This window comes from Herbidospora sp. NBRC 101105, from assembly GCF_030269205.1.
GTDB lineage: Bacteria > Actinomycetota > Actinomycetes > Streptosporangiales > Streptosporangiaceae > Herbidospora > Herbidospora solisilvae.
This window is the reverse complement of record NZ_BSSX01000011.1, coordinates 1-57671: the sequence shown is the minus strand read 5'-3', so window position 1 is coordinate 57671 and position 57671 is coordinate 1. Positions and strand designations below refer to the sequence as shown.

Sequence of the window (57671 nt, the reverse complement as noted above, 5' to 3'; positions counted from 1 at the left end):
CAGGCCGCCGCGGACGTCACCGACCGCGCCCGATCCGAACAGGGCCTGGCCGACCTGTTCCTGTACGGCCGTGACCTGGTCGCCCGCAAACGCGCCGAAGGCGACCCGGACGCCGACGTGATCTCCTGCCTGGCCGCCACCGAGGGCGTCAGCGACGACGAGGCCGCCATGCTGGGCATGTCATTGTTGTTCGCCGGTCACGAGACCACGGTCACCGCGATCGGCATGGGCACCCTGTGGATGATGTCCACCCCCGGCCAGTGGCAGGCCCTGGCCGCCGACCCCGCCCGCGTCGACGCCACGGTGGAGGAGATCCTGCGCGGCTTCGGCCTGGGCGGCGGCGGCCTCGTGCGTTATGCCCGCACCGACCTCGACATGGAAGGCGTCCCGGTACGCGCCGGTGACCTGGTCCTGCTGGACACGGGCGCGGCCAACCACGACCCGGCCGCCTACCCCGAACCGGAGCGCTTCGACCCCGGCAGCGCCGTGGCGCCCCACCTGAGCTTCGGCCACGGCCCGCGCTACTGCATGGGCGCGCCCCTGGCCCGCATCGAGCTGAGCGTGGTCTTCACCCAGCTCGTCACCCGCTTCCCGACCATGCGGCTGGGACGGCCACTGGAAGAGATGACCTTCGACCCGAAGACTCTGACGGGCGGGCTGACCGCCCTGCCGGTCACCTGGTGAGTGCCGAACAAGAAGCGGTAAGAGTGGACCACGACGAACCTGGCCCGGTTGGTCAGCGTTGTCCTGGTGGTCCCGACATTGCGGCGTGGTTATCCGTGGTCGACGCTCGTCCACCCGGCCGACGGTCACCTTCGCGCAGGTGAGCAGGAAATGGCGAGGTCGTCACCTCACGAGAAGCTCATCTCCCCCAGGCCCTTCTCCACCGTCATGTCAGGCGAGTAGCCCAGTTCCCGCCGCGCGGCGGTGATGTCGTAGGAACGGTCGCGGCCGGTGAAGCTCACCAGCCAGTTCGTCAGCGGGGGCGCCGTCTTGCGGCGGAGCAGGCGGGCCGTGCGGTCCATCATGGCGGCCATGGGCGCAGCCATCGCCAGAGGGACGCTGCGGCTCTTGGACAGATCCACGCCGCGGGTCGCCAGCAAGGGGGTGAGGAAGTCGCGAATGGGCATCGGTGTGCCGTCCGTCACGTAGTACACCCCGCGGTGGCGGCCTCGTGTGAGCGCGAGCATCGCGGCACCCGTCAGGTTTTCGACGTGCACGAAGTCGACGATGTGCGTGCCGTGATCGATCCAGGCGAACCGGCCCGCCTCGGCGACCTCGACCATCTCGTTGATCGTCGCCATTCCGCGACCCCAGATGAACGGCGGGCGGAGCACGACCAGCTCGGTGTTCTCGCTCGGGGCCTTCACCAGTGCGCGTTCGGTGGCCAGCTTGACCCGGCTGTAGGCGATGTTCGGCCGGCCTTCCGGCGTCGACTCGTCGACGACGGGACGACGTTGACTGCCCGTGGAGACGGACGCGGCGCTGATGAGCACGAAGCGCCGCACCCCGGCCGCGACGCTCGCGGCGTGCAGGGCGACGGTCGGCACGTGATTGGCCTGTTCGAAGAGCGAGTCGGGCCCCCAGAACTCCATGTGAGCCGCGACGTGCACGACCGCGTCGGCCTCGCGCAGCGTGTCGAGCCAGACCGGCGCCGGGGAACCGGACCGGCCGAGCTCGCCGAGATCGCCGGGAACGGCTTCGGCTCCGGCCGCACGTACCCGCTGAATGCTCGGGCCCGATCTGGCAAGCGCCATGACCTCGTGTCCTTCGGCGACGAGGCGATGGACGAGAACGCCGCCGACGAACCCGCTGCCGCCCGTGACGAAGACCTTCATGCTCGCACTCCTCGTGATTGAGGACGCACTCCTTGTGCGCGCCCGATGCCCTGCCGAATGCATAGACATCAAATAGTTCGATATCAATGCATCGACGTCTATGTAACCTCCCGTACGATGAGGGCGTCAAGGGGAGGTGGGCGATGCCGGACGCGAAGAAGAGCGTGACCGCAGCACAGGTCGCCGACGAGTTCAGTCGTACGGCGAAGGTGCTCGTACGACACTTCAACGAGCGGCTGGGCGAGCACGGGGTGTCGACACCGAGGTCGCGCCTGGTGGTGGAGGTGGCACGTTCGCAGCCGGTTCGGCTGACCGAGCTCGCTCTCGCGGTCGGTATCGCCCAGGGGACCGCCTCCACCCTGGTCGACGCGCTCGTCCGTGACGGACTGCTCGAACGCCAGACCAGCGCGGGCGACCGCCGGTCCGTACTCCTGCGGGTGACGGCACAAGGGGCCGCACTGGCCCAGGACTGGACGGCCGGCTACGAACTGGCGGCCGAAGAGCTGTTCAGGCCGCTCACCTCCGAGCAGATGTCGACGCTGGTCGACATATTGCGCACCCTCAGTGCCGAGGACGCGTCGCCTGCCGGCGGCTGAAGAAGACATCGAGAGATGGTGCGATCCGCACGGCAGTCTTGGCTCCCGGCCTGATCACCACAAGGGCCGTCTCCGTGGCTACGGGCAGCCGACACGAACCGTTGTCGCGGACGAGGTCAGGCCGCTGATGTCATCCGGGCCGTGACATTGGGTGACTGCCGCAGTGAGACCGGGAGCCGCGCCCGGTCTCGTCCCCTAGATCACGACGACCAGGAACGCCGTCATGCCCAGTGCCGCCGCCACGAAGCCCAACGTGCGCCGGTTGACTCTGGCCTCCTGCCAGGAGCAGCGGACCAGGATGACCGCGATGACCAGCGCGGCTACCAGGTGTGCCCACGTGTTGCCGACGAAGGTCATCAGCAGGCCGAGCGCGAACACGACGGGGCCTTCACGGTAGCGGCCGAGCAGCGCCCAGACGACCGCGACGGCCAGGAGCATCGTGGAGACATTCCCGTGAAGCACCCGTGAGAATAGACCGTCTCTCCCGTTGTAATAACTCACCATCGAATATATGGAGCTCAGAGAGCTGTCATGGGCCAAGATCGGTGCGGGCTGCGTCATCGAGTAGATTCCGGTGCCCATGAGAACCAGGAAGAGGCACAGAAGCACCTCGCCGGTCAGTTGCCGCGCGCGGTCCACGGTGGCCTACCTCGTACTCAGTAATCGAATGATCATGCAGCGAATGATTTCATGCGAGGTGCAGGGGTCAGAACGGCGTCCACGCGTCGCTCAGGCGCGGGAGATCCGTCGTCACGCGTTCTACGACAACGAGATCGTCATCGATTCCCGGCACACGCGCGTGATCACTCCGTCGCGGGCGGCCACCCCAGGGTCTCAGCGGAGCGTCTGTGCTCCGATGACGGACAGCACCTGGAGCTTCTCGTAGCTCTCGCTGCCGGGTGTGGCGGTGTAGACGAGCAGCGAGTGGGCCTGGCCCGGGTCGACCAGTCGCTGGCAGGTCAGCTCCAGCGCGCCGACCTCGGGGTGGTTGAAGTGCTTGACGTCGTGGGGGCGGATCCCGATCTCGTGGTCGTTCCACACGCGCCGGAACTCCTCGCTGCAGTCCAGGAGCAGGTCGGCCAGGTCTGCGGCTCGGGAGCCGGGACCGCGGAGGGTGACGAGCTCGCGCAGTCCCGAGGCGTACATCCGGGTGAGGAAAGGATGTTCTTCCGGCGCGTATATCTGCCGGGCGGCGGGGTCGGTGAACCACCGGTATCCCGTACTGCGGGCGGGCCCGGTGTACTTCGTCGTGTCGCCGGTGAGGGCGACGCCCATCGGGCTCTGCCGCAGGGTCTCGCCGAGTTCGGTGACGATCTCGGCGGGTGTGTCGTTCAGGCGGTCGAGCACCCGCAGGAGGCCGGGGCTGATGTGCTCGGTGGACGCGCCCCTGGCCGGTGGGTTGTGCCCGGCGAGGCGGAACAGGTGGTCGCGTTCGTCGAGCGACATGTGCAGCCCTTGCGCGATCGAGGCGAGCATCATCTGGGACGGCTGAGGGCCGCGTTCCCGCTCCAGGCGGGAGTAGTAGTCGGCCGACATGTGGCACAACATCGCGACCTCCTCCCGCCGGAGCCCGTTGGTCCTGCGCCGCGGGCCGCGCGGCAGGCCGACGTCCTCGGGTTGCAGTGCCTCGCGGCGGTTGCGGAGGAACTCCGCCAGCCCGGTGCGATCGATCACGACGATCCTCCTTCTCGAGTGCTGCCTCGTTTCTAGTGCCTGCGGGCGGAGGTAGCCACGGCCCGCCGATCCCCCCATCTGGAGCGGTGGCCTGGCGAGCCTGTGATCGGGAGGTCCTGGATACGTCCGGGCGGTCCCCCGAGGATCGATGCCATGGCCCGAGCCGCGGGATCGGAAAGGCGATCGCGCTGCGGTACGCCTGGTTCGACGCCGCCGACGAGGACAACACGCGGCGCCTTCGAGCACCCTTCTCGGGCCACCTCCACGGGGGCGTCTGGGCCACAACATGAAGGAGCAGAGGCGATGCCACGCAAACGAATCGACATCACCATCCCTACCCTGTCCGGAAAACGCGCCGTCGTCACCGGCGCGAGCGACGGAATGGGCCTGGGGATGGCCACGAGCCTGGCGGCGGCCGGGGCGGAGGTGATCATGCCCGTCCGCAACCCGCGTAAGGGCGAGGCCGCGATCGCCGCGATCAGGAGGGCCGTCCCGGGCGCGAAGGTCTCGCTGCGCAGCCTCGACCTGTCTTCGCTGGAGTCGGTCGCGGCGCTGGGCGAGGCTCTGCGCGAGGAGGGCCGTCCGATCCATCTCCTGATCAACAACGCCGGCGTGATGAGCCCGCCGAACCGGCAGACCACGGCCGACGGGTTCGAGCTGCAGTTCGGCTCCAACCACCTGGGCCACTTCGCTCTGGTCGGCCAGATCCTGCCGCTGCTGCGCGACGGCCACGCCCGGGTGACCTCGCAGATCAGCATCGCCGCCCGTCGCGGCACCATCAACTGGGACGATCTGAACTGGGAACGCGGCTACCACGGGATGCGTGCGTACAGCCAGTCGAAGATCGCGTTCGGGCTGTTCGGCCTGGAACTGGACCGGCGCAGCAAGGCCCACGGGTGGGGCATCACCAGCAATCTCTCCCACCCCGGGGTCGCCCCCACCAGCCTCCTGGCCGCCCGCCCCGAGATCGGCCGCGGCCAGGACACACCCCAGGTCCGCCTGATCCGGACACTCTCGGCCCGCGGCATCCTGCTGGGCACCGTCGAGACGGCCAAACTGCCCGCCCTCCTGGCGGCGACCGACCCCGGCGCCAAGCCCGGCGCCCTTTACGGCCCCAGCGGGCTCGGCAACCTCGGCGGCCCGCCTGCCGAGCAGCGGCTCTACCCACCGCTGCGCAGTAGCGAGGACGCCGCACGCATCTGGCGGGTCTCTGAGGAGCTGACGAAGACCGCCTTTCCGACCGCCTGATATCCCCGCCCCGAGAACCGCCAGCCTCGGTGTGAGTGGCGTCCAAGCCACCCGATCCAGTTCGTGTGCACGTTCTGCGTGCTCAGGGGCAGGTAGCCGAGCGCGGCGATCGTGCCCGACCAGGTACGCGACCCGCAGCGACGACGGAGTGCCGCGGCCTCGCGGACGCGCTGATCGGGATGGACGTGCTTGTCGAGCCCGGCATCCTGAATCCGGGCTCATGGTTCGAGTCCCCGGCCCGTCACAGCTCCGGCGGCGATGACCTCGTCAATAACGGGACCAGCCTGGCGACGATCTCCATGCCCGGCTGTTCGTCTAGACAATTTGAGTGTGCCCCCAGGGCATGGTGTTCGCTCGTGAGCGCGCAGGCGGCCGGATGTTCCGCAGCGCCGTGCTGCCCGCCGCCGCATCGTGGGTGCGCGCGGTCCGCCCGGCTCTGGTCGTCGGGCTCGTGGTCGCCGGCCTGGCCTTCGCCGTGATGCACGGCTCGACCGACCCGTGGTTGTTCGGCTACTACACCCTGTTCGGCGTCTGCACCGGACTCATGGCGATCATCAGCCGGGGCGTCGACGACAGCATGCGGCAGGCCCTCGCCGAGCAGCTCGCACCGTTCATCGACGGCGCGAGCGCCGATCATCCGGTCACGTTGGAACTCAAGGCCTCCGCACCGCGGCAGGTCCGAGCGGCCAAGGCCGCCGTCGGCCATGCTCTCGAAGCCCTCTACAACCGCGCTCAGATCGATGTGCTGCGCCGGGCACAGATGATCATCGCGGCCGGCCGCGACGCACGCTAGGACGCCCTTGTAGACGGTCGGCGCCATGCACAGCGCGACCAGGCCGCGCGGAGGCGGCCTGATCGTTTCGCGCTTCTCGTCAGGCCTGTCTGCGGGTGCGCCTCGGGGCTTCCTTCGGCTCGGCCGCCTGCGGTGTGCGCTCCCTTGCCGGCGGTGCCTGCTTCGCGGCTGACCTGTCCGTCTTGGCGGCGCCCTTGGCCCGTGCCGCGATCAGCGTGCCGACCCCGATCGCGGCCGCGATCGGCCATTCGATGACACCGACGGCGGCGAGCGCGCCCAGTCCGCCGTAGTAGACGACCTGCTGCGCCGACGTCGACTTCGCGGCCCGGCGCATGGCGTGGCCTGCCTGCCCCTTGTCCATGTGCGGAAGATGCATGTGCGGCTGGTGCACCTGAAGGCTGACCATCGGCAGATTGAGCGTGAGCATGTCGTCGTGCTCCTCCTCTGCCACCGAGGTCTTCTCGGCAGTGCCCTTCATGGGCCGGTTCTTGGTTTCGGTGACAGTCATAGCCCCCTCTTTCCCCTTCGATTCACCGTCGCCTCACGACTAACCGCTGCGAGGATCGCCACGTGACCCTGCCTACGGCGTCCCGGCATGTGGCAGTTCGAAAACCTCAACTCCGCGTCGTTCCCGCCTGGGCCGGAGGGAAGCGTGCGACGTAAACTCTTGAGGTCGTATATGCAGAAATGTCGGGTTCCGATGACCCGGACTGCCTGGCAGGCCTCGAACTGTTGCGCAAGGTGGGAGACGATGCGCCGGGCCTGCTGCCCGGCGGCGACATCGGGGAGATCGTACGCATGTCGGGCTCCAAGCGGACCTGGTCAACCTGGTCGCCGACAGCGGCGTCTCGGGCCGCCAAGCGGATTGGGCACTCGCCTGGACGCAGCCCGCGACCCCTCTGCTCGAAGCTGAACCAGCTGACCAAGAGGTCACCGGAAGTTCATCGAACGGACAGAAGCGCGATGCCTATGTCCTTAAAGGTGGACTGTAGTAAGTTTTGCCCCTGGAGGTATCTAATGTCCGGTTTCTTTGGTTCGTTGCTCGCCAAGGCGGCGGTTATCGCGCTTGAGGCGCTCGTCGTCCACCTGGTCCAGGTCGTGATCCAGAACGTCGCACGACGGTTCGCCACGCAGCGCGAATTCGCGACCGCCTGAGGCCGCCCCGCCCGCCGTCGGCCGACTCCCGGCGAACACCGACCGTTCGACCGGCTGACCGGCCGTAGACGGGCGGGCCGGACGTTTCCCCGCAAGATTGCGACGATGCCGGTCCTTGCCCGGACATGATGTCCACTTCAAGGGCATGGTCATTATTGTGCTAACTGCGGATGATTCGCCGGGTAGAGCGCCTCGTATGCCCTAGCATCAGAGCCTGAATTCTCCCCCCGTACGAAGGTACTGGCGCCTTGGGGGGATCGCAGCATGTACGGGCGGATGCTGGCTTTTGCCACCGGAATGCTGAGCTGCTTGCCGGTTCCCGAACTGGTCCGGGACGAAGCGAAGAAGGCCGAGGCGAGGGTGGAATCCAGGCTCGCCCGCACTTGGCTGCGCAGACGGCGAAGCTGGCAGGCTGGAGCGAACGGCCTGTGCGTCGAAGTGCGGGGACTGCACCTGTCCGGCATGGATGCCGCTGCCGAGGCCCTCGAACACGACCTCATGGCCACCGACGGGGTGAGGCGGACCGAGGTCAACCGGGCTCTGGGTTACGTGTTCATCGCGGGTGAGGCACTCGACGAAGACACCCTGGTCGAGCTGATCGAGGCGGTGGAGCGCAAGCACGGTCTGGACGGCGCGCCGTACGCCAGCGCGGTGACGCTGCCGGACGTGCCGACGGTGCTGCTCGGATTCGGGGTACGGCTGGCCGGGCTGGGGGTGTCGGCGGCCGGCCGGCTGGCGGGAGCACGCGGGCTGCCCCCGGCCGTACCGATGCTGGTCACCCTGGCCGACTCCTACCCGTGGCTGCGGAGCGTGGTGGAGCATCGGCTCGGGCAGCCCGGCACCGACGCCCTCTTCGGGATTTCGTCCACGATCGCCAACGCGCTTTCGTTCCGCCCGCTGGGCCAGCTGATCGACACCGCCTACGCCGGTTTGCTGCTGGCCGAGTCCTGTGCCCACAACCACGCCTGGGCCAGGGCTGCCGCCAGCACGTCCACGCACCGGTCCGCGCCGTTCGAGCGGCTCAGCCGGCCGGGTCAGCTTCCGCGGGGGCCGATCGAGCACTACTGCGACCTGGCCATTCCGGGCGCGGTGGGGGCGTACGGGCTGACCGCAATCCTGGCACGCACTCCGGAGCGTGATCAGGCCTTCCTGGCGGCGGCCGCGCCGAAGGCCGCGAGGCTGGGCCGGGAGGCCTTCGGCGCCGAACTCGGCCGGGGCCTGGCCGCCTCCGACGTGCTGGTGTTCGACCCGCGGGCGCTGCGCCGCATGGACCGCATCGACACCGTGGTCGTCGACGCCGACGCACTGCTGACCGGGCGCTGGACGATCCACCACGTCGACGTGACCGGCGTGGCCGGCTCGAACGGGGATCCCGCCGAGGCGCACGCGATCGTCCACGAACTGGTCGATCCGGCCGATCCCTGGCGACGGCGCGAGCAGGCGGCCTGGGCCGTCGAGCCGAGCCGCACCGGCGACGGTCCGCTCACGGTCACCCGGGACGGGCGCGCCGTCGCCCAGGTGACCATGATCGCCGAGCTGCATCCCCTGGCCAGGCCGCTGATCGAGGCGGCCGAATCGGCGGGGACCGTCCTGCTGGCCGGCGGGCCCCCGGACGTGCGGGATCGCCTCGGCGTGACCGGCACCGTCGCCGGCGGCAGGCGGCTCGCCGCGGAGGTGCGCGCGCTGCAGGCCCAGGGGCATGGCGTCGCGGTCGCGTCCGCCTCCGGCAGAGCGGCGCTGGCCGCCGCGGATCTCGGCGTCGGCATCGGCTCGGCGGAGCGCAAGAGGTGGACCGCCGACGTGAGCTGCGACCTGTCCAGGGCGGTGCTGCTGCTCGGCGCGATCGGCACGGCCCGGCGGAACAGCAGGCGCAGTGCGCAGCTCGCGTTCGCCGGCTCGTCGTGTGCGGCGGTGCTGGCCGTGGCGGCGCCACGCGGCGTGCGCACCGCCTTCGTGGCGGTCAACCTGGCGGCGGCGATCGCCGCCGGGGCGGGCGTCTGGACGGCCCGGTCGGTGCTCCGCCGTCCCGCGCCGATCCCGCATGACACCACCGCCTGGCACGCCATGCCGGTACGGGCCGTGCTCAACCGGTTGACCACGACCCCCGCCGGGCTGTCCGACGGCGAGGCCGAACGCCGGCGGGTCGTCGCCCCGTCCGCCGACGGGCCGCCACGGCTGTTGCGGGTGTTCGTCGAGGAACTGGCCAATCCCCTGACTCCGATCCTGGCCGCCGGGGCGGCCGTCTCGGCCCTGGTGGGCTCGGTGGCCGACGCCGGGCTCATCGGCGGCGTGCTCGGGATGAACGCGCTGATCGGCGGGGTGCAGCGGCAGGGCGCCGACCGCGCGCTACACGATCTGCTGACCACCACCGCCATACAGGCACGGCTACGCCGCGCGGGCCACGTACAGGAGACGGCCGCGGACCAGCTGGTGCCCGGCGACGTGATCGAGCTGGCGTCGGGCGACGCCGTGCCGGCCGACTGCCGGCTGATCGAGGCCGACAACCTGGAGGTCGACGAGTCCTCCCTCACCGGCGAGTCGCTGCCGGTGCCCAAGACCGCCCAGCCGGTGGCCGCAGAAGCCGTGGCCGACCGGCATTCCATGGTCTATCAGGGGACGGTCGTCGCGGCCGGATCCGGGGCCGGCGTGGTCGTGGCCACCGGGGCGGCGACCGAGGCCGGACGCAGCGCCCGGACCGCCGCAGACGGTCCGCCGGCCGGGGGCGTGGAAGCCCGGCTGCACGAGCTCACCCGCGTCATCCTGCCGTTGTCGGTCGGCGCCGGAGGCCTGCTGATCCTGCTGGACCTGCTGCGTGGTCGTCCGGTCGGCGCGTCGCTGGGGAAGGCGGTGAGCCTGGCGGTGGCCGCCGTGCCCGAAGGGCTGCCGTTCGTCGCCACGGCGGCCGAGCTGGCGTCCGCGAAACGCCTGTCCACACGCGGGGTGCTCGTGCGCAACCCCGGCACGATCGAGACGCTGGGCCGGGTGGACGTCTTGTGCTTCGACAAGACCGGCACCCTCACCGAGGGACGCATCCGGCTGCGCCGGGTCAGCGACGGGCGGGCCGACGCGTCGATCACCCGGCTCACCCCGGAGCTGCGCCGTGTGCTGGTCACCGCCGTCCGCGCCTGCCCGACGGCCGGCGACGTGCTGCCGCACCCGACCGACCGGGCGGTGGTGGACGGCGCGGCGCGCGCCGGCGTCGGCACCGCCGCCGGCAACGGCGCCTGGCAGCTGGTCGACGAGATGCCGTTCGAGCCCGGACGCGGCTACCACGCCGCCCTCGGCCGGGTGCCCGACGGGCAGCTGCTGAGTGTCAAGGGCGCACCGGAGATCGTGCTGGAGCGGTGTGCCCGCCGGCTGATCGACGGCACCGAGATGCCGCTCGACGACAAGACGCGTGCGGAGGTCTACCAGAAGGTCGACCGGCTGGCGCGCAAGGGCTACCGGGTGCTCGCCGTCGCCGAGCGGCCCGCCTCCGACCGCCGCGACCTGGACGAGTCGCGCATCGACGGGCTGACCCTGCTCGGGGTGCTCGCCCTGGCCGATCCGGTCCGGGCAACGGCGGCCCTGGGGGTGACCCGCCTGCAGCAGGCCGGGGTCCGGCCCGTCATCATCACCGGCGACCATCCCACCACCGCCGAGGCGATCGCGGCCGAGCTCGACATCCTCAACTCCGGGCAGATCGTCACCGGCGCCGAACTCGACGCCATGGACGACCAGGCGCTGGCGGAGGCGCTGCCGAAGGTCGCGGTGTTCGCCCGGGTCACCCCCGCCCACAAGGTGCGCATCGTCAAGGCCTTCCGCGACAGCGGCCGGGTGGTGGCGGTCACCGGCGACGGCGCCAACGACGCCCCGGCCATCCGCCTCGCCGACGTGGGCATCGCACTCGGCGCCGAGGCCACCCCGGCCGCCCGCGGCGCGGCCGACGTGGTGGTCACCGACGACCGGATCGAGACCATCACCGACGCGATCGCCGAGGGCCGCGCCATGTGGACCTCGGTACGCGACGCCCTGGCCATCCTGCTCGGCGGGAACCTCGGCGAGGTCGCCTACACCGTCGGCGCCGCCGGCACCCTGGGCGGCGCGGCCGCCCTCAACGCCCGCCAATTGCTGCTGGTCAACCTGCTCACCGACATGCTGCCCGCGATGGCCGTGGCGGTCCGGCCGCCCGCCGGAACCACTCCCGAGCAGCTGCTCGCCGAGGGCCCCGAGGCGTCCCTGGGCAAGCTGCTGGGCCGCGACATCATGCTCCGCGCGGGCGTCACCGCCGCGGCCGCCACCGCCGCCGCGCTGATCGACGGCATGACCGGCCCACGGTGGAACATCAGCACCGTCGCCCTCGTGGCGCTGGTGTCGGCCCAGCTGATGCAGACGATGGCGGTCAGCCGCGGCGACCGCACCGTTTTGGCGGCGGCCGCCGTCTCGCTGGCCGCCCTGGGGCTGATCGTCTCCATCCCGGGCGTGAGCAACCTGTTCGGCTGCCGCCCGCTCGGCCCCAAGGGGTGGACGATCGCCATGGGCTGCGCCGCGGCCGCCACCGTTGTCGGCCTGCTGCTGTCGCGTACCGGGCAGATTGACGCGCCGCTCGACGCCCTGCGGCCCGCCGCTCCCGCCTCCGGCTGACGATCAGCCCCGGGCCAGGCCGAAGTCCTCGGTGTGGCCCGGGTCATCCACCATGTCGGAGTATGCGGACATCACCTCGGGGGCGAGATCGAGGTTCTGGGGCATCCCGTCTCCTTCGTGCGGCTCGGCCTCACGCTAACGGCACCCCACGGCCTTGGAACATCACCAGAGTTGTGACCGTTCGCGACATAGCCAACCGAATTCTGGGGTTCTGTTCCGCTACTGTCTGCTCGAATGATCATGGCGAGATGTGAACGGAGAGCCCGATGGACGGTGAGCGCCTGCCCGATGACGTCGTGCTGGACATGGTGGTCCGCCACCTGTCAGACGTCACGGGAGACCCCTGGCAGGTCCAGGGGAGGATGGCCAAGGGCCCTGGCACCATTGGCGTCGTGCTCCAGGTGGGGCACACGGATCATCCGGGGCACCTCGACCTCGACTTCGTGCTCAACGTCGACCGGCCTGAGAGCACCACGGTCGCCGACTGCGTCGCGGGGTACGGGGCCACCGCGGAGGAGGCCGTGAACCGCGCCATCCGAATGTGGCTCGACACCACTGGCAGCGCCGTGCTCGAACTGCTCAGGCAGAACGGCACCCTCGCCGCCCACTTTCCCCCCGACGATCCCGAGGGGTTTCCGGGATGGCACACCATCCACGGCGGCATCGTCGGCTGGGGCTCCGGGGCGGATCACATGGCCGGGCAGACCTGGGCCGCGGACAACGTGCTCCTGCCCAGACTGGCGCCCGTACTGAACGGCGGGTTCGAACGCGACCACCTGATCGGCATCAAGGCGATCTTCGGAGGCGGGCACGACGCCGACGGTCTTTTCGAGACCGCCGAGGTCCGCGTCGACGGCGTCCGCCACGAGGCGGCCTCGCGAGTGCTGGCCGGTCTCGGCTGGCCCCGGCCGGCCGACGGGATGTCCTTCGCCCGTACGTTCATGCTGCTCGTGCACCGCGCCGACGCGTGAATCGCGGGAGAGGCCGATGAACGACGTACAGGCCCTCTACCAGCGGCAACTGATCAGCCTCACCTGGTGCCGGGGTCAGACAGCCGACGGGCGTCGCCGCGATCATCGGCGCTGTGGACGACCGTGTGGTGGTGCTGGACGGGAATGCCGCTGCCGAGAGCGCATACTAAGCCGCGAGGACCAGGGCATCCCCTGCGGTGATCATTTTCTGTCCCCACAGGTGCCCGCAGGCATTCCGGTCGTTGCCTGAGGCGAATGCGGTGACTCAGCTGTCGTGGTGGCTGTAGGTCGCGAGGATCTGCGCCTCCGACTCACCGCGGTGGTACACGTGGAAATGCAGGTGCCGGGATTCCTGGTAGAGCCCGACGTTCGTGGTGACACATGCCGCGCCGTGCTCCTCCTCCATCTGCGCAGCGACCTGCTGGACCACCGCCATAACCTTGCCGAGCAGTTGCTCGCCCCCGTCTCCAAGGTCGACCAGCGACGAAACGTGCACCTTCGGGACCACCACGACGTGCACCGGATAGGCGGGTTGGTGTGCTCGAACGCGAGTACCTCCTCGGTTTCCGCCACCACCGTGACCGGCGTGGTGCCCGGAATGGCCTGGTGGCAGTAGAAGTCGGACTCGGCGCTCGAACCAGACGTCACAGCGTGTAGCATCTCACCCTCCATTCAGGGCCGCCACCGGCACGGTCGCTACCATCGCGGCATGGTCGAGCTGGACGTCGAGGTGGCCGAGGGCCGCACGCTGCACGTGTACGACACCGCCCCCGCGGCGAGCGAGCTGCTGCCGGTCCTGTGGCATCACGGCACCCCCAGCCTGGGGGCCCCGCCCGAGCCGCTCTTCGCCGCGGCCGACAGGCTGGGGTTGCGCTGGGTGTCCTTCGACCGGCCCGGCTACGGACGGTCCGACGTCGCGCCGGGGCGTACCGTCGCCTCGGTCGCCGCCGACGCGGCGGCCGTCGCGGACGCGCTCGGGATCGGGCGGTTCGCCGTCGTGGGGTACTCCGGCGGCGGGACGTACGCGCTGGGGTGCGCCGCCGTCCTGGGTGATCGCGTGCGGGCGGTGGTGAGCCTGGCCGGCATCGCCCCGTACGGCGCGGACGGGCTGGACTGGTTCGCCGGGATGGTGCCGTCCGGGGTGGCCGCGCTGGGAACGGCGGCGGCGGGCCGCGAGGTGCGGGCGGCGCTGGAGGAGTCGGGTTTCGCCTACGACTGCGAGTTCACCGCGGCCGACCTGGCCTTCTTCGAGGGGCCGTGGGGCTGGCTGGGGAAGGTGAGCGAGCCGGCTCTGGCCGCCGGCCCCTACGGTCAGGTCGACGACGACGTCTCCTACACCCAGGCCTGGGGCTGCGACCTGGGCACCGTCAGCGCCCCCGTCCTGCTCCTGCACGGCGCCGCGGACCGGATCATCCCCGCCTCTCACGGGAGGTGGCTGGCGGCCCACTGCCCCACCGCCGAGCTGCGGCTCCGCGCGGACGCCAGCCACTTCACCATCGCCGGCCACGCCGAAGAGGGCCTGGACTGGCTCTGCCGGCAGATCTGAACAGGGAAGATCAACACCAGGTCCGCCGCGCCGCGCTCGGGTCTCCGGGAGGGCCCTGGCTGCCGATCAGTGATCCGGTTTCCGGTCGAGGAAGCTCGACAGGAGTCGCTGGAAGTCGTGCGGGTGCTCCAGCGCCGGCACATGCCCGCACCGGCCGAGCACGTGCAGACGGACGTCCGCCAGGTGTTCGAGCAGGGGCAGGGCGGCCGTCCCGAGCGGGGTGACGCGGTCCTGGGCGCCGTGGACGAGCAGCACGGGCGCGCGGATCCCCGCCAGCGTCCGCACCGGCAGGGTGAGGTCGTCGGCCCAGCGTGCCCTGGGTGGAGGGAACAACGACGCGTAGGCGGCCTCCCCCTCTCGCATCGCGGCCGCGCGGGCGGCGACGGCGGGCTCGGTCACGAGCGCCTGGTCGAGGACGAGGCGGCTCAGCATGTCGCGTGCCCCGAGCGGGTCGGCGGGGGCGGCCCAGATCGCGTCGAGGTCGGGTGACAGTCCCGCCCCGGGGGTGCCCATCGTCGAGACCGCCACGACATGGGTGACCTGCCGGGGGCGCGCGGCCGCCAGCGCCAACGCGACGGCGCCGCCCATGGAGTGGCCGACCACGGCGTACTCCTCGACGCCGAGCGTGTCCATCAGGGCCGCGGCCTGCTCCGTCCACAACCGGAGCCCGCCCCTGGAGCCCGCCGGGATCGGGGTGCGGCCGAATCCGGCCTGGTCAGGGGCCACCACGTGCCAGGACGGCAGCGCCCGCGCGGTCGCCGCCCAGGCTCCGGATCCGGTCGTGCCGGGTCCGGAGCCGTGGAGCATCAGCACCGCGGGGCCGGTGCCGTGCTCCATGACGTGGACGGGGGAGCCGTCGACGGTGACGGTCCGGAGTTCGGTCACTGAGCGCTGACGGCCTTCGAGAAGAGGTCCATCATCGCCCGGCCGAACTGCGGCATGTCCGGCCAGCCGCGGCAGGAGACCAGGTTTCCGTCGATGACGTCGGGGGCGTCGATGACCGTCGCGCCCGCGTTCTCCATGTCGCCGGTGATGGGCGGGAAGCACGCCACCCGGCGGCCCTTCAGCAGCCCGTACACGGCGGGCACCTGCGCGCCGTGGCAGACGAGCGCGATGGGGAGGTCACGCGCGAAGAAGTGCTCGGTGATGCGCCGGACGTCGGGGTCGACCCGGATCCACTCGGGGGCACGGCCGCCGGGGATGATGAGGGCGTCGTAGCGCTCGACGTCGACCTCGGCCCAGGGCACGTCGACCGGCAGCTTGCGGCCGTTCTTCTCCACGTAGGCGTCGGAGTTGGGGTCGAACTCGTGGATGACGAGCTGAATGTCACGGAGCGTCCGCGACGACACGTCAACGTCCCATCCCCCCTCCTGCACGCGGTAGTAGGGATACATGGTGTCGAGCTCCTCGGCGGCGTCGCCGGCTAGAAGCAGCGCTCTGGGCACCTACTTCTCCTCGCATCTGGGACGGGTGAGCTGGATCAGATCCAATCCGATCCGGTTGGGTTAGCATTCCTCGGCTCGGCCCGCCCGTCAAGCCTTCACGGTCATTCCGTCGGCGTCCTTCGCCTCGTCGAACAGCCGCCGGAACCGGTCGCCCGACCGCAGGATGTGACGGCGCATGGCGTAGGCGGCCGCGTCGGGGTCACGGGCGGCGATCGCGGTCAGGACGTCCTCGTGCTCGGCCATGGCCAGGTGGGTGACCTGGGTGTCGTGGACGAGCCGGAACAGGTGCACGTGGGTGTGCAGGCGGGCGAGCGCCTCGCGGATGACCTCGTTCTCCGCGCTCTGGGCGACGAGATCGTGGAAGGCGGCGTCGCGGAGCCCGAAGGCGCCGTAGGCCACGGGCCCGTCGCCCCCCTCGAGCTCGGCCATCTCCTCCAGCATTCGCCGCAGGCCCGCCACCTGTGCGGAGGACGCGCGCTCGGCGGATCTGCGCGCCGCCGCCGGTTCGAGGAGCAACCGGAGTTCGAGCATGTCCTCGAACCGCTGACGGGTGATCTGGGGGGGTATGCGATAGCCGGCGTGGGGCACCCGCACGACCAGGCCCTCGGCCTCCATGCGGTTCAGGGCGTCGCGGATCGGCGTCTGCGAGACCCCCAGCTCACGTGCCAGGACGTCGATCGTGACGCGGGAGCCGGGCTCGATCCGCAGCGACATCAGCTGGCCGAGCAGCGTGTCGTAAACCTCGTCGGCGAGCCGGCCGCGCGATCGGCGCCGCGCGATCGTCGCTTCGTCGTCCATCGTGACCCGAGGTCCTTTCTTGGGTTTTCTTCATCCTGTTGATATCGGTCCAAACATGGCGGGATGTTGACGCCCCAACCCGGATCGTATAGGAAAGGTGGCGGATGTCACCCATCCTTAACCCAGGCGAAACCGCGCACCACCGCTCCGATTCGATCAGTCGGAGCACCCCTGAGCATGCTCGACGTCCTCCTCGGTCCGCCACCTGACCGAATGAGGACCGATGAACCTCTCGACTGATTGAAAGCCCCATTTCCGTCGCGGCGTACCCGTGACGCCGGTCTGCGGGTCAGCCCCTGCGGCAGCCGGCAACACGCCTGAACAACCCCCCGACTGCTCGGCGAAGTACGCAGCAAGGCTCCAGTGGTCTCCCCCCAGAAAGCAGGCAAGACATGCGGTATCCACGGCGAATAGGACAACTGGCGGCGGCGGCCCTGTTGGTGGCCACGTCCCTGACGGCCTGCGGCGGGGACGACGGCGGGACCGCGGGCGCCCCCAAGGCGCCGGCGGACATCCCGGAGCTCACCAAGGAGCCGTTGACCCTCAGCTTCATCTGGTTCGACTGGCCCCCCGCCAAGGCGCTGGAGGCCTTCGCGAACGCGGAGTACACCAAGGAGCGGTCGAACGTGACCGTCAAGGTCAACGTCGTGCCGAACGCGAACTGGCACGACGCCATGTTCACCCAGTTCGCGGCGCGCAAGACCGACTTCGACATCCCGATCCTGGACTCCCAGCACATCGGCGAGGCCGTGACGAACGGCAACATCCTCGACATCACCGACTTCGTCAAGAAGAACATCGACGTCAACGCCTACAACCCGTACCTGCTGGCAGCCTACGGCCAGTTCCCCCAGGCGGAGACCGGGCAGCGCGACGAGAACGCCAGCCTGTACGGACTTCCGCTGCTCGGCGACACCTGGACGATGATCTACCGCAAGGACCTGATCGGCGAGACGCCGCCGGCGACCTGGGACGAGATGATCGCGGCCGCCCAGAAGTGCCAGACCGAGAACCCCGGCGTCAGCGGGCTGGCCTTCCACCAGGCCAACGGCTCCGACGCCGCGGCCGTGACCTACAACACGGTCAACGGCGTCTACGGCGGCAACCTGTGGGACTCCAAGGCGCGCAAGATCGAGGGCGTCATCAACGACGCCGCGGGCCAGGAGGCGATGGACGTCCTGGTCAACAAGATGAAGCCGCTGACCGCCGCGGGCTCCGGCAACTGGTTCATCGACGAGGTGAACGCGGCCGTCGCCCAGGGCAAGGCCTGCATCGCCTTCAACTGGATCGCCGCGAGCGGCGGCCTGCTCGACCCGGAGCAGTCGACGCTCGGCAAGACGCGCGAGGAGATCCTCCAGAAGCTGGGCTTCGCCACCCTGCCGAAGCAGAAGACCGACCTCGTGCCGCTCGGCGGCATGGGCATGCACGTCTCGGCCTACTCCTCCCCGGAGAAGCAGGCGGAGGCGCTGAACTTCATGAAGTGGTTCGAGCAGGCCGACATCCAGAAGAAGTGGGCCGCGGCCGGTGGCGTGCCGGCGCGCACGGACGCCCTGTCGTCGCCCGAGTTCCTCAACGCCGGGCCGTTCAACAAGGTGTACGCCGACTCGGTCTCGCGGATGCGGGACATGTGGAACGTGCCTGAGTACGCGCGTCTCATCGACATCGAGAACACCAACGTGAACGCGGCTCTCAACGGCGCGAAGGACCCGAAGACCGCGCTGAACGACATCGCCAAGGAGCAGCAGGCCGTACTCGACTCCGCCGGCAAAAAGGGCGGCGGCGGACTGTGAGTGACCCCGTCTCTCTGACGGACCACCCGGTGCAGGAGGCGTCCTCGACGCCGCCTGCACCGGGGCGGTCCCGCCACCTGAGCGATCGCTGGCTCACGGTGGCCTTCATCTCGCCCGCGCTGCTGCTGTTGCTGGCGATGTCGGTCTTCCCGCTGCTGTGGGCGCTGTACCTGTCGTTCACCGACTACTCGGCCACCCGCGGCGGGCCCGCCACCTTCGTCTGGTTCGAGAACTTCACCGCGATCCTGACGTCGGCGCAGGTCCACCTGAGGGCCTTCACGACGTTGCTGTACGTGGTCGGCGCGGTCACCCTGCAGACCGTGCTGGGCTTCTCCATCGCCTATCTGATCTCCCGGCGCGTGCGCGGGCGGGGAGTGCTCACCACGCTGTTCCTGGTTCCGATGATGCTCTCGCCGGTCGTGGTCGGCCTGTTCTGGCGGTTCATGCTCGACGCGCAGTTCGGCGTGATCAACAGCATGCTCGGCTCGATCGGCCTGGGGCAGGTGGAGTGGCTCACCAAGCAGAACACGGCGCTGATCTCCCTGATCGTCGTCGACACCTGGCAGTGGACGCCGTTCATCATGCTCATCGCGCTCGCGGGCCTCACCGCGGTCCCCAAGTACCTGTACGAGGCCGCCTCGATCGACCGGGCGTCGGAGTGGTTCCGGTTCCGCACCATCACCCTTCCGCTGGTGTGGCCGCTGCTCCTCATCGCCGTGTTGTTCAGGGCCATCGAGGCCTTCCGGTTGTTCGACCTCGTCTACATCCTCACCAGCGGGGGTCCGGGGGTCTCCACCGAGACGTTGTCGTTCCACGTCTACAAGGTCGCGTTCCTGGGCTTCAACACCGGGACCGCCTCGGCGTACGGGATCCTCATGGTCCTCATCGTCATCGTCCTCGCGCAGCTCTACATGCGCTACCTGAACAAGCTCAAGGAGGACTGATGGCCGTCTCCGTCGACGAGGCCGTGTCGCCAGGTCCTGTCCGAGATCGCCGGCCCCCGCGTCGCCGCTCCGGCGGCCGGGGCCGCGTCGTGATCGAGGTCGCGGTGCTGGCCGTGCTGGCCGCCGTGATGCTCTTCCCGGTGTTGTGGATGATCGAGACGTCCATCAAGGAGAACCGGGACGTCTACGCCATTCCGGCCAAGTTCTTCGACTTCACGGTCACCTTGGACCACTTCAAGGACGTGTTCGTCGCCTCCGGCGGCGGTCCCACGACGTTGTCCGGCTCGTTCCTCAACTCGGTCATCGTCGCCGGGGTCTCCACGGTGCTGGCCACGGTGCTGGGCGTGCCGGCCGCCTGGGCCTACTCGCGCTTCTCCGTGAAGGCCAAGAAGGACCAGCTGTTCTTCATCCTGTCGACCCGGTTCATGCCGCCCGTGGTGGTGGTGATCCCGATCTTCCTCATGTACCGCCAGGTCGGACTCTTCGACACCAAGCTCGGCCTGATCCTCATCTACACCGCCTTCAACGTCCCGTTCACGATCTGGATGATGAAGGGGTTCGTCGACGAGGTGCCCGCGGAGTACGAGGACGCCGCCATGCTCGACGGCTACACCCGCCTGCAGGCGTTCTGGAAGTTCACCCTTCCCCTGCTCCTGCCCGGCATCGCCGCGACGGCGGTCTTCGCCCTCATCTTCTCGTGGAACGAGTTCGTGTTCGCCATCTTCCTCACCTCCAGCGACGCCGTGCGCACGGCTCCACCCGCCATCGCCGGCCTCATCGGCGGAACCACCGTGGACTGGGGTCTCGTGGCCGCCGCCTCCATCGTGTTCGCCCTGCCGGTGCTCATCTTCTCCTACCTGGTGCGCAAGCACCTCGTCGCCGGTGTGACGCTCGGGGCGGTGCGACGCTGATGGCGGGCATCGAGGTGAGCACCCTGCACAAGCGCTACCCCGACGGGACGGTCGCGGTCGAGCACGTGGACCTGTCCATCGGCGACGGCGAGCTCTTCGTGATGCTCGGCCCTTCGGGGTGCGGCAAGACGACCACGCTGCGGGCCATCGCCGGTCTGGAGCGGCAGACGTCGGGCGACATCCACATCGGCGACACGCTGGTCAACGACCTGCCGCCGGCCGAGCGCGACATCGCCATGGTGTTCCAGTTCTACGCGCTCTACCCGCACCTGAGGACCCGCGACAACCTGGCCTTCCCCCTGCGGGCCGAGGGCCTGCCCAAGGCGGAGGTGGAGGAGCGGGTCGCCGAGGCCGCCCGGCTGATGCGGCTCGACGCGCTCCTGGACCGGCGTCCGCACCGGCTGTCCGGCGGTGAGCAGCAGCGCGTCGCGCTCGCCCGCGCCCTGGTGCGGCGGCCGCGCGCCTTCCTCATGGACGAACCCCTCACCAACCTGGACGCGGAACTGCGGGCCGACATGCGCACGGAGATCAAGCACCTCCAGGGGGAACTGGGGACGACGATGGTCTACGTCACCCACGACCAGGTCGAGGCGATGTCGCTCGGGCACCGGATCGCCATCCTCAACAAGGGCCGCGTCGAGCAGATCGGCACGCCGCTGGAGGTCTACGACCGTCCGGCGAGTCTCTTCTGCGCCGCGTTCATCGGCTCCCCGCCGATGAACCTGATCGAGGTGGAGCTGGCCGACGGGAAGCTGCGGAGCAAGAGCGGACTGGCCCTCACGCCGCCGCCGAACCTGCCGCTCGACCGTTCGCTGATCGCGGGCGTCCGGCCCGAGGCGCTGGAGGTCACCGAACCGGGGGCCGAGGGCACGGTCCCGGGCCGCGTGGTCTCGGCGGAGTGGCTGGGCGACGAAATCATCTACGTGGTCGACCACGGCGGCCAGCGCGACGTACGGGTTCGGATGCCACCGACCGTGCGTTTCGCCGCCGACGCGCCGGTCGGGCTGCGGCACACCGGCGGGCCCCCGCCCGTCTACGACGCGAGCACGGAAGAACTGGTGGCCTGATGGGAACCGTGGCAGTGCACGGGCTGCGCAAGTCCTTCGGTAAGGTCCAGGCCCTGGACGGGGTGACGATGGACGTGCCGGACGGTTCGTTCTTCGTCGTGCTGGGGCCCTCCGGGGCGGGCAAGACGACGACCCTGCGGGCGATCGCCGGCCTGGAGAAGCTCGACGCCGGGTCGGTGCATCTGGACGGCAGGGACGCGACCGGGGACACCCCGGCCGCACGCGACCTCGCCATGGTCTTCCAGAGCTACGCCCTCTACCCGCGGCTCACGGCGTACGAGAACATCGCCTCCCCGCTGCGGGCCCGCCGCTCCTCCTCCAGCGAGATCGCCGCCGCCGTCGAGCGGATGTCGAGCCTGCTGCACATCGAACGTCTGCTGCAGCGCCGTCCCGCGCAGATGTCGGGCGGTGAGATGCAGCGGGTGGCCCTGGCCCGGGCGCTGGTCCGCCGGCCGCGCGCGTTCCTCATGGACGAACCGCTCACCAACCTCGACCTCAAGCTCCGCGTCGAGATGCGCACCGAGCTCACCCGCATCCACCGCAGCCTCGGCGGGACCTTCGTCTACGTGACCAACGACCAGGTCGAGGCGCTGTCCATGGCCGACTACGTCGCGGTCCTCAAGGAGGGGAAGGTCCAGCAGGTCGGCACGCCGGCCGAGGTGTACGAGCGGCCGGCCAACCAGTGGGTCGCGGGCTTCGTCGGCAGCCCGGCCATCAGCCTGCTCGCCTGCCACGCCGAGGGAGACCGCCTGATCGGGGCGGACGGCTGGACGCTGCCGCGGCCCCGCTGGACCACGGCCGAAGACGGCCGCCCGCTGCTGCTGGGCCTGCGCTCGGAGGACCTGTCCGTCGAGCGGCGCGGCGAAGCGGCGTTGCCCGGCGAGCTCTACGGCCTCGAACCGCTCGGCGACCGGACGCTGGTCGACGTCCGCGTGGGAACGGTGATCCTCAAGGTCAAGGCCCGGCCCACCGTCACCGGCACGCCGGGCGAGCGGCTGCAGGTCACGGTCGACCTCGACCGTGCGCACCTGTTCGACGCGGGCACCGGGCTGGCGTTGTCCCAGGCCGGTCGCTGAGCTCACGTTGAACATCACCGAGAACACCCCCAGGAGGGGACACAGTGAGTGACCCGATGAACGTCCTGGCCCCCGAGCACCGGCGGCTGCGGATCGGCGACGCCTGGCGCGAGGCCGCTGGCGGAGCCACCTTCGCCGTCGAGGACCCGGCCACCGGCAAGACCATCGCCGAGGTGGCCGACGCCGGCGTCGCCGACGGGCTCGCCGCTCTGGACGCGGCGAGCGAGGCGATGGCGCAGTGGGCGGCGACCCCGCCGCGGAAACGGTCGGAGTTGCTGACCGCGACGTACCGGGCGCTGACGGAGCGGGCCGAGGAGGTCGCCCGGCTGATCACGCTGGAGATGGGCAAGCCGCTGGCCGAGGCGCGGGCGGAGGTGGCCTACGGCGCCGAGTTCTTCCGCTGGTTCGCCGAGGAGGCGGTGCGCGTCGAGGGCCGCTACAACACCGCTCCCAACGGCGGCTACCGCATCCTCACCGTGCCCAAGCCGGTCGGGCCGTGCGTCTTCGTGACGCCCTGGAACTTCCCGCTGGCCATGGGCGCCCGCAAGATCGCCCCGGCGCTGGCGGCGGGCTGCACGACGATCACCAAGCCGGCCGCCCAGACGCCGCTCACCATGTTGTTCCTGGCCCGCATCATGGAGGAGGCCGGGGTGCCGCCGGGCGTCGTCAACGTCGTGACGACCAAACGCTCCGGCGAGGTGGTCTCGGCGCTGCTGGCCGACCGCCGCACCCGCAAGCTCTCCTTCACCGGGTCGACCGAGGTCGGGCGCGTGCTGCTCCGGCAGGCGGCCGACAACGTGCTGCGCACCTCCATGGAACTGGGCGGCAACGCGGCCCTGATCGTGTGCGCCGACGCCGACCTGGACGTCGCCGTCAACGGCGCCATGGTCGCCAAGATGCGCAACATCGGGGAGTCGTGCATCGCGGCCAACCGCATCTACGTCGAGGAGCCGGTGCGCGAGGAGTTCACCGCCCGCTTCGCCAAGCGCATGGCCGCGCTGTCGGTGGGCCACGGCCTGGACGACGGCGTGGAGGTCGGGGCGCTGATCGACGAGGCCTCGGTCGCCAAGATCGACGAACTCGTCGCCGACGCGGTCGATCGCGGCGCCCGCGTCGTGGTGGGCGGCGAGCGTCCCGACGGGCCGGGCCACTTCTACCCGCCCACGGTCCTCGTCGACGTGCCCGACGACGCGCGGATGCTGGAGGAGGAGATCTTCGGCCCGGTGGCGCCGATCATCTCCTTCACCTCCGACGAGGAGGTCCTGGCGAAGGCCAACGACACCGAGCACGGCCTGGTCGGCTACGTCTTCACCCGTGACCTGCAGCGGGCGCTGCGGTTCACCGAGGGGCTGGAGACGGGCATGGTCGGCGTCAACCGCGGCCTCATCTCCGACCCGTCGGCTCCGTTCGGAGGCGTGAAGCAGTCGGGCATCGGCAAGGAGGGGTCGCACGAGGGCATCCTCGAGTACCTCGACGTCACCTACGCGGCGATCGACCTGCCGTGACCGGCGTCCTCATCGCGACGGCCCCCCGGCCCACCACCGCCGACGTTCCAGAGAGGCACCGACATGCTTGAGACCGTCCGCGGACCACGCCAGCTGATGGTGGGCGAAGGGGTCGCGCAGAACATCCCACGCGTGGTGGCCGAGTGTGGCTCGCGCGTCCTCGTCGTGACCGACCGGGTCCTGCTGGGGCAGCCGGGCGTGGCCGAGATCGTGGCCGCCGTGCGGGAGAAGGTCCAGGCCGTCGGCGTGTTCGCCGACGCGACTCCGGACGTGCCGCTCGCCGACGTCGCCCTGGCCGTCTCGGCCGCCGCCGAGGTGGACGCGGACGTGATCCTCGCCATCGGCGGCGGCACGGTGATCGACCTCGCCAAGATCGTCGGCGTCATCCGGTGCCACGGCGGGACGCCGCGCGACTTCTACGGCGAGGCGAAGGTGCCGGGGCCGACGATCCCCCTCGTCGCGGTCCCGACCACGTCGGGCACCGGCTCGGAGCTCACGCCCGTCTCGGTGCTGACCGACCCGGACCGCGCGCTGAAGGTGGGCGTCTCCAGCGTCCACATCGTGCCCGACTTCGCCATCGTCGACCCCGAGCTCACCTACTCCTGCCCCGCGAGCGTCACCGCCCACTCCGGCATCGACGCGTTCTGCCACGCGGTGGAGAGCTACACCGCGCGACCCCGCCCCCACGGGCCGCGCGACGCGGTGGAGCAGGTCTTCCTCGGCCGCAACCCGATCACCGACCACTACGCGCTCCTGGCCGCCGAGCGCATCGCCCGCAGCCTGCCCCGCGCCGTCAGGAACGGAGGCGACAAGGAGGCGCGCGCGGACATGTCCTACGGGTCGATGCTGGCCGGCATCGCCTTCTCCCACGCCGGCAACGCCGCTCCGCACGCCCTGCAGTACCCCATCGGCGCCGCCACCCACACCCCCCACGGGCTGGGCGTCGGGCTGCTGCTGCCCTACGCCCTGGACGCGGCCAGGGACGCCATCGGCGACCGGCTGGCCGTCCTGGCCCGGGTGTGCGGGCTCGACGTGACCGACGCCTCGGACGACGAGGCCGCGGAGGTGTTCCTCACCTGGCTCGAAGGGCTCCTGGCCGACATCGGCATCCCCGCCACCCTGGCGGACATCGGCGTGGCACGCGCCGACCTCCCCCGCTTCGCGGAGATGGCCGGCGGCGTCACCCGCCTGATCCAGAACCATCCGGGCCCGACCGACACCGCGAGCCTGACGGCGATCCTGGAAGCGGCCTGGACCGGGGACCGGACCCGGCGCGTCCTGACTCCGGGGCAGAGCTGGTGACGGCCCCGCCACGGCCCGCCGCACAGCATCGATCGACTACCGCTTCCCGGTAGGTGACAGGCGCCCGGGTCACCCGGAGCCGGGCACCTCGGCGGCCAGTTCGGCCTGGACGGCCGCGGCCAGGCCCGTCAACCAGGCCAGCGCGTCGAAGGAGCCGGTGGGAGAACCGTCCCGGTTCCACACGGCCACGTCGAGGTCGGTCGGCACCGGGTCGGGCGCCGGAACGGGGTCGGGTGCCAGCCGCTGTCCGCCGCCCCTGGCCGACAGGCGGCGTACGGCGGCCACGAGTTCGGGCGGGTCCTCGGGCAGCAGGCTTGTCGGCAGGCCGAGGCGGCCGGAGATAAGGGTGCGGCGGAAGGTGACGACGTCGGCCGGGCGGCCGTTGATCAGGCGTTCGTCGAAGACGCTCACGGCCAGGGAGGAGTCGAAGCCGAGGCCGCGGCGCCACAGGTGGGTGCCGCCGGTGAGGGCGAAGGCGTCGTCGACCACCACGCTGGTGGCCTCCAGGTGGAGGGCGCGGCCCGGTCCGGTGGCGGGGGTGAAGACCGCCAGGCGGTCGCCGGCGACGGCGCGCAGGGCGTCGAGCGCCTGGCGTACGCCGTGGTCGCGGACGCGCTGCAGTTTCGCGGGGGTGCCGGGCGGGAGCCGGAGCGGCAGGCAGACGAGCACCCGCAGGACCGGGTTGGCGCTCACCCGGTCGACCAGGGTCTGCCAGAGGTTGAGCGGGGCGGGGCCGCCCATCCCGTTGGCGTCCAGGGCGGGGGTTTCCAGGTAGACGAAGTCCTGGGCGCCGGCGAAGGCCGCCGCCAGGGCCGTCGCGGTCTCGCGGTAGCCGGTGTGCGTGCCGAACAGGCGGCGGCTGACCGCGCGCAGGACCGAGGCGGACAGCGCGGCGGGAAGCGGCACGCCGCGCGAGGTCAGCCAGGTGTGGACGTCGTCGGCGGTGCCGTCGAACGGGAAACCGGCCACGTGCATGGCCTCGGTGAGGGCGGGTTCGGCCTCGACGCCGAAGCCCACGGTCCGCAGGGTCGCCGCCCACGCGCCGGGGGAGGTGGGCGCGGCCGGGACGGGGAGCGCGGCCTCGGCGGCCGAGGCGAGCGCGGCCGTGGTCCCGGCGACGCGTTCGCGGAGGATCTCGAACAGCCCGGTCACGGCGGGGCCGCGCAGCCGGGCGCCGGCGCCGTGGCGTTCGTCGTCGGCGGGCGCGCCGGGGTGCCCGGTCTGGTGCGCGGGCAGTTCGTGGTGGGCGCCGAGCGGGCGTACCGCCGCCACCACGCCGGTGGCGGTGGCGGAGGTGAGCACGGCCGCCGCGACCTCGTCGCGGGCCTGGGTCGGCAGCGGCGCGCCGACCTGGACGAGCCGGGTGAGGCCGGTGCGCAGGATCCGGGTGCCGATCGCCTCGCCGCCGCGCCATCCCTTCCACGCCGGTTCGGTCAGCTGGACCACGTCGCCGCCGGTCAGCGCCGAGGAGACGGTCGCGCCGTTCCACTGGGCCGCCGGGACGGCCACCAGCGCGGGCGGCGTGGTGAGCGCCACCAGCGTCACCCCGGACGGCAGGGCCCCGGCGGGGACGCCGCCGGTGAAGGTCTGCCCGGTCTCGCAGGCGACGACGGGCCCGGTGACGGCGGCCAGGTCGAGGGGCGTGCCGCCGACCGGGGCCGGCCGCTCCAGCCGCACCTCGGGATAGCGGACGGCTCCGGCCGCGGTGACCAGCATGAGGTCCAGGCCCATCCGGTTGTCCGGCGCGACCACCCCGTCGGGCAGCCGGACCACGGCCCGGACGACCCCGGAGGCGTCCACCAGCCCGCCGCCGCCCGCGCTGCGCCGGTGCACCCCCTCCACCATGTCGAGGTACTGCGGCCACACCCGCAACCAGGCCCCGGCCAGCGCCGGGTCGACGGAGGTCTGCACGAGCACCCGCTGCCCGACGACGGTTCCGCCGTCGTCGCCTCCGCCGCCGGTCAGCGCGGCCATGGTGACCGGGTTGGGGAGCGCGGCCGGAGCCGGGCCGGCGGGCAGGGCGGGGGCGGTCAGCACGCCGGCGGCCCGGTCGAGGACCGGCGCGACGAGGGTCGCCGTCCCGGCGCCCAGCACGGCGACGAGTTCGGCCATGGCCGCCTCGGCGGTGGCGAGCAGCACGCCGGGTTCGGCCCGGTCGACGAGGGTGCGGGTGGAGGCCCGCTTCTGGGCGGCGGCCCGGCGCTGCGCCTCTTCGTCCGCCCCGGCGGGGGCGATCCGGGGTTGCCCGGTCAGGTGCCGTTCGACGTCCACGAGCGCCACCCGGACGAAGTCGCGGGTGACCCCGCCGACCGGGCCGTCCGGCCACAGGCCGACGGACGGCCCGTAGGTCCCGCCGGGCAGGGCGGCCAGCAGGGGCAGGGGCGCGGCGTCGGCGCTCCCGCCGGTCAGGGTGAACGCGGCGGCGGCGCTTCCGGTGCCGCGTACCCGGACCGGGCCGGTGCCCGTCACGTTGGTCGTGGTCAGCCGGGACAGCACCGCCTCGGCGGCGGGCGCGTCGGCCGGGCCGGTGAGCTGGACGGTGAGCTGCGCGGTGGTGGTGGCGACGCGGGTGGCCGCGCCGGGGGCGAACAGGTTGGAGAAGGTCGTGGTCAGCCGGGTCCACCAGGCGGCCACCGCGCCGGCGTCGATCGAGCGGCCCCGGTCGTCGAAGGCGTAGAGGGTCGCGGTCGCGCCGCCGGGGAAGACGAGCAGCTTCTGCGTGTGCCGCTTGAGGTCGGTCATGGGGTCGCCCGCGTTGCCCAGGACGCCGCCGGTGACGCTCAGCCCGACGTGCGCGGCCTCCTCACCCGGCGAGGAGAGCACCGGGATCGGCGGGTCGATCAGCGGCTTCAGCGCCGCCAGCGTGGTCACGGTGGCGGGCAGCTGCAGCGCGAACGTGCGGACCGGCGCCCGGGTCGGCGACCCGGGCGCCGCCGTGGAGCCGTCGGCGGCGGGGACGTCGGTGAGCAGGGCGGTCAGGCGCTGCTCGGCCTCCGGCAGCAGGCGCAGCACGGCGACGACCCGTCCGGTGGTGAAGGGCGGCGTCCCGGCCGGTCCCCGCAGCGCGGCCAGGATCGGCGGCAGCGGGGCGGTGGCCACGGCCAGCGACAGCAGCCCGGTCGCGGGGGCCAGCCAGTCGGTCCCGGCCGGGATCGTCACCGGCACGCCCAGGTCGGCGCCGGGCACGGGCAGGGTGACGTCGGTGGAGAACCAGGGGCCCAGGAGCGGCGCCTCCAGGCCCAGCGTTCCGGGTTCGGGGACCAGCGCGGTCACGGTACCTCCTTGGGGTCGCTGGGCCGCGAGGCCCGGCCGATCGGGTCGGTGACGACCACCCGGTAGAGCGTCCCGGTGACCCCGCCGGGATCGGGGACCTCGAACCAGCCGTCGGCCGGGCGGGGGTGTCCCGGCAGGGTGGTGAACAGCCGCAGCGCCTCGCCGGGCAGGCTGCGGTAGACGTCCACGGCGTAACCGGCGGTGGCCCCGCCGGTCAGCGGGCCGGGATGCCGGAACCTGATCCGCGCTCCGGACGCCTCCGCGGTGACGGTCACGTCGGTGACGGCGTCGGGCGGGCCGGGCGGCATGATGTCCGCCGCGACGGCGGGCGAGGCGGCCGACCACTCCCCCGCCGGTCCGCCGCCGGGCGCGGGCGGCCCTTGCACCTCGGCCCGCCAGTGGTAGCGCAGCCACGGCTTGAGCCCGGTGTCGAGCACTGTGAACGGCACGGCGGGCAGGGCGCCCTCGGCGACCACCGGCATCAGCGTGGTCTCGGTCGTCGCGGTGGCCCGCCGGATCCGGTAGCGCGCGGCCGGCGTCGGCCCGGCCGGGACCGTGAGGGTGAGCCGGGCGGCGTCGGCGAGCGGCTGGACCTCGACCGACGGCATCGGCGGGACGAGCAGGTTGGGCACCGCCCGGGGCAGCAGCGGGCTGGTCCGGAAGTCGGCCTCGACGCCGGCCGCGCTGACCGCGACGATCCGGAAGAGCGTCAGGACGGTCAGCGACCCGGACACCTCGTGGGTGAAGACCGCCTGCCCGCTCGCCGGGCGGGGCACCGGTTCGGCGGTGAGCTGCCGCCACCAGCGCCGGGGCAGCAGGTGCCGGTTGGCGTCCCAGACCGCGCCGCGCGCCGGGGCGTCGGCGGCCGCCCGCAGGGCGGCGAGCAGCGTGGCCGCCTGCGCGGCGGAGGGGGCCTGCCCGGCGTCCCCGGCGGCGATCACCCCGGCGGCGACGTCGGCCAGTTGGCCGCCGAGGGTGGTCTCGTCGGCGACGAACACCCGGTAGGCGGCCTGCCCCGGCCCCGGCGTCCACCGCAGGGTCGCGCGGGCCCGGCCGGTGGCGTCGGGCCGGGCCGTGTAGGCCAGGGTGGGCACGACGGTGACGCGCTCGGGCGGCCGCGGATCGTGGAAGAGGGCCTGTTTCGGCTCGGCCGGGTCGGAGTCGGCGCCGGCCGTGTCGGTCCACAGGGCGGTCACGGTCACCGCGCCGGTCGCGGTCGGGGCCAGCGCCGGGCCGGGCACCTCGACGACCATCGTCTCCGCCGTGGTGACCGTGTGGACGGTCTGGACGCCGCCGACGACAAGCTTGAGGCTCTGGAGCAGCCGTCCCCCGGCGGGCAGCCCGGAGACCGGCGGCACCGAGACCTCCACGCGCAGCACCCCGGCGAGCGGACCGGCCTGCGGCGGCGTGGTGAGGGCCGGGGGCCGGACGGTCAGGGTGAACACGGGCCGGGGCGGCCGGGGCCGGTCGGCGCCGGCGAAGTCGACGCGTTCGGCCGTGGACCAGCGCCCGAACCAGTCGGCCTGGGACAACTGCCAGGTCCCGTCCTGTTCGCCGACGTCCCGGTCGGCCAGCAGGCCGCTGGTGGTGCCGTCGCGGGCGGTGAGCAGCAGCCGCCGTTCCGGCGGCAGCTCGGGGTTGCGCTCGGCGAGCGTCGCCCCGGCCGGCTGGGCCAGCGCCGAGGCGAGCCCCGCGCCGGGGACCAGCCGGTCCAGGCCGATGACGAGTTCCCGTTCGGCGGCGGGCGCGGTCGCCGGCAGCCAGCCGCCCGACACGGGAGCGGCCAGTTTCAGCGTGCCGGGCGGGTCGAGGGGGTGTCCGGCGGTGACCGCGAGGATCATGTGCAGGCGCACGAACGGCCCGACGTCCATCTGGCCGACGCGGTCGGCGTACTGCGCCAGCTCCGGGGCGCGCTGCGCGATCGCGTGCACGGCCGCCGCGCCGTCGTGGACCTGGGGGCCGGGGTCGAGCCGCGCCTGCGCCAGCGCCGCCCAGTCGGGCGCGAACAGGCCCTCGACCAGGTAGGCCATGACGGTTCCCAGGGGCGGCGCGAGGTCGTCCACGTCGAGCAGACCGAGCCAGCGGGCGATCCCCGGGTCGACCGCGCCCTGGTAGAGGTCCATCAGCAGGGGCCGTTCGGAGCCGCCGAGGACCTCGCCGTCGTCGTCCACGACCGCCTCGGCGGCCGACAGCAGCCACTGCGGCGCGGACAGGTCGTTGACGAGCCGGTCGAGGCTCTTGCCCGGTTCGGGGACCAGGGCCTTGACCCGGTCGTGTTCCTTGGCCGGGTCGGCGTACGGGCACGAGAAGGGGTCGGTCGCCGCCGGATACTCGTGCATGCCGTAACGCTGCGGCGCGCCTGCCTTGACGCGGCCCAGCCCCTGGTCCATGCCGTCGTCGGGGCCGGCGTAGCGGGCCCCGGACCGGGTGGGCAGCGGCGCGGTGCGGAACTTGTCGGTGCCGGTCACGACGTCGGCCGGGAGCCAGGCCAGACCCGAGACCACGCCCTTGCCGCTGACGACCACCCGCTCCAGGTGGGAGGCGTACACGTGGTAGGGCGCGGCGCCGCGGCGGGCCACCGGCGCGTCGCCGTACGGCGTGGCGACCACGCCCTCGACCAGCAGGCCGGCCGGGCCGCTCTCGCTCCTGGCCTCCACCGAGGCCCAGCAGCAGACCCGTCCAGCCGGGAAGTACGCGGTGACCGGGTTGTCGGGGGCCACGGTGAAGGGCGGGGTGAGGATCCGGCGCCGCGAGTCGACCCACACCACGTCCCGGCGGGTGTACCCCTTGGCCTCCTGGCCGAGCGAGGTCCGGCTGACGGCCAGCGGCACGACCGGCAGCCCGAGCAGCGGGCCGACCAGGACGCGGTAGTGGAGTCCGGGAGTGAGGTGGGCGTCGCCCACCCCGTCGACGGCCTGGCCGGCCAGGGCCCAGGACGGGCTGAGGGTCATGCTCCTGCCTCCATGCGCACCGATCGGGGGACGGCGAGGGCGAACCGGCGGCCGGTGACCGTGGTCGCGGTGACGGTCCCTGTCCGGCTCGTCGCCGTGCGGGTGAGGGTGAGGGTGATCGTCTCGGCGGCCGGCACCGCGACCGGGGCCGCCGGGGTGAGCAGCACCCGCGTGCCCGCCGTATTGCGGCAGCGGACGCTCATCGCCACCCCGCCGTAGTCGCAGGCGGTGACCGCCAGGGCGGTCCGGCCGGTCCGTACGACGGCCTCCGGCCCCTCCAGCAGCAGACCGGCGACCTGCCAGGTCCCCCCGGCGTCGAGCCACAACACCGAGGTGCGGGCCCGGTCCGACAACGGCCACGGGTCGAGCCCGGCGCCGCGCAGCAGCGCGTCGAGGTCGCCGTCGCCGACCGTGGGCGGGCCCGGCGGGATCGCCGCCGTCACCACGGCGTCGGGCGCGATGAACGGTTCGGGGTCGGGCGCGGTGAACCCTAGCGCGGCCAGCAGGTCGGCCGGGCCTCGGTGACGGGAGGCCTGGAAGTGGGTGCGGGACACCACGACCTGCTCGGCGTCCGGCTGGCCCGCCGGGGTGGCCATCAGCATGAGGTCGTACCAGCCGCCGGGGACAAGGTCGGCGTGGATCTCCCCCGTCGTGCCGCCCAGCGGCGGCTCCTCCAGGCAGGGCGCCTCCCGGATCGCCTCCAGGAACAGCCGCTGCCCGAGCGGCCGGTAGGCGTCGAACAGCGGGCCCCAGACGACCTCGGCCGGCTCGTCGGGGGCGTGCGCCTGCCCGGCCATGCTGCCCGGCGGCGGGTCGGTGCGGCGCAGCCGCACCGCCAGCGTCCTGCCGTACCGCCCGGCGAGCTGCTCGCCGTGGTCGATCGCCAGGTGCACCAGGAGGGGGTCGTCCCGCAGGTGGGGCGCGGAGTTCGTCTCCGGCTCGAAGGCGATCAGGTAGCGCAGCAGGGAACGCGGGTCGAAGGCGCGTTCGTCGGTGAGCTCGGCGGGCGGGGCCCCGGTCGTGACGGCGGCCGCGGCGGTCCGGAACCGGTAGGACTGCGCCGGCCCGTTCTGCCAGCCGCCCGCCGCGGGTGTGGCCGGGGGCGCGGGCTGGGCGTCGGACTTCACCCAGCCCTGCCACTGCCAGGAGATCCGCACCGTGTAGCCCCGGCCGGGTTCCAGCAGGTGCCGGTGGGCCGGGACGGCCTGGGCGGCCCGCAGGTTGATCTGGTCGCGCAGCCCCTGCAGGAAGGCGGCGTTGGCGTCGGCCTGGGCCGCCGCGGCGGCGCTCACCCCGCACAGCCGCGCCACGCCGACGCGGTCGGCGTCGTTGTCGTCGGTGCCGGGCCATTCCAGGACGCGGACCGCCGACCAGGTCGTCTTGGGCGGCGCGGTGTACCGGACCAGCGCGCAGGCGCCGTCGCGGGTGCGGACCTCGCGCAGCACCGTGGGGGCCCACTCCAGCTCGGGGCCCTCGGCGGTGACGCCGAGCACGACCGGGAGCCGGCCCCCCTCGCCGCCGTCCCGGTCCTCCCCGTCCTTGGGCGGGCGTTCGCGGAAGTCGCGGCAGACCACCAGCAGCAGCTCGCCGCCGGTCAGTTCGGGGACCAGCCGGGCGTGCAGCTCGCTCGTGCGGACCGTGAAGCCGTGGCGGGTGGCCGCCGCCAGCCACCACACGTCCTCCTCGAACGGGCCCGGCCCCACCGCGCCCGGCGTCAGCGCCTCCCCCTTGGCCGCCAGATGTGGCGGCGCGGCGGCGATCGGCAGCCCGTACAGCAGCTCCTGACCCTCGGCGGCGAAACGCGACGGGAACGGCGGCGAGCCCGGGTCGGGGGTGGTGAAACGGACCGTGTCCGGGCCGGTGCGGACGCCGCCCTTGCCCGGCGCGCAGTTCGACCGGGGCCGGGGCGGCGGGTCGCACAACCGGCCGGGGGTCTGCGACGGGTCGGCGTCGGTGCCGGCGCCGCCGTCGGCCAGCCAGTACGTCCACGGCGCCGGATCCCAGGCCAGCAACGCCAGGAACATGCCCTCCGACTCCGAGACCGCGACGTCGCCCTCGGCCAGGACGCCCGGCCGGTGGGTGGGCAGCCACCATCCGGAGTCGAGCGGGCCGGGCAGCGCGGCCCCGCCGTCGGGGATGATCTCGACGCGGGTCAGCCGGTAGGCGTACTTCAGTTCGCTGGTCCCCGACCAGAGGGGCCCGGCGGGGCCGGGACCGGGCGCGAACGCGCTCCCGGCCAGCGCGACCGCGACGTGGTGGGTGAACTCGATCACCGGCACGGTGTCGGGCCAGACGGTCTGCTCGGGCCCCGGCGCGCCGGCGACCGCGGTCGCGGTGGTGAAGCCGCGCCGGTCGGTGAGCGACACCTTGCCGATCGGCGCAGGCGGCGGCGGGGCCTTCGGCGTGATCGGGTCGCCGATGTCGATCCCCACGCAGCCCTTGAGGGAGAAGAAGAACATCGACACCGAGCCGCAGAACCGGCCCTTGAGGTTGACCTTGAGTGTGCCGTTGTCGTCCCAGACGGTCGCCACGATCTCACCCGAGGCCGCGACCTTCACCACGACCAGGCTCAGCTCGCCCTTGACGAAGATGCCGCCCTTGAGCAGGAACGGGTTGGTGCCGAAACCCACGAGCAGCTTGGCCGAGGCCGTCAGCTTGATCGGCCCCGCCGACCACTTGATCTGCCAGCCCGCGCCGAACCCGACGGAGAAGCCGTCGAAGTTGAAGTCGGGGTCGCCGCCCAGCCGGTGCAGCCGCCGCTGTTCGACCATGAGGTAGGCGAAGGCGGAGGCGTTGAGCGTGCCCGGCAGCAGCTTGACCGTCACGGGGTCGCCGGGACGGTTCTCGCTCACCACGCCGTCGGAGCCGATCCGCAGGTAGGCGTCCTTCTTCGGGACACTCGGGTAGGGGAAGTAGCCGTCGATCGGCACCAGCAGTTCCAGCACCTTGGGGATGGTGTACCGGCCCCGGACCCCGATCAGGACCGCCTCGTCGTCGACCGCGATCAGGCCGACGACGTTGAGGCTCGGGCTGGGCGGGTCGCCCTTGGCACTCGGCTTGGCGGGGGGCTTCCTGACGAGCTTGGCGTCGATGCCGAAGATCACGGCCGGGTCGGGGAAGGCGACGACGAACATGCCGGTCGCGTTGAAGGTGAACGCGGTGTCGGGCAGCGTGCCGACGATCATGCCGAGGCCGACCGCCCACTGGCCGCGCGCCGGGGCGAACTTGCTCTCGGCTGGAACGTTCCGGTACCAGGCCAGCTCACGGCCCACCGGGTCGTTGGGGAAGCCGGAAGGCAGCGCGCGGGCGCCGTTGGCGACGAACTGGCCGACGAACCCGAACACGCCGAGCCCGGTCGCGCCGAGCGGGATGCCGACCGGCAGCAGCAGCCCCAGCGAGATCGACACGAAGTCGGTGGCCGGGTCGAACGCCAGCGTCCCCATGGCCTTGACGCCGACGCTGACCAGTTCCAGCTCCAGCGCCGCCTGGAACGCGCCGCCGTCGCCGACGACCAGACGGCCCTCGCCGCGCAGCACGCCGGGGATGTCCACCCCGACCGCCAGGCCGCGCAGTTCCGCCGAGATCCCGTCGTCGCCGAACACGAACCGGACCGTCGCCCCCTGCACCGACACGATGCCCAGGTCCAGCGCGAACTCCAGGTCCAGCTCGAACCACGACGAGCCGAACCCGGCCCGCGTCCCGGTCACCTGGAGCAGCTGCCCGAGCGGGCCGTCGATCTGCCAGCGGCCCGGATCGGCGAGCTCGAACGACGCGTCGTCGTAGACGAGGCCGACCTTCTCGTACCACGCGGTCTTGGCGTCGTCGAACTCCAGGCCCACCTTCTTGTAGCGGACCTTGAGCGTCGAGTCCTTGGTCCGGGCACGGCCCAGGCCGCCCGCGTCCAGGTCGAGTTCCAGGGAGGCGGTGTAGTCCAGCAGCACCCGCGTCCGCAAGCCCGTGGCGTCGGTGAGGCCGCGCTGGCGGTGCTCGACCTCCGCCGAGTGGATGACCACCTCGCCGTTCTCGGCCACGGCGGCCAGCGCCCCGGCGGCCACCGCCAGCGCGGCCAGCCGCACCACCTGGCCGTCCACCCCCGCCGCGCCGATCCCGGCCAGCAGCGCCGGGGCCAGCGCCAGCGCCACGGCCAGGAACTCCGAGTCGACGGCGGCCAGACCCTTCGGGTCGCCGGAGGAGGCGATGCCCAGCGAGAAGACGGTCTGCCCCGACCGGGAATCGTGGGTCCAGCGGCCGGTCAGCGTGTACACCTCGGTCGACGGCTGCCCCTTCGGCTCCGACGGCGCCCGGACCGGCAGGGTCGTCTCGCCGCCGCCGGGCGCCGGCAGGGTGACGACGTTCGCCGTGGCCCACTGGAAGGTGAACTCCGCCTGGGTCGGGATGGCGTCGGCCCACGCGGTGACGGTCGGGGAGTCCCAGCGGACGAGCAGCCGGACCAGCCAGGCCAGACGCGGATCGCGCGGCGGCGCCGGGGTCACCTCGGTGACGTCGGCGCCGGGCAGGTAGGCGCGGCGCAGGTCGGGGGCGTGCTCCTGGGTGTCGGTCGGCTGCCTCTGACCGGCGGGGTCGGCGCCGCCGGGCGGGGTGTAGGTGCCGCCGACCGCGTAGACGTCGATCCGGCGGTAGCGTTCGCGGATCTCGTTGGCGACCGTCTGCCCCCAGGAGCCGCGTGTCGTCGCCGAGTGTTCCTTCGTGATCAGGTGGGCCGCGGACTTCTCCTCGTCGCTCAGCCCGGGGATCTGCTCCTGCGCCTGCTGCATGGCCGGGGACGGCGGATCCTGTTCGCCCCGCGCGTGAACCGTGCCCAGACCGGAAAGCCAGCCGGCCACAGCGGTGGCCCGGTTGCGGGCGAGCACCTTGTTCGTCTCGGGGGCGCCGATGTCGCAGGCGCGCCCGATCACGACGAAAGTGGTGTTCTGGAAGAACCCCGCCCACCGGCGGATGGCCTCCCGGCCGGGATCCTCCTGGTCGCGCGGCAGGTACTCGTTGAACACCGTCGGATCGCTGGTCTCGAACTTGAACAGGATCCGCAGCCGCCGGATCTCCTTCTCCACCACGGGCGGCGGAGGCGCGTCGGGCCTGGTCCCGCTGCCCAGCTCCACGGTCACCTCGGCCAGGCCGCCGTCCGGCACCGTCACCGTGTTCCCGGCGAGGGTCGCCCGCTCCGGGAACGGCGTCAGCGCGGCGTCCTTGAGGAACCCGCTCAGCCGGTACGTCTGCCCGACCGCCCGTACCTTCACGGGGTTGCCCGCGCCGTCGAACACACCCTGCGCGGTGCCGACGAGAAGACGGCCCTCGCTCAGCACGTCCACCCTGATCCGCCGGGTGCGCTTGTCCGGATCGGTGACCACGATGAAGCTGGTGCCCGGCTCCCTGCTCGGGAAGAGTGAGAAATCGGGTCCGGTACGGGTGTGGGCGTCGGTCCCTTCGCCGTGCCGCCACTGCAGCCGGGCCGCGTCGGCCGGATTGAGCGCCGACTCGAACTCCAGCAGCCGCAGCGCCTCGGCCGTACCGGACACGAACACCACGTTCGCGAGGTTCACCGACCCGACGCGCACGTTCACCTTGGCCGGGTGCCTGACCGTCGGCTCCGACTGGACGAACGTGTAGGCCGTCGGCGCGTCGCTCACGCGTTCCCCGCTGACCTCCTCGGAGAACGTTCCATGCATGGTCTCGCCCACCGAGGTGGTGAACCAGCCCGAGTCGTTCGCGCTCACCCGCGTGCCGTCCGGCAGGGTCCAGACCATTCGCGGCTGGGTCGCCGCGCCCACCGCCGACGGGTTCAGCCTGGCGCGCATCCGGCCGGTGGCGGGCGTACCCGTCAGGAACGGCACGGTGAGCTCCCGGCCCGACCCCTGCACCGGCCGCGCCTGCTCGGCCCCCGCGAAATCCTGCAGGAAGTCCACGGCCGCGGCGTTGATCGGCGTCCGCCCCAGCTCCACCCGGATCTCGCCCTGCAACCCGGCCGGGCTGCCCAGCAGCACGTCCCGGACGCCGATGTTGACCTTGTCCACCAGCGGCGTGTTCGGCGGCAGGAACAGCGTCGCCTCCGCGATCGAGATGCCCTGCCAGCCGGGCGTCTGCCCACGAGCCACGATCTCCGGCGGAGTGACCTGCGCGGACGCATCGAAGACCAGACGGTCGACGGTCATCCCGATGTCCGAACCGCCGATGAAGAAACTCACCGGGTCGAACGAGAGCCGGTAGACCGCCCCCGACGGCGCGTCCGGATCGAACGGATCAGGCCAGTCGACGAACCGGACCACCTCCCCCGACCCGCTCAGATCGATGCGCACCACACCCGACCCGACGATCCGCACCCCGCTACGCGCCGGATCGGGCAGCAGATGCGCCGCCACGGCCGCAGCGGAGGGAACCAGCGTCGCCGGCCGCAACCCCGGCACCTTGATCGCGATGCGGTCGACCACCAGATCGAGGAAGACCGCCTCACCCGCCGGCTCCAGATTCTGCCCCGCGCCGCGCTGCGCCCGCCTGCGCACCAGATGGAACGGCAAACCCGTGTTGAGACCGGGCACCTCCACCTCCCAGGTGCGCAGCGCCGGGAACCCCAGATCGGCCAGCGGCTGCACCACCCCCGAATGAGTGATCACGCCCGCGCTGGTGGTCGCCCGGTGAGAGACGACGGCCAGGTTCTCCAGCCGCGCGGCCAGCCCGGCCGGAATCAGAGCACCCGCGCCGGCGAAGGGCGCAGCCAGATCGAGAAGGGAAATCCCGCGTTTTGCCATAGCCTGGCCCCCGCAGTGGTGACGGATGTCCTTCGAACAACCGAGCACCCGACCTTGGTCGGGGCGGCGCCCGGCAGCCCTCGCAATTTGAAGTCTTTTTCGCGCGGATGGCAACAGTTCGGGCCGCTTTCACCGCTCCGACGCGCGGGCAGTGGCCCTTGCCGACGCTGCTACCTGGGGGTTTGTGTACACAGGTCGGACAGAGACGATGTTCCGAATAGCGCTTGAGGAGCCACGAATTTGGAGCCCCATCTCGATGGCGGTTGAAGTGTTATTTGTGAAAGTCCGAAATGAAGGCGCGGGAGATATCGGCCTCACGGAATGGACGTTGCCAGGATGCCGCTCACGACGCCGAGAAATCCGCCCGGACGACCGATCGATCCACCTTCTGTAGCTCGGCGAGCCTGGGCCGACGCCCTGCACGGCGATGGGTGGGAGGCATCCTCTGTTTCAAGCGGCCAGCGCATCGAGCCGAACGCCAGCTTGGCTTCTCCCCTAGGTGTAGGGGGTTTGGTTGTTGCGTTATGTGGGTTTTCGACAACCCGCCCCCTTTACATTGTAGATCACTACTGGGAGTGTTCGACTCCGGGACGGGCTGGAGGCGATCTCCACACCCCGTCCCGGAGTCACATCGGTCTCTAAGGGAACAGTGCGAAGCGCTGGTCGTCGGTGAGCAGGCCGCGCTGGGCGAACGCGGTGACCAGCCGGACGATCATGGCAACCGGCGCGTCGGCGGACACGACCAGCCAGCCGCTCTCGGCCGAAGGCGCGTACTCCCCCAGGCGGTCGTCCGCGACCCCGTAGACGACGTCCCCGACCTCCGGCGCGAGGGACAGCAGCGTGCTCCCCCACGTCTCCACCTGCTGACGGGTCCGGTCGAGGCCCTCGAAGACCTCCCCCACCGAGGTCAGCACCCCGTTCTCGACCAGCGTCGCGGCCAGGCGCCGCAGCAGGAGGAGCGCCGCCACCGGCCCCTCCGACGCCGCCGCCCAGCCGTTCGAGGGCAGGTAACGCCCGCCCAGCTCCTCATCGCTCACCATGCGCACGATCCGCCCGTTCGGCACGTCGACGTCGCAGACGCCGCCTGCCTCGATGCCCAGGCAGACCGCCATGCGCCCGCCGCCGCTCTCGCTCCATTCCGGCCAGGGATAGGGTTCGGCCAGCAGCCGGTACACCTCCGGCAGGGGGATCACGCCGCAGGCGGCGAGCCGGGCGATCGCGCCCAGGGGGCCGGCGCTGCCGCGCGGCACCACGGTCCAGCCCGCGGGCAGGTCACCGCGCCCGGCTTCGGTGAGGCCGACGGTCAGGCCGTCGCCGGACAGTTCGACGCCGATCCAGCGCGGCACCTCGATCGGGTCGGACCAGTAGGGCTGGATCTCCTCGTGGGCCGCCGACACCCGGATGGTGAGCGCGCCGTACGCGCCCCGGTTCTCGGGGTCGACCTCCACCGTGGCCTGGTTGGTCTCGATGGTCGCGCCCCAGCCGCCGTCGCCGAGCAGCTGCACCCAGTACTGGCCGAACCCCTCCATCCGCTCCCACGCCACAGTGAGCTTCGCGCCGTCGTCGGTCACGGTGACGCCGGCGGGTTTGCGGCCGACGCCGACCAGGGGCGTCTCGGCCCACGGCCCCGTGCGGTCGGCCACGAGCCGGACCCGGGCGCGGAACTCCTGGCCCCAGCGGAACCCCTGGCCGAGCACCGCCGACCGTCCGGCCGGCCCGCTCGCCACCCCGGCGAGCCCGCCGTCGGGGTCGAGCAGTTCCGCCTCGTACGCCAGCGCGGGCCCCTCCCAGGTCAGCGACGCCGTCCCGGAGGAGAAGGCGAGCACGGGGTCCGACAGGGTCAGGTCCATCTCGTACCGCGTGGCGGCGCTCCACTCGGCGGGCAGTTCGCCGGGCCGGACGGCCAGCAGCGCCACCTCGAACACGGTCCGGCCCGGCGGGACCGGGATGCGGGCCTCGGTTCCGGTGACCCCGGCGACGACGTGATCGCCGACGCGGACGTCGTAGCGGCCCACGACGGCATCGGCCCAGGTGACGACGAGCTCGCCCCCGTCCATGGCGACCTGCGGCCGCGGTGACGGCCGCCGCACCAGTTGACGCTCCGCCCACGCGCTCGCGGCGCCTCCCCGGGTGCCGCGAACCCGGCCCGTGTACACGCCGTAGCCGGTCAGCGCGGCGGCGACCGTCGAGTCGAGCCGGAACCCGGCGGGCCCGCCGAGCACACGCCCGTCGGGCGTCACCACCTCGAACGTGTACCCGGAGGCGAACAACGAGCCGTTCCACGTCCCCGTGAACGCGCCGTCGGCGTAGTCGAAGCCCCGCAGAACGGGCGTCTCCGGAGCCGGCGTGCCTCCACCGGAGGAACCGCCCGAGGAACCACCGGACGAAGACCCGCCCGAAGACCCGCCCGAAGAGGAGCCGCCCCCCGACGAGCCGCCGGACGACCTCCTCCGGGGAACGATGCCCGCGACCGCGGCGAGCAGGGCCCCCGCCGTGACGGCGGCCGCCGACGTGGCCGCGGCGACCGTCGTGACGACGGCCTGGGTCGCGGTGGCGAGCGCCGCCTCGGCGAGGCCTTCGCACACCAGCTGCAGCGCCGCCGCGACCGCCTCCTCCGCCGCGAGCACACCGACGATGATCGCGAGCTTCTGCGGCTGCTCCAGCAGGTCGCCGGCGATCGTCGCCGCCGCCCCGCCGATCCCGGCGGCGAGCCGCTCCGGCACGTCCTCCCACGCGGTCGACACCGGCATCAGCACCGTGAACGCCGGCAGGTCGACCTCGACGAACGGATCGCCGGCCCCGGCCACCTTCAACGCGTACGACCCGGTCAGGTCGAACGCCACCTGGTCACCGGCGAGCCGGACCCCGGGCCGCAGCGTGAACGTCGTGCGGAACGCGGTCTTGGCGACGAGGTGGGCCAGGTCCCCGCATCCCTGCCCGGCCCGGCGGCGGATGGCCGCGAACAGGTCGACGAGTTCGCGCGCCCAGTCGAACGACGGCCAGTCGGCGATCGAGAGGTCACCGTCCTCGTAGGCGAAGGTGACGTGGAGGGCGCCGAAGGGGTCGAGCTCGCGGTCGGTCTCCAGCCACCCCGACAACACGGTGCCCCCCGACCGCTTGGCGACCGCGACCCCGGCGGAGAACGGCTCGCCGAAGAACACGGCGTCGGTGGTCAGTTCGAGCCGCTGCCCCTCCCCCGTCCTGACGGCCAGGACCGAGTTCAGCAACGACACGAAGCCGAGGTCGAGCGACCCGAGCTCGATCGCCGCCTCGACCCCGTCGGCACGGACGGTCACGACGGTGTCCAGCTCGAACGGCTCGACGACCGTCAGCTCGACCCGGGCCCGCATCTCGTACACGCCGGTGGCCCGGACGTAGAGGAGTTCGCCGGTCAGGAAGGTGATCTCGATGAACGCGTCCGGCCAGCCGCCGCCGGTCACGCACTGGGCGACGAACGCGGCGATCGGGAACGGCTGGGTGAGCACCACCCGGAACGTCTCGGCCGTGCCGCCGCTCAATCCGAGCCAGCCCCGGCAGGCCAGCCGGGTGTCCTGCTCGCCCTCCTCCGGCGCGGGGCCGAGCTTCACCTCGCCGGTCAGCTGGTAGGACGAGCTCCTGGGAGCCCAGACGTAGGCGACGACGACCGACAGTCCCGACAGGGTGATGCCGGGCAGCCCGAAGGGCTCCTCGATCACGCCGGTGGTCGGCGCGGCGGTGGAGGTGAGCCCGGTGTCGGTGATCGACAGGGTCAGGTCGAAGCCGTGGTCGGCGCCGAACAGCCCGGTCAGGCCGAGGTGGGCGGTCAGGTCGAGCCGGTCGGCGAATTCGGTCGTGTACGCCAGCTTGACCAGGGTCAGCTTGAGGGTGTCGGCGACGGTGATGTCGGGCAGGTCGGCCCAGTAGCGGCCCTGACCGATGGAGGCGTACAACCGGACCGAAGCGGTGCCCGCGGTACCGATCTGCAGGACGTGCGCGGTCAGGCCGGTGGAGAAGTCGAGGTCGGCGGCGACCAGGATGCCGCTCGTGAGCGTGGTCGTGTCGGCGGCGACGACACCGAGCGGCGAGACGGCCGCCGGGTCGACCACGTGGAGCGCCGTGGCGGTCGTCGCGGCCAGCTGCGCGAGGGTGGTCTCGGCCAGGTCGCAGACGACGACCCGGGCCGACCGGACCTTCAGGACCTCGTCCACCACCGACAACGAGGCGGACAGCTGGGCGAAGGTGAAGCCGTCGTCCATGGCCAGGGCCGCCGCGTAGGACCAGCGGCCGTTCGCCTCACCGGCGTAGACGAGGGCGGTGGCGTGCGGGACCGCCCCGTACACGACGAAGAAGTCGTTGGTCAGGTCGAGCGCGAACGCGGCCTCACTGAACGTGCCGAGCGACAGGCCGGTGGGCCAGGTGCCGCCGATCGCGGCGACCTCGTCGATCTTCACGGCGGCCGGATCGCGGATGACACCGCCGAACACGGTCGGCGTCGCCGCGTTCCCGATCCGCAGCGTGAGGTCGGCCGCGATGCCGGCGAACTCCAGGGTGCCGGTGAGGGTGCCGGTCAGCGACTCGCCGTCGAGATCGATGACGCCGCCGAGCGCCCTGATCGCCAGCGTCGTGCCGCCGAGGGTGATCTCCCATTCGGTGCGGGTGCGGCCCGCGAAGTGGAACCGCTCCAGATCGGGGATCGCCGACACCTCCGCCGCCACGATGGTGATCTTCGAGGGCAGGCCGTAGCGGGTCGCGTCGGCGGGCAGCGCGTGCCCGCCGGTCAGGCCGTTGAGCGCGCCGACCAGGTCGACCACGCAGCCCTCGAGCAGGCTTCCGGTGAACTCCCAGGGCGCGGTGGCGGCCGGTTTGACCGCGCTGACGCCGATCTCCAGCCCGGCCAGCGTGACCACGCCGTGGATGTCGGCGACGACCCCGTCCGAGGACGCCGGGTGGGGCAGCGCGAGTTCGGCTCGCACGTCGGTGATCGCCAGCACGCCCTCGGCGACGGTCCACACGTCGGGGGCGTAGATCGTGAACCCGAAGCCGTCGAGCGTGCCGGCAGGGGTGAACGCGACCCACACCTGCGACACGTCGAAGCCCTCCGACAGCGGCAGGCCCACCGGCAGGGCGCCCTCGCCGGGGTCGAGCCAGTCGCCGAGCGCCGCGATGGAGTCGACCTCGACGACGTCGAGGTAGGCGGCGCGCAACAACCAGCCGTCGGTGACCTCGTTCCTGAGCAGGCTCGCGTCGACCGGCTCCCCGGCGATCTCGACCGTGCCCTCCAGCATGCCGGTCACGCCGTCGTCACTGATCAGCAGCGACGCGCCGAACCCGCGCAGGGTCAGCGCGTCCGCGACGACGACCCAGTCGGCGGCCTGCTCGACGTCGAAACCGAGGTGGTGTACGCCTTTCGCGTCGAACGCGACCGAGAACGCCGACAGCTCCAGCTCTCCCAGTGTCGACAGCCCCGGCGGCAGCGCCACCGTCGATCCGAGCAGGCCGAGCAGCGTGCCCAGCGACGGAACGTGGACGCTCGCGCCCTCCTCCATCGCGAGCGTCCACGGCCGGCCGGGGTCGGGCGGCAGGCTCAGCCAGACGTCCATCGCCGCGCCGCCCAGCGCGAGGGTGCCGTGCACGTCGGCGGCGGGAGACCAGCCGTCGGCGGCGTTCGCGCCGATCGCGGCCGACCAGCCGGAGACGGTGAGCGGCCCGAACGTCCACGCGGGGCCCTGCCCGACGGTGAACTCGACCCCGATCAGGCCCGTCGCGTCGGCCAGCACCGCGGCGTGGGTCAGCCGCACGACATCCCCGTACCCGCCGGGCAGCAACGCCGCCGACTCCGCCACGTCGACCCCCGCGAACCTGGGCAGCGCCAGAGCGGGGTCGTCGAGCTCGAAGTACCAGGGACCGTCGGCGGGCACCCCGGCCGCGACCCGGTAGGTCGCGGCGCCGACGGTCAGCAACGCCGACAGCTCCGCCGAGCAACTGGGCGGCTGCCCCGGCACCCGCCGGACCACGCACGTCACCGCGAGGTCCGACAGCGCGACCCCGCCCATCGCCAGGGGCGTGGTCCCGAATCGCAACACGACCCGGGTGGTCGTCGGTTCGAACCCCACGGGCGAGTAGCCCAGGGTGAGCTCGGCGACCCGCAGCCCCGCGAGCTTCAGCAGCGCCCCGGGCAGCCGGACGCCGAGCACGTCGTCGACGCCGCAGGCCGCCGGGCCGGGCAGGGTGGTCCCGGTGAACCGCAGGTGCGGGTCCCGGACGCCCATCGTCGGCAGATCGAGCACGACCCCGTAGTCGGCCTCGCCGAGGGTGACCGTGCCGGTGACCCTCTGGGCGGCCTGGGTCAGGGTGAGCCGCCCGCCGGTGACGGTGACGGGGTCCTGCCCGGCGCGTCTCAGCGTCAACGGCGGCAGGGTCCCCGCGGCCTCCCAGGTGAACTCCGGCGTCAGCGGCCCGCCGACCCGCACACCCGCGGCGCCTCCGGAAAGCGTGCCCTCGAACGCGGCGCCGGCCGGGAGCGGGAACCCGAAGGCGGGGTCGTCGTGGGCGAAGCTCGACGTCACGAACACCGGATCGGTGAAGTCGACGTGGTCGTAGGCGGGCAGGTCGAGCACCCGGCCCGACGCCGGGCGTTCCACCCAGACCAGCCGCAGCTCGTAGTCGGGCGACACCGTGAAGACGACCTCGGCCGGCGTCGCCGGGTCGCCCGTGGTGGCCTCGGAGGTGCCGCTGATCGTCAGCGACGGCACCGACGGGTCGAGCACCGGCAGCGCCTCCGACTTCAGGGTCCGGTCGGCGATCAGCGGCAGCCCGGTGAAGACGTAGGCGTCGCCGCGTTCGGCGACGAGCCGGTCGGACAGGTCGCGGAGGATCGCCGCCGCGTCCGGGACCGTCAGGGTCACCGGCAGGCTGGGCGCCCCGACGGGCGTCACGGTGACCGTGTACGTCTGCCCGCGCACCGGCTCGAAGTCGCAGGCCAGCGGGGAGGCGGGCACCTCGGCCTGGTAGGCGGGGGAACCCGCGCCGTCGGTCACCCGCACCCGGTAGGCGGGCGCGCCGGCGCCCGTCCAGGCCACGACCAGGCGTCCGGCCGTGTAACTCAGCGCCACCTCGGGGCGTAAGGGCTCGCTCACGTGCCACTCCCCGTCGACATCACGGTGTCCAGCGGCCTGACTTCCCGCAGGCCGCCTCGGGACGCGAACCCGTCGCGGGCGATCGCCGCGCGGGTGAAGTGGCTCAGGTCGATCGACAGGCCGTCGTACCTGCTCATCGTCTTCACGTCGAGCCACATCTTCGAGACGGGGTCCATCGAGAACCCGACCTCCGCCGGGAGGCGGATCGCGGTCAGCCCGAAGTCGCCGCTGACCTCGTCGAACTGCGCCAGCGCCGACCAGGTGAAGGCCGAGAGCGCCTCACGCCGGCCCCCGCCGGTCGACCGGGTGACCGTGCGGCGGGCCAGGCCCGCCAGGACGGTGGTGTAGCGCAGCTCGACCGCGAAGTCGCCCGGTCGCGGACGCAGGCAGGGCAGGTCGCCGGTCTTGTCGACCCGGCCGGCGGGCAGGCTGTTGACGGACGCGAGATGGTCGTAGAGGCGGTCCCACATCTCGGCCACGGCGCGGTCACGGGCCGACTTCACGTCGTAGGCCGACAGGGCGTGCACCGTGATCTTCGTCGTGGTCGCGCTGACGCACAACGTCGAGCCCAGATGTTCGGGGTCGGGCATCTCCAGCAGCACGTACTCGCCGATGACCCGGGCCACGATGTCGGAGTCCCCGACGATCTCGTCGATCACGGGGTCGGTGTCCTCCGGCTCGGCGTCCGGCAGCGGGTTGGCCCGCAGGTGCGTCAGCGCCGTCCGGTAGGGCTCCTCGCCCGTCTTGCGGTCGATCACGACCAGCGGTTCCCACCCCTTGACGAGTTCGGCGACGTCGGCGCCCGACAGCAGCTCCAGGTCGACCTCGCAGACGATCGAGGCGCACCGGCTCAGGCCCGTGCCGGTCTCCGGGACGAACGGGTTGATCTGCAGCAGCGACCCGTTCGGCCGTCCGTGGTAGTAGTAGGCCTCCTCGCGCAGCCTCTCCTTCCGCTGCTGCCCGTTGAAGGCGTAGAAGGGCGCCGAGACGTCCCGCGCCCGCGCCTCGGCTGGCCCCATGAAGTCGAGGTACTGCTGGGTGTGCTCGTCCCAGACGTAGGCCTCGCGTTCCTTCCAGTGGGGCACGAACACGCTCGGCGGCACCGCCACCCCGTACACGTTGACCTGGGCGAACTGCATGTAGCCGAGATGGAAGTACGGCTCCGGCCGCAACTTCTCCGGGGCCCGGCAGAACGCGCGCATCACCGGCATGGCGAACGAGTCGTCGAAGCCGACCCAGTGGTCGCCGACCTGACGCGCGATCCGGCCCAGGTAGACCTCGTCGTCCCCGGCGACGACCCCTTTCAGGTACGTCCCGGTGGAACGCTCCACACTTTCCAGTGGCATGTCCGTCCCTCTCAGACCTTGTCCGGGTGATACCACGGGCCGACGCGGTAGGCGGTGGCCATGCCGTCGACCGGCTCACCGGGCATCAGCTCGTAGCCGGGCAGCTTCACGCCGGCGTCGCCGACGAGGCGGGTGACGTCGCCGGTGCCGTACACCTGGACCTGGAGCTTCGCCGGCGCGGTCGCCGAGGCGGCGCGGACCGCGACGATCGTCTCGTCCACCGGGCGGATCGTGATGTCGCCGATCAGGCGTGATTCGAGGGGCTTGGCCGGGTTGGCGACCCCCTTGGCCAGCTTCGTCATCTCGGTGATGTAGACCTGCTCCACCGTGTTGTCGACCTTCTCCTTGGGGGTGGCCGTGCTGAACGGGTCCTCCCACTGGGCGGCGACCGACCGGTGCAGCCGCCGTAGCACCACGTCGGTCGGATGACCGTGGTTGGAGAGCTTGATGCCCGACGAGATCGCCACGACGGTGGGCCGCAACGTCGCCAGGAAGTAGGTGTCGACACTGGAGGCGCTGCCGTGGTGACTGGCCTTCATGACCGTGCAGTGACCCGCGTTCGGCGACCAGTCCTCACCGGCCACCCAGCCCAGCTCCGGGTATGCCTGGACCATCGCGGTCCGGAGCGGCGTCTCGACGTCGGCGTGCGTGTAGGAGACGCCCAGCTTGGGCCGGCGCTTCTTCTTCGAGCCATAGGCCTTCTTCTTCTTTTTCGCCTGGACGGCCTTGGCGATCGGCGGCATCGACTGGTCGGGCGGGTTGCCGCCGAAGGCCATGCCGTCACCCGCGATGTCACCGCCGCAGAAGAATCGGAACGATCCATATTCGAGGACGAACACCAGCGACCGGTCGTTCTCGTCGACCGACTTGCCGGACGTCTTCGACGGCACCGGTTCCAGCCTCCGCGCCTGCTCCAGATGCACCGACTGCCCCGCGGCGATCATCCGGACCGTGATCGGGATCGGCGTGCCGTCGTCGTCCACGACCCCGGTGCCCAGGTCGAAGCCGACCGGGTCGGTGAAGTCCTTCCTCCCGGCCGGGACGCCACCCCGGCCGACCTCGACGACCGTCGTCTTCTGCGTCGGGTGGGCTCTGGCGACCGCCCGCACGGCCTTCTTGAACAGCGGAAAGGAGGTGTTGCCCGGGTTGCGCGCGTCGGCCAGCGGGCTCAGGTAGATCCGGCCGGGCACGTAACGCGTCACGAACTGCTGCTTGCCCTTCTTGGTCTTCCCGGGGACCTTCCTGAGCAGCACGTCGCGCAGGCCCATCTGGTGGTCGTCGTGGAAGTGGCTGACCATCACGTACAGATTCGGGCACCAGCCCGCCTTGCCCTCCACGACGCCGTGGCGGCGAAGCTTGAACAGCACGTCCCGCCCGAACCAGCCGTAGCCGCCGTCGACCAGCAACGCCTTCTTGACCGTGCCCGTCAGCGGGACCTTCTGCTCGATCGCGTACGGCACCCAGTCGATGCGCTTGCCGGGGACGGTCGTGCCCGGAACTTTCTCGATCGCCTTCTTCACCTTGGCGAGGTCACGATTGATGATCAGGATCGAGTCGCCCTGACTGACGTTGATGACATGAATTTCGAGACTCGCACTAACTGTCAACGGCATTCCCGCAGGTCAGGCCCCGATACCTATGGTTGGCTCATTGAACATACGTGGACGTTCCAGGCATGTCGAGACTCCTGGAGCGCGGGAGTCGGCCACAATGAGGCGATGAGTGATCCGCTCGGACACGATGGAGATCGACCGGCGGCGCGTGATCGATGGCTCGGCCGGATCCTGCGCGAGGGCGCCGCTCCCGAACTCCTGGAGGCGCTCGCCGAGCGACTGACGCCGACCGATCTGCAGACGCTGCTGCTGGAGGTCTCCCGCCGCCGCGCCGCCGCGGTGACGCCCGCTCGCCTGCTGCACGCCTACGAGCACAACCGTTTCACCCAGCCGTCGGCGCTGGACCCCGGCGAACTGGCACGCCTGGAGGCCCTGGTGCACAGGCGGCTGTCCGAGCACGCCTTCACCGCCGTGGCGCTGTCACCGCTGTGCCCCCTGGGCACCGTCTCCGCGGTGGCGACCGCGGACCAGAACAAGGTGGTCACCACCGTCCGCACCACCGAGGTCGTCGCGGACGCCACCAACGTGCTGGCTCTGGAATGCGCGGTACGCCGCCGCGACCTGCTGCGCCGCGACCCTCGTTCCGGCCGGCGGGTCCGGCTGGCGGCCGTGCACCGGGTGGTCCGCGCCCAGTCCTACGCCGCGCCCGGCATGGCGGCGCACTTCACGATGCTGGGGCTGTGCACCGCCGGCCGCGACGAGGGCTCGTTCGCATTCGAGACCACAGCCCTGGCCGAACAGATCGGCGTCCACCTCGACCTCCTGGACAGCGTCCGCACCCTCGGCCATCGGGTCACCGAGGTACGCGTGTCCGTCACCGACCTGACCGCCGGACGGCACCGCCGAACCCTGCGCGAGAACGTCCTCGACCCGCTCACGCAGGCACACCCCACCACCGTGTTCGCCTTCGACGACGATCGCACCGGCGGCCGCGGCTACTACCGGGACGCCTGCTTCGAGATCCGCGCCACCACCCCGGCCGGAGACGATCTCAACCTCGGCGACGGCGGCTTCGTCACCTGGAGCGCCGACCTGCTCAACAACGCCAAGGAACGCCTGCTCATCAGCGGTCTGGGGCTCGAGCGCCTGTGCGAACGCTTCGCCCGCCCGCGGTGAGACGGGCATCCGGCCGATGTGACCGCTCCCCTACGGCCACGGCGGACGAGACAATCGCCAGACCAGGTCGACGCCGCTCTCCCCCGGGGCCGACGGCAACCTGCCGGCCCGGCGCCCGGTCTGACTGAAGCCCGCACGCCGGGCCACCGCGCCACTGGCGGCGTTGGCGACATCATGGACGATCTCGACGTATGCCACAGCCGGCAGCGTGAACGCCTGCTCGGCCAAGGCGGTCACGGCCAGCGTCGCCAGACCGCGCCCGGTCACGGCCGGATGCAGCCAGTAGCCGATCTGCCGGCCGCCGGGGTCGGCACCGGTGGACATCCCACAACTGCCGACGACCCTGCCCCGGTGAACGATCGCGTAGTCGTAGGCCTCTCTGCGCTCCCACCGAGACCCGCACCGCGCCAGGAAATCAGCGGTGGCCTGCCTGCTGTGCCCGGCCACCCACGGCATCCACGGGCGCAGGTGCTCCAGCGACTCCCCGATCAGCCGAAACAGCAGCATGACGTCCTTCTCCGGCCGCTGGCATCGCAGCATTACCTTCCCCGTGCTCGACCAATGGTTGCGGCCTCATGCCCTCGATGATGACCGCGATGCGATGGCCCATCGATGATGGGTCCCTCCCCCCGCGTGGCTTCCGAGTTCATGTGCCGGTTGCCGAGCACGACCATGCCCTCCCAAGATCCACCAGGCCTGCCTGCAGGCGCGCACCGCTGTGGCATGCTTCTCTGTTTCAAGCAGTCAGCTCATTGGCCGGGCACCGAACTGAGTCCCGTTCTCGCTGAGGAGTTTGTTTTATTCATTTGTTGCGCTCTTTCACCCGGCGCCTTTACTTTGTAGATCATTATCTCTTGTCGGCGAGCGGGCTTCGGTGCCCTCTGCAATAGACCCCCTCGAAGCAGCGTGGTCCCCCGAGGACGCAGGGACCACGGCGGCTGGGACCTGTCGCCGCCGCTCCCCGCGCCGCGCCCGCCGTCAATTGGCATTTGAACTGAAGATTCACCCCTCCCCGGCCCGAAGACCGTCGCGCGCTTCCGCAGCTGAGTGGATTCTCAGGGCCCCTCAGCGAGATCACAGCCTTGACAGAGCACGCTCGTCGAGTCGTCCAGTCACGGGGGCCGAGGAGTTCGGATGAGAGCCGAGGCATTAGGCGGGCCGCGCAGGTGGCCCTACGTTGCGGCGGGGTGGAGTGCGGCCTATGGGGTGGCCCACGTGTGGTGGCTGATGGACCCGGGATCACCCTCGGCTCCGCCTGAGGAGCCGTTCTCTCCCGGCCGGTGGGCGGCGGTGACGCTCGCCTTGACGGCCGCGGCGGTGTGCGCGCTGATCGCCGCCGGGACCGCGCACCACTGGGCCGTGCCCGCGCGGTGGACGCTGGTGGCGCTGGCATGGGTGGCCGGGGCCGGGCTGATCGTCTATTCGTACATGCTCCCCATCAGTCTCGTCACCATGTTCTTCGGCCAGATCGACCACTGGGGAAGTCTGCTGACCCGCGCGGCCGGAGCGACGGCGGGCGTGCTGACGCTTGGATGTGCCGTCGCCGAGCAGCGCAGGGTCCGGCGGGCCTGCGTCCACTGCGGCCGGGTGCACGGCCGTTCGCCGGAGCGGCGCACCGACCCCGCACCGCGCTGGGCCTACCTCGCCGCCTACGTCGCGATCGGCGGTTGCGCGGCTCGGGTGACCGCGCTGGTGCTCGACTCCGTCACGGCGCACGAGCCGCTGCCGTTCATGGACGGTTCGCCTTTCGCGGTCTTCGTCATCCTGATGATCCTTGCGGGCACCCTCCTGCCGCTGGCGTTGGTCCACCGGTTCGGCCGGATCTGGCCGCGGTGGGTGATTCCGCTGGCAGGGCGTGATGTGCCGCGATGGCTGGTGCTCGGACCCGCCTTGTTCGTCGGCGCCGGCCTGGCCGGCTACTTCGGCGTGGCCGGGATGACCGCATGGATTCTTGGCAAGGGCAACCTCGGCCAGGCCCCGGTCTGGAAGGTGTCGATGGAGATGTTCGGCTACACACTGTGGGGCCTGGGCCTGCTCGCCGCCGCCATGTCCTACTACGGTGCGACCAGGCGACCTTGTCCTGTTCCCAGAGGTCACCATCCCGCGCACCCGCCGACGTCATAGCGGCGCTCGGCTCTCATGACAGGCGCGAAGCGAGCAATGAGGGCATTCGAGGCGCGGTTCAGCGCGACGTAAATGATGGCGGGCCGCGGACGGCAGCGCGGACGGCAGCGCGGACGGCAGCGCGGACGGCAGCGCGGACGGCAGCGCGGACGGCAGCGCGGACGGCAGCGGGCGGAGCGCCCTCACCAGTTGGTGAAGGCGCCTCGCGGTCGACGCGCGGAAGGGAACCGCGTTCGTCAGCCAGGTGGCCGCCCCGCCGGACCGTGGCTGATCGCCACACCCGCCATCATCAGCACCTCAGCTCGTTGCCGTTGTTCCAGTCGGATCCGATCCGGCCCCTGTGCTCGGTACGCATGTCCCGGTGAGCTGGGCGTGGAGCCGCTTGCACTCGTGGACGAAGCGGATCGTCCGGCGGCTCTTCGCGAACTCGGCGATGACCGGGATCTCCCCGCGCGCACCCGTCCACCGGGCCACGTCGGTGGCGAAGGCGACCAGTTCGGCCTGCGGGACGGTGATGCGGCGGCCTTCGCCGAGCAACTCGGGCAGCATGGCGCGCAGCATGCGCCACACCTCGTGGTGGCCGCCCGCCTCGGCCAGGTCGGCCAGGGCCGTGACGACGGGCCGGGTCTCCAGCCAGGTGTTGCGGATCAGCAGCGCGAGCCGTCGGCCCATGGTCTCGGCGGGCAGGTCGCCCCGCGCGGCCATGCGCAGGACCAGCGGGATCGTCCGGGACGGCTCCGCGCCGAGCAGATAGGCGACGATCGTCGCCGTCGCGTCGCCCAGGGGGCCGTCGGCGGCGACCATGCGGGAGACCTCGCGCTGGCCCACGCACGGGCTCCAGTAGGTGCGGAGCGTGAAGGGCAGGAAGTTGACCGCCACGACCTCCCGGTGGGACGGCACCATCGTGGGCCAGGCGCCCATCGCCCCGCCCTTCTCGTCGTCGGTCCACTCGAACGGCTGCCGCAGGGCCACCTCGTCGATGAGCCGGACACCGGTGGGCGCGGCCCGCAGCACGGGCGTCAGCCGGCGCTCGCCGCCCTCGGCCGGCTGCGGCCAGGTCGCGCCGCACTCCGGGTCGGGCATGCCCTCCCCCGCCAGCCAGGCGGCGACCTGCCGGGCTGCGGCCGATCCGATCGCGGCGGCGCGGGCGGCTTCGGCCGGGTGGTTGCCCCTCGGGAGCCGGAGCAGCGCCTGGGCCAGGTCGGCCTCCAGTGGCTCGCGGCCCGCGGCGGCGCAGCTCTCCAGGCGGTCGACCAGCACGGCGGGGTCGAGGTGGCCGCGCAGCCAGGTCGGGGTGGCCAGCAGCACGGGCGGCAGCGTGTCGGCGCGGAGGGCGTCGAGGATCTCGGCGTAACGGTGCAGCAGGAAGTCGTGGAGCGGGGAGATCATGTTCGGGTGGGGCAGCAGGTGCTGCCGCCGCCATTCCTCGGCCTCGGGCAGCGGGGCGGGTTGGAAGGAGCGCTGCCGGGCCGGGAAGTAGGTCACCGTCACCGCCGCACACGGCTCGTCGTCGCCCGGCGGGGGCACCGGGCCGCCCGTGCGCATGGCCTCGATCCGGGCGGGGTGGACGCCGAGTTCCGCCATCCGTTCGTAGACCCCGTCCAGGACGAAGTCGGGCATCGCTTCCCCGACGTCGGCGTGCCTCTCTTCGTCGTCGTGGAAACGGTTCCACCGCATTTCGGCGGCCCTGGCGACCGCTTCGTCGACGGGTGCTCCGGTGAGGGAGACCCAGCCGTTCCGGTAGGGAACCCGCTCGCCGTTCTCGCGGGCCTCGGCCGTGGACGGGCCCTCGTCGCTCGTCCAGGTGATGTCGATGGACCGCACGGGGGCGTCGTCGTCGAGATAGTGGCCCCGCTCCGGGTGTCCGAAGCTGACGGTGATCCCCCGGTAGGTCTGTTCCGGCGGCGCGATCTCCGCACCCCGTGTCACGGCGAGCACCTGCGTCGAGTAGCTCTCGCCCTCCCAGAACCGCTCCGGCCCGAGCGGCGGCAGGACCGGCACGCTGCCAGGCGAGACCAGCTCGGCGGCGAGGGTCGTCTGCCACGCGTCGGGGCTGGTGCGCCGGGCGTCGGCCTGCCGGTAGTAGGACTGCTGCTCGACGTAGGGCGTGAGCTCTCGGCGCAGTTCCGCCCGGTCGGCGTGGATGCCGGCGACGAAGGCGGCCAGCCAGCGCTCCAGGCGGATCCACTCGTCGAGGCCGGAGGGGACGATCGACGGCTGGGGGAACGGCTCGGGCTCGGGCGGTTCCGGGAGCGGCGGGAACTCCTTGCGCTCCAGCAGGTCCTCGACCGGCACCTCGCCGCCGAACCGTGTCGCCAGGGCGGCGGCGAGCCCGGCGGGCAGTTCGGGGATCGCCGCCAGGAACGCCTCGGCGTGAGCCGTGAACAGGCCGGCGTGCTTCATGGTCAGTTCGGCCGCGCGGTTGCGCACGTCGAAGGACGTGTGGGCGTACGCCATGGTCAGCGCCGTGACGAAATCCCCCGCGTGCTCCGGGGTGGCCCGGATCGTCTGGTCGGTCCAGCGCAGGCCCACAGCGGCGAGCTTGGCCTCGGGGCGGAAGGTCAGCGCCTCCACCGCCTCCACCAGGTCGGCGTGGTCGAGCGGCAGCGCCCGCCGGACCTGCGCGGCGGCCAGTTCGGCGACCGGGCCCGGTGCCGACGGCAGCAGGCGCAGGTAGTCGCGCACGCGGGGCGCCGACTCGGCGGGCGTGGGGTCGAGAAGCGTGTGCAGCCGGACGAAGAACCGCAGGTCCTGCGGGTCGCCGCCGCGCAGGAACCGGCTCACGCACCCGTCGAGCGCCTGCTCCCTGGGCAGCTCGCGGACGGCGGTGGCCAGCCAGTGGGTCGGCTCGGGCTCCAGCCGCTCGTCCCGGAGGGCGCGGCCCGCGCCGTCGGCGTCGAAGACCCGGGGCAGCAGAACGGGGGTCAGCGGGTCGTCGGCGACGCCCGGTTCGGACAACCACGCGGCGACCAGCGGGTCATGCTCGGGCGGCGCCGCGCCGGACTCGCGCAGCAGCGCCACGGCCAGCGGCGCGATGCGGTCACCGGGCCGCCGGATCCGCTGGGCCAGCCGGACGGCGACGTCGCGCCGCCACTCCGGCGGCCGGGTGGCCGCTACCCGGCACACCAGGGCGACGTCGATGGGGGCGGCCCAGCGGCGGGTGACGTCGCGGCCGGTCATCCACGTCACGGCGGCGGCCGGGCCGGTGATGACGCCGGCCCCGGTCAGCAGCAGCATGGTGGCGTCGAGCGGCTCGTCGGGGACGCGCACCTTCTTGACCAGGCCGGGCAGCTGCCCGGTCAGCTCGGCGCGCTCCTCCTCGGTGAGGGTGACCAGCCGGTCGGCCAGCCGGGTGATCGACCTGTCGGCGAGCAGGTGGGAGATCTCCGCCAGGAGGCTCATCGGGAGACCTCGACGGCGGCGCGGGCGGCGATGCGGGCGGCGAGCACGTGTTTGCACGGCCCGCGGGAGCCGCGATGGTCCCACCACCACTCGCAGGTGCAGGAGCCGTCGGTCAGCGAGACCCGGCGGGTTCCGCCCGAGGTGGTGACGCTGGCCAGCTCGCCTTCGAGCCGCACCGCCCCCGCCTCGACCAGCGTGCGCGCCTTGGCCAGCCGAGGGTTGAGCAGGAGCACGTTGTCCTTGTCGTAGGGCAGCTCGCGGTGGAAGTGGGCGGCCTCCGCCAGGTCGTAGCCGACCCGTCCGGCGACGCCGAGCTGGGTCAGCGCGGCCCGCACCCGGTCGGCGGGGATGCCCGCGCGGTCGGCCAGCAGGCCGATCTCGACCTCGGGCTCGAAGTTGAGCAGCATGCCCACCACGTCGGCGTCGTTCTCGGCCTCGTCGGTGGCCAGGTCGTCGAGGACCGCGCCTTCGCCGGAGAAACCGCGCCAGCGTTCGGGGGACAACACGAGCGTGTAGCGCATTCCGGGCAGCTCCAGCTCCCAGGCGCTGGAGGCGGCGTCGCCCGGGCCGTACACACGAAGGGTCTTCGCGAAGCGCAGGAGCGGCAGGAGCGTGCCGAGCCGGTTGGGAGCGGCGAGCCGCACCGAGCCCGGGACCTGACGGTCGGAGACCCTCAGCTCACGCCCCGCCTGGGTCGCCCACAACGTGCCCTTCTTCGGCAGCCCGCGCAGGAACCGCACCGCCGCCAGGCCCGCCAGCTCGCCGCGCTGGTCCATGCCCGAGGCGATGACCTGCACCTCGGCGAACCCGCGCAACCAGCGTTCGGGCAGCGGCACCTTCTTCTCCACCACCGCGCCGTCCATCGTCGTCACGACCAGCTCGTCGAGCCCGACCCCCAGGTGCAGCGGATCACGCGCGCCGACGCGCGCCAGCGCCTCCCGCAGCGGCGCGTTCACGTCGACGTTGGTGGTCCCCCGGTCGAACACCTCGCCGTCGAGCGCGCCGCCCAGCAGGTCGAGCCGGGCGTAGACCCCGCCGCAGGCCGAGAACGACTCGAACCTCAACCGGTCTCCGTTGCACGTCACCACCGGATCGCGCACCCAGCTCCGCGCCTGCGGCTGGTGATAGCGCGCCAGCGCCACATCGGCGACACCGAGCAGCGCCGCCGCGGCGGGCGCCGCCTGGGTCACCACGCCGCTGAAGAACCGGGGTGCCACGGACGGCCCGGTCAGGGCCCGGCCGCCAGAGGTCGCCAAACCGAGGCGGCCGTCGACAAGAGAGGAGGGCGCGGCGTACGTGTACGCCTGCGTCGCTGAAGTCATGGCCGGGACAATAGATCTCCCCACCGACAAACGAGAGACCCTCCGTGCTGATCACCCGACTGAGCGCCCGGCGACTCCCGGACTCCTGGTGCGCCGCCCTGCCCGCGGTCCGCCACCTCTCCGACCGAGGCCTGCCGCTGACCGCCCCTGTCACCTTCCTCGTCGGTGAGAACGGGTCGGGCAAGTCCACGATCATGGAGGCGATCGCGGACGTGAGCAAGATCAACTCAGAAGGCGGCAAGGCAGGCACGAAATACGCCAGCACCGGCCCCGCCACCCCGCTCGGCGAGGTCCTGGACGCCGAACTCACCGTCGCCGGCGGCCGCCTGCTGCACGGTCCCCGCCTGAAACGGCGCGCGTTCTTCTTCCGGGCCGAAACGCTCTTCAACCTCGCCCGGGGCGTCATCACCAAAGAGGGAAAGGGCTTCTGGGAGGACGACCTCACCACGCAGTCCCACGGCGAGGGTTTCTTCACCGTCCTGGCCTACATGGTCGACGGCCCGGGCCTCTATCTCATGGACGAGCCGGAGGCCGCCCTCTCCTTCGGCTCCTGCCTGCGTCTGGCGGCGTTGATGCACCGGGTCGCGGGCGAGGGCGGCCAGATCATCTGCGCCACCCATTCGCCGATTCTCACGAGCCTGCCCGGAGCCCAGATCATCGAGCTGGGCGACCACGGCTGCCGCGTGACGGAGTGGGCCGAGCTCCCCCTGGTCGACGACTGGCGGCGCTTCCTCGCGCGACCCGAGCTGTACATGCGGCACATCGTCGATCGGGAGATCTGAGGCCGGCGCTTCGCCGAACCTTTCCGTGCGCGGGCTCTCCCTCGTCCGGGGTGATACCTGACCGCTGTCCACTCGGGCGCATTGGGCACTCCAGCGGGCGGGCGTCCTCTGGCACCTGAATTCGAGTGCAGAGAGGCTTATGGGCAGACCTGAGATTCCCGGCGGAATGTGAATCATCACCGGAAATGTCGGAGCCTGCCCAGCGCTAGGCACGCTCGGCAGGCTCCTTGATCGCAATGGAGGTGCGACCCATGGGTGAGCCTACGGTCGGCTCCGTGTCAGGCGTCCTTGCCGAGTTGGAAGGGCCTGACCTGTTGTCGCGGCGGGCTACGGCTCCAGAGACAGAGAGCCTCACATCCCTTACCGCGGGATCTATGCATCTAGGTCGTGTTTCGAAGTCGGGTTAACCAGTCGTTGATGGCGGCGATCTGGACGGCGGCTTCGTAGCGGACGGCGAGTTTGATGCCCCTATGGATGTCAAGTGCGCTGTGGTGTTGTGATGATCTTGTAGATCTCGCGGGCGACGTAGCGCTTGAGACAGCGGATGGCTTCGCGCCGGGTTTTGCCCTGGGCTTGTCGTCGGG

Annotated in this window: 35 protein-coding genes (1 of these 35 running past the window's edge); 18 read left to right on the top strand and 17 right to left on the bottom strand. The window is 71.9% G+C overall.

The window, feature by feature from the left end; translation table 11 throughout:
* Positions 1-684: the 3' portion of a cytochrome P450 gene (locus QSK34_RS36485; protein WP_285591240.1), read on the top strand. Its footprint begins 492 nt before the window's first position; only the last 684 of its 1176 coding nucleotides appear in the window; the start codon falls outside the window, past its left edge; it ends in the stop codon at positions 682-684.
* 167 nt (positions 685-851) lie between these two features.
* Here the strand turns inward: QSK34_RS36485 and QSK34_RS36480 are convergent, their stop codons facing one another.
* Positions 852-1838: an NAD-dependent epimerase/dehydratase family protein gene (locus QSK34_RS36480; RefSeq protein WP_285591237.1), complete on the bottom strand. Its 987-nt coding sequence runs from the start codon at positions 1836-1838 to the stop codon at positions 852-854.
* A gap of 143 nt (positions 1839-1981) precedes the next feature.
* Between QSK34_RS36480 and QSK34_RS36475 the strand changes: the two genes are divergently transcribed.
* Positions 1982-2434, top strand: a complete 453-nt coding sequence (locus QSK34_RS36475) for a MarR family winged helix-turn-helix transcriptional regulator (RefSeq protein ID WP_285591235.1) — start codon at positions 1982-1984, stop codon at positions 2432-2434.
* A 195-nt stretch (positions 2435-2629) separates the two neighbouring features.
* On the opposite strand, the gene QSK34_RS36470 is transcribed toward QSK34_RS36475, so the two are convergent.
* Both QSK34_RS36470 and QSK34_RS36465 read right to left on the bottom strand, forming a co-directional pair.
* Complete coding sequence (locus QSK34_RS36470) at positions 2630-2896, bottom strand: hypothetical protein (RefSeq protein WP_285591233.1); 267 nt, start codon at positions 2894-2896, stop codon at positions 2630-2632.
* Positions 2897-3268: 372 nt separating this feature from the next.
* The gene (locus tag QSK34_RS36465; protein WP_285591231.1) at positions 3269-4108 is read right to left on the bottom strand and encodes a helix-turn-helix transcriptional regulator; all 840 of its coding nucleotides are present in this window, start codon (positions 4106-4108) and stop codon (positions 3269-3271) included.
* A gap of 303 nt (positions 4109-4411) precedes the next feature.
* Here QSK34_RS36465 and QSK34_RS36460 point away from each other — a divergent pair, with 303 nt between their 5' ends.
* Positions 4412-5356: an SDR family oxidoreductase gene (locus QSK34_RS36460; protein ID WP_285591229.1), complete on the top strand. Its 945-nt coding sequence runs from the start codon at positions 4412-4414 to the stop codon at positions 5354-5356.
* 343 nt (positions 5357-5699) lie between these two features.
* Positions 5700-6149 carry a CPBP family intramembrane glutamic endopeptidase gene (locus QSK34_RS36455; RefSeq protein ID WP_285591227.1) on the top strand — a complete coding sequence of 150 codons (450 nt, stop codon included), beginning with the start codon at positions 5700-5702 and terminating at the stop codon, positions 6147-6149.
* A 79-nt stretch (positions 6150-6228) separates the two neighbouring features.
* Here the strand turns inward: QSK34_RS36455 and QSK34_RS36450 are convergent, their stop codons facing one another.
* Complete coding sequence (locus QSK34_RS36450; protein WP_285591225.1) at positions 6229-6657, bottom strand: hypothetical protein; 429 nt, start codon at positions 6655-6657, stop codon at positions 6229-6231.
* Between the two features lie 509 nt (positions 6658-7166).
* Here QSK34_RS36450 and QSK34_RS36445 point away from each other — a divergent pair.
* From QSK34_RS36445 to QSK34_RS36435, 3 genes are all read left to right on the top strand, one after another.
* The gene (locus QSK34_RS36445) at positions 7167-7304 is read left to right on the top strand and encodes a hypothetical protein (protein ID WP_285591223.1); all 138 of its coding nucleotides are present in this window, start codon (positions 7167-7169) and stop codon (positions 7302-7304) included.
* A 462-nt stretch (positions 7305-7766) separates the two neighbouring features.
* Positions 7767-11927 (top strand): cation-translocating P-type ATPase, encoded by a 4161-nt coding sequence (locus tag QSK34_RS36440; RefSeq protein ID WP_285591221.1) that lies wholly within the window; start codon positions 7767-7769, stop codon positions 11925-11927.
* Between the two features lie 266 nt (positions 11928-12193).
* Entirely contained in the window at positions 12194-12898 is a 705-nt protein-coding gene (locus QSK34_RS36435; protein WP_285591219.1) for a DUF6348 family protein, read from the top strand.
* A gap of 265 nt (positions 12899-13163) precedes the next feature.
* Here the strand turns inward: QSK34_RS36435 and QSK34_RS36430 are convergent, their stop codons facing one another.
* Positions 13164-13511 carry an HIT domain-containing protein gene (locus QSK34_RS36430; protein ID WP_285591455.1) on the bottom strand — a complete coding sequence of 116 codons (348 nt, stop codon included), beginning with the start codon at positions 13509-13511 and terminating at the stop codon, positions 13164-13166.
* 96 nt (positions 13512-13607) lie between these two features.
* On the opposite strand from QSK34_RS36430, the gene QSK34_RS36425 reads away from it, so the two are divergent.
* Positions 13608-14444, top strand: a complete 837-nt coding sequence (locus QSK34_RS36425) for an alpha/beta fold hydrolase (protein WP_285591217.1) — start codon at positions 13608-13610, stop codon at positions 14442-14444.
* 66 nt (positions 14445-14510) lie between these two features.
* Here QSK34_RS36425 and QSK34_RS36420 read toward each other — a convergent pair whose 3' ends face one another.
* The 3 genes from QSK34_RS36420 to QSK34_RS36410 form a co-directional block, all read right to left on the bottom strand.
* Positions 14511-15329, bottom strand: coding sequence for an alpha/beta fold hydrolase (locus tag QSK34_RS36420; RefSeq protein WP_285591215.1), 819 nt, complete (start codon positions 15327-15329; stop codon positions 14511-14513).
* Complete coding sequence (locus QSK34_RS36415) at positions 15326-15889, bottom strand: DJ-1/PfpI family protein (RefSeq protein WP_161482861.1); 564 nt, start codon at positions 15887-15889, stop codon at positions 15326-15328. The genes QSK34_RS36420 and QSK34_RS36415 overlap by 4 nt, the downstream gene beginning before the upstream one ends.
* An 87-nt stretch (positions 15890-15976) precedes the next feature.
* Positions 15977-16687: a GntR family transcriptional regulator gene (locus QSK34_RS36410; protein WP_161482860.1), complete on the bottom strand. Its 711-nt coding sequence runs from the start codon at positions 16685-16687 to the stop codon at positions 15977-15979.
* A gap of 392 nt (positions 16688-17079) precedes the next feature.
* On the opposite strand from QSK34_RS36410, the gene QSK34_RS36405 reads away from it, so the two are divergent.
* The 7 genes from QSK34_RS36405 to QSK34_RS36375 all read left to right on the top strand — a co-directional run bounded on the left by QSK34_RS36405 (position 17080) and on the right by QSK34_RS36375 (position 25282).
* Positions 17080-18477 carry an extracellular solute-binding protein gene (locus QSK34_RS36405; RefSeq protein WP_161482859.1) on the top strand — a complete coding sequence of 466 codons (1398 nt, stop codon included), beginning with the start codon at positions 17080-17082 and terminating at the stop codon, positions 18475-18477.
* 29 nt (positions 18478-18506) lie between these two features.
* The gene (locus QSK34_RS36400) at positions 18507-19421 is read left to right on the top strand and encodes a carbohydrate ABC transporter permease (protein ID WP_202610661.1); all 915 of its coding nucleotides are present in this window, start codon (positions 18507-18509) and stop codon (positions 19419-19421) included.
* Positions 19421-20332: a carbohydrate ABC transporter permease gene (locus QSK34_RS36395; RefSeq protein ID WP_161482858.1), complete on the top strand. Its 912-nt coding sequence runs from the start codon at positions 19421-19423 to the stop codon at positions 20330-20332. The genes QSK34_RS36400 and QSK34_RS36395 overlap by 1 nt, the downstream gene beginning before the upstream one ends.
* Positions 20332-21399, top strand: coding sequence for an ABC transporter ATP-binding protein (locus QSK34_RS36390; protein ID WP_285591210.1), 1068 nt, complete (start codon positions 20332-20334; stop codon positions 21397-21399). Before QSK34_RS36395 ends, QSK34_RS36390 begins: the two co-directional genes overlap by 1 nt.
* Positions 21399-22475, top strand: coding sequence for an ABC transporter ATP-binding protein (locus QSK34_RS36385; protein WP_285591208.1), 1077 nt, complete (start codon positions 21399-21401; stop codon positions 22473-22475). Before QSK34_RS36390 ends, QSK34_RS36385 begins: the two co-directional genes overlap by 1 nt.
* A gap of 44 nt (positions 22476-22519) precedes the next feature.
* Positions 22520-23980 (top strand): NAD-dependent succinate-semialdehyde dehydrogenase, encoded by a 1461-nt coding sequence (locus QSK34_RS36380; protein WP_502875566.1) that lies wholly within the window; start codon positions 22520-22522, stop codon positions 23978-23980.
* A gap of 63 nt (positions 23981-24043) precedes the next feature.
* Positions 24044-25282 carry an iron-containing alcohol dehydrogenase gene (locus tag QSK34_RS36375; protein ID WP_285591206.1) on the top strand — a complete coding sequence of 413 codons (1239 nt, stop codon included), beginning with the start codon at positions 24044-24046 and terminating at the stop codon, positions 25280-25282.
* Positions 25283-25351: 69 nt separating this feature from the next.
* On the opposite strand, the gene QSK34_RS36370 is transcribed toward QSK34_RS36375, so the two are convergent.
* From QSK34_RS36370 to QSK34_RS36345, 6 genes are all read right to left on the bottom strand, one after another.
* The gene (locus QSK34_RS36370) at positions 25352-28555 is read right to left on the bottom strand and encodes a phospholipase D-like domain-containing protein (RefSeq protein ID WP_285591204.1); all 3204 of its coding nucleotides are present in this window, start codon (positions 28553-28555) and stop codon (positions 25352-25354) included.
* Complete coding sequence (locus QSK34_RS36365) at positions 28552-31506, bottom strand: hypothetical protein (RefSeq protein ID WP_285591202.1); 2955 nt, start codon at positions 31504-31506, stop codon at positions 28552-28554. Before QSK34_RS36365 ends, QSK34_RS36370 begins: the two co-directional genes overlap by 4 nt.
* Positions 31503-38267 (bottom strand): OmpA family protein, encoded by a 6765-nt coding sequence (locus tag QSK34_RS36360; protein ID WP_285591200.1) that lies wholly within the window; start codon positions 38265-38267, stop codon positions 31503-31505. The genes QSK34_RS36365 and QSK34_RS36360 overlap by 4 nt, the downstream gene beginning before the upstream one ends.
* A gap of 638 nt (positions 38268-38905) precedes the next feature.
* Entirely contained in the window at positions 38906-45382 is a 6477-nt protein-coding gene (locus QSK34_RS36355; RefSeq protein WP_285591198.1) for a hypothetical protein, read from the bottom strand.
* Entirely contained in the window at positions 45379-46713 is a 1335-nt protein-coding gene (locus QSK34_RS36350) for a hypothetical protein (protein WP_285591197.1), read from the bottom strand. The genes QSK34_RS36355 and QSK34_RS36350 overlap by 4 nt, the downstream gene beginning before the upstream one ends.
* Before the next feature lie 26 nt (positions 46714-46739).
* Entirely contained in the window at positions 46740-48335 is a 1596-nt protein-coding gene (locus QSK34_RS36345; protein ID WP_285591195.1) for a ComEC/Rec2 family competence protein, read from the bottom strand.
* 111 nt (positions 48336-48446) lie between these two features.
* Here QSK34_RS36345 and QSK34_RS36340 point away from each other — a divergent pair, with 111 nt between their 5' ends.
* Positions 48447-49457: a hypothetical protein gene (locus QSK34_RS36340; RefSeq protein ID WP_285591193.1), complete on the top strand. Its 1011-nt coding sequence runs from the start codon at positions 48447-48449 to the stop codon at positions 49455-49457.
* Positions 49458-49487: 30 nt separating this feature from the next.
* Here the strand turns inward: QSK34_RS36340 and QSK34_RS36335 are convergent, their stop codons facing one another.
* Positions 49488-49997: a GNAT family N-acetyltransferase gene (locus QSK34_RS36335; RefSeq protein ID WP_285591191.1), complete on the bottom strand. Its 510-nt coding sequence runs from the start codon at positions 49995-49997 to the stop codon at positions 49488-49490.
* A 750-nt stretch (positions 49998-50747) separates the two neighbouring features.
* On the opposite strand from QSK34_RS36335, the gene QSK34_RS36330 reads away from it, so the two are divergent.
* Positions 50748-51581 (top strand): hypothetical protein, encoded by an 834-nt coding sequence (locus tag QSK34_RS36330; RefSeq protein WP_285591189.1) that lies wholly within the window; start codon positions 50748-50750, stop codon positions 51579-51581.
* Positions 51582-51878: 297 nt separating this feature from the next.
* Here QSK34_RS36330 and QSK34_RS36325 read toward each other — a convergent pair whose 3' ends face one another.
* Positions 51879-54983, bottom strand: coding sequence for a DUF7824 domain-containing protein (locus tag QSK34_RS36325; RefSeq protein WP_285591186.1), 3105 nt, complete (start codon positions 54981-54983; stop codon positions 51879-51881).
* Positions 54980-56305, bottom strand: a complete 1326-nt coding sequence (locus QSK34_RS36320; RefSeq protein ID WP_161482830.1) for an SWIM zinc finger family protein — start codon at positions 56303-56305, stop codon at positions 54980-54982. Before QSK34_RS36320 ends, QSK34_RS36325 begins: the two co-directional genes overlap by 4 nt.
* A 44-nt stretch (positions 56306-56349) precedes the next feature.
* Here QSK34_RS36320 and QSK34_RS36315 point away from each other — a divergent pair, with 44 nt between their 5' ends.
* Positions 56350-57087: an AAA family ATPase gene (locus QSK34_RS36315; protein WP_285591183.1), complete on the top strand. Its 738-nt coding sequence runs from the start codon at positions 56350-56352 to the stop codon at positions 57085-57087.
* Positions 57088-57671: the final 584 nt, after the last annotated feature.

What these genes read in the sequence shown, in the direction of transcription:
- QSK34_RS36480 (WP_285591237.1), bottom strand. Translation starts at nt 1,838, where the DNA reads ATGAAGGTCTTCGTCACGGGCGGCAGCGGGTTCGTCGGCGGCGTTCTC.
- QSK34_RS36475 (WP_285591235.1), top strand. Translation starts at nt 1,982, where the DNA reads ATGCCGGACGCGAAGAAGAGCGTGACCGCAGCACAGGTCGCCGACGAG.
- QSK34_RS36460 (WP_285591229.1), top strand. Translation starts at nt 4,412, where the DNA reads ATGCCACGCAAACGAATCGACATCACCATCCCTACCCTGTCCGGAAAA.
- QSK34_RS36455 (WP_285591227.1), top strand. Translation starts at nt 5,700, where the DNA reads ATGGTGTTCGCTCGTGAGCGCGCAGGCGGCCGGATGTTCCGCAGCGCC.
- QSK34_RS36450 (WP_285591225.1), bottom strand. Translation starts at nt 6,657, where the DNA reads ATGACTGTCACCGAAACCAAGAACCGGCCCATGAAGGGCACTGCCGAG.
- QSK34_RS36445 (WP_285591223.1), top strand. Translation starts at nt 7,167, where the DNA reads ATGTCCGGTTTCTTTGGTTCGTTGCTCGCCAAGGCGGCGGTTATCGCG.
- QSK34_RS36440 (WP_285591221.1), top strand. Translation starts at nt 7,767, where the DNA reads ATGGATGCCGCTGCCGAGGCCCTCGAACACGACCTCATGGCCACCGAC.
- QSK34_RS36435 (WP_285591219.1), top strand. Translation starts at nt 12,194, where the DNA reads ATGGACGGTGAGCGCCTGCCCGATGACGTCGTGCTGGACATGGTGGTC.
- QSK34_RS36425 (WP_285591217.1), top strand. Translation starts at nt 13,608, where the DNA reads ATGGTCGAGCTGGACGTCGAGGTGGCCGAGGGCCGCACGCTGCACGTG.
- QSK34_RS36410 (WP_161482860.1), bottom strand. Translation starts at nt 16,687, where the DNA reads ATGGACGACGAAGCGACGATCGCGCGGCGCCGATCGCGCGGCCGGCTC.
- QSK34_RS36405 (WP_161482859.1), top strand. Translation starts at nt 17,080, where the DNA reads ATGCGGTATCCACGGCGAATAGGACAACTGGCGGCGGCGGCCCTGTTG.
- QSK34_RS36395 (WP_161482858.1), top strand. Translation starts at nt 19,421, where the DNA reads ATGGCCGTCTCCGTCGACGAGGCCGTGTCGCCAGGTCCTGTCCGAGAT.
- QSK34_RS36390 (WP_285591210.1), top strand. Translation starts at nt 20,332, where the DNA reads ATGGCGGGCATCGAGGTGAGCACCCTGCACAAGCGCTACCCCGACGGG.
- QSK34_RS36385 (WP_285591208.1), top strand. Translation starts at nt 21,399, where the DNA reads ATGGGAACCGTGGCAGTGCACGGGCTGCGCAAGTCCTTCGGTAAGGTC.
- QSK34_RS36375 (WP_285591206.1), top strand. Translation starts at nt 24,044, where the DNA reads ATGCTTGAGACCGTCCGCGGACCACGCCAGCTGATGGTGGGCGAAGGG.
- QSK34_RS36365 (WP_285591202.1), bottom strand. Translation starts at nt 31,506, where the DNA reads ATGACCCTCAGCCCGTCCTGGGCCCTGGCCGGCCAGGCCGTCGACGGG.
- QSK34_RS36360 (WP_285591200.1), bottom strand. Translation starts at nt 38,267, where the DNA reads ATGGCAAAACGCGGGATTTCCCTTCTCGATCTGGCTGCGCCCTTCGCC.
- QSK34_RS36340 (WP_285591193.1), top strand. Translation starts at nt 48,447, where the DNA reads ATGAGTGATCCGCTCGGACACGATGGAGATCGACCGGCGGCGCGTGAT.
- QSK34_RS36335 (WP_285591191.1), bottom strand. Translation starts at nt 49,997, where the DNA reads ATGCTGCGATGCCAGCGGCCGGAGAAGGACGTCATGCTGCTGTTTCGG.
- QSK34_RS36325 (WP_285591186.1), bottom strand. Translation starts at nt 54,983, where the DNA reads ATGAGCCTCCTGGCGGAGATCTCCCACCTGCTCGCCGACAGGTCGATC.
- QSK34_RS36320 (WP_161482830.1), bottom strand. Translation starts at nt 56,305, where the DNA reads ATGACTTCAGCGACGCAGGCGTACACGTACGCCGCGCCCTCCTCTCTT.